At 62.9% G+C, this 54,731-nt stretch carries 59 protein-coding genes and 1 tRNA gene (2 of these 60 only partly in view); 43 read left to right on the forward strand and 17 right to left on the reverse strand.

Annotated features, from left to right (window positions below):
- The 3 genes in view from ppdK to P8R33_RS09375 are tightly spaced (at most 60 nt apart) and all read right to left on the reverse strand, a layout consistent with a single transcriptional unit that may run on beyond the window.
- Nucleotides 1-1,127, reverse strand: partial view of a pyruvate, phosphate dikinase gene (gene ppdK / locus P8R33_RS09365; RefSeq protein ID WP_278328707.1) — the beginning only. Its footprint begins 1,549 nt before the window's first position; the window shows 1,127 of its 2,676 coding nt (coding positions 1-1,127); the start codon lies at nucleotides 1,125-1,127; the stop codon falls past the left edge of the window.
- A 60-nt stretch (nucleotides 1,128-1,187) separates the two neighbouring features.
- The gene (gene glyS, locus P8R33_RS09370) at nucleotides 1,188-3,350 is read right to left on the reverse strand and encodes a glycine--tRNA ligase subunit beta (RefSeq protein ID WP_278328708.1); all 2,163 of its coding nucleotides are present in this window, start codon (nucleotides 3,348-3,350) and stop codon (nucleotides 1,188-1,190) included.
- On the reverse strand, nucleotides 3,347-4,246 hold the full coding sequence (locus tag P8R33_RS09375) for a glycine--tRNA ligase subunit alpha (RefSeq protein WP_278328709.1): 900 nt from the start codon (nucleotides 4,244-4,246) through the stop codon (nucleotides 3,347-3,349). Before P8R33_RS09375 ends, glyS begins: the two co-directional genes overlap by 4 nt.
- Before the next feature lie 192 nt (nucleotides 4,247-4,438).
- On the opposite strand from P8R33_RS09375, the gene P8R33_RS09380 reads away from it, so the two are divergent.
- The 9 genes from P8R33_RS09380 to P8R33_RS09420 all read left to right on the forward strand — a co-directional run bounded on the left by P8R33_RS09380 (nucleotide 4,439) and on the right by P8R33_RS09420 (nucleotide 10,067).
- Nucleotides 4,439-4,756, forward strand: a complete 318-nt coding sequence (locus P8R33_RS09380) for a UrcA family protein (RefSeq protein ID WP_278328710.1) — start codon at nucleotides 4,439-4,441, stop codon at nucleotides 4,754-4,756.
- Nucleotides 4,757-4,823: 67 nt separating this feature from the next.
- Complete coding sequence (locus P8R33_RS09385) at nucleotides 4,824-4,958, forward strand: hypothetical protein (protein WP_278328711.1); 135 nt, start codon at nucleotides 4,824-4,826, stop codon at nucleotides 4,956-4,958.
- Between the two features lie 14 nt (nucleotides 4,959-4,972).
- The gene (locus tag P8R33_RS09390; protein ID WP_278328712.1) at nucleotides 4,973-5,170 is read left to right on the forward strand and encodes a helix-turn-helix transcriptional regulator; all 198 of its coding nucleotides are present in this window, start codon (nucleotides 4,973-4,975) and stop codon (nucleotides 5,168-5,170) included.
- Nucleotides 5,154-5,807, forward strand: a complete 654-nt coding sequence (locus P8R33_RS09395) for a hypothetical protein (RefSeq protein WP_278328713.1) — start codon at nucleotides 5,154-5,156, stop codon at nucleotides 5,805-5,807. The genes P8R33_RS09390 and P8R33_RS09395 overlap by 17 nt, the downstream gene beginning before the upstream one ends.
- Nucleotides 5,808-5,836: 29 nt before the next feature.
- Nucleotides 5,837-6,757: a TraB/GumN family protein gene (locus P8R33_RS09400; protein WP_278328714.1), complete on the forward strand. Its 921-nt coding sequence runs from the start codon at nucleotides 5,837-5,839 to the stop codon at nucleotides 6,755-6,757.
- Nucleotides 6,758-6,826: 69 nt separating this feature from the next.
- Entirely contained in the window at nucleotides 6,827-7,708 is an 882-nt protein-coding gene (locus P8R33_RS09405; protein ID WP_278328715.1) for a TraB/GumN family protein, read from the forward strand.
- 125 nt (nucleotides 7,709-7,833) lie between these two features.
- Entirely contained in the window at nucleotides 7,834-8,529 is a 696-nt protein-coding gene (locus P8R33_RS09410; protein WP_278328716.1) for a 50S ribosomal protein L25/general stress protein Ctc, read from the forward strand.
- A gap of 92 nt (nucleotides 8,530-8,621) precedes the next feature.
- A complete protein-coding gene (gene pth, locus P8R33_RS09415; protein ID WP_278328717.1) occupies nucleotides 8,622-9,191 on the forward strand; it encodes an aminoacyl-tRNA hydrolase in 570 nt (189 codons plus the stop codon).
- 186 nt (nucleotides 9,192-9,377) lie between these two features.
- Nucleotides 9,378-10,067 carry a cistern family PEP-CTERM protein gene (locus P8R33_RS09420; RefSeq protein WP_278328718.1) on the forward strand — a complete coding sequence of 230 codons (690 nt, stop codon included), beginning with the start codon at nucleotides 9,378-9,380 and terminating at the stop codon, nucleotides 10,065-10,067.
- A 104-nt stretch (nucleotides 10,068-10,171) separates the two neighbouring features.
- Here the strand turns inward: P8R33_RS09420 and P8R33_RS09425 are convergent, their stop codons facing one another.
- Nucleotides 10,172-11,695, reverse strand: a complete 1,524-nt coding sequence (locus P8R33_RS09425; protein WP_278328719.1) for a tetratricopeptide repeat protein — start codon at nucleotides 11,693-11,695, stop codon at nucleotides 10,172-10,174.
- Nucleotides 11,696-11,807: 112 nt separating this feature from the next.
- On the opposite strand from P8R33_RS09425, the gene P8R33_RS09430 reads away from it, so the two are divergent.
- The 6 genes from P8R33_RS09430 (at nucleotide 11,808) to P8R33_RS09455 (ending at nucleotide 17,373) form a co-directional block, all read left to right on the forward strand.
- Entirely contained in the window at nucleotides 11,808-12,803 is a 996-nt protein-coding gene (locus P8R33_RS09430) for an SDR family oxidoreductase (protein ID WP_278328720.1), read from the forward strand.
- 65 nt (nucleotides 12,804-12,868) lie between these two features.
- A complete protein-coding gene (ychF, locus tag P8R33_RS09435) occupies nucleotides 12,869-13,969 on the forward strand; it encodes a redox-regulated ATPase YchF (RefSeq protein ID WP_278328721.1) in 1,101 nt (366 codons plus the stop codon).
- 10 nt (nucleotides 13,970-13,979) lie between these two features.
- Entirely contained in the window at nucleotides 13,980-15,245 is a 1,266-nt protein-coding gene (locus P8R33_RS09440; protein WP_278328722.1) for an alkaline phosphatase family protein, read from the forward strand.
- A 58-nt stretch (nucleotides 15,246-15,303) separates the two neighbouring features.
- On the forward strand, nucleotides 15,304-16,116 hold the full coding sequence (locus P8R33_RS09445) for a DUF1206 domain-containing protein (protein WP_278328723.1): 813 nt from the start codon (nucleotides 15,304-15,306) through the stop codon (nucleotides 16,114-16,116).
- A 36-nt stretch (nucleotides 16,117-16,152) separates the two neighbouring features.
- Nucleotides 16,153-16,893, forward strand: a complete 741-nt coding sequence (locus P8R33_RS09450) for a glutaredoxin family protein (RefSeq protein ID WP_278328724.1) — start codon at nucleotides 16,153-16,155, stop codon at nucleotides 16,891-16,893.
- A gap of 15 nt (nucleotides 16,894-16,908) precedes the next feature.
- Nucleotides 16,909-17,373, forward strand: a complete 465-nt coding sequence (locus tag P8R33_RS09455) for a MaoC family dehydratase (RefSeq protein ID WP_278328725.1) — start codon at nucleotides 16,909-16,911, stop codon at nucleotides 17,371-17,373.
- A gap of 1 nt (nucleotide 17,374) precedes the next feature.
- Here P8R33_RS09455 and P8R33_RS09460 read toward each other — a convergent pair whose 3' ends face one another.
- The gene (locus P8R33_RS09460) at nucleotides 17,375-17,860 is read right to left on the reverse strand and encodes a hypothetical protein (RefSeq protein WP_278328726.1); all 486 of its coding nucleotides are present in this window, start codon (nucleotides 17,858-17,860) and stop codon (nucleotides 17,375-17,377) included.
- The gene (mutL, locus tag P8R33_RS09465; protein WP_278328834.1) at nucleotides 17,860-19,665 is read right to left on the reverse strand and encodes a DNA mismatch repair endonuclease MutL; all 1,806 of its coding nucleotides are present in this window, start codon (nucleotides 19,663-19,665) and stop codon (nucleotides 17,860-17,862) included. The genes P8R33_RS09460 and mutL overlap by 1 nt, the downstream gene beginning before the upstream one ends.
- 192 nt (nucleotides 19,666-19,857) lie before the next feature.
- On the opposite strand from mutL, the gene P8R33_RS09470 reads away from it, so the two are divergent.
- The 9 genes from P8R33_RS09470 to P8R33_RS09510 all read left to right on the forward strand — a co-directional run bounded on the left by P8R33_RS09470 (nucleotide 19,858) and on the right by P8R33_RS09510 (nucleotide 28,389).
- Complete coding sequence (locus P8R33_RS09470) at nucleotides 19,858-20,901, forward strand: rod shape-determining protein (RefSeq protein WP_278328727.1); 1,044 nt, start codon at nucleotides 19,858-19,860, stop codon at nucleotides 20,899-20,901.
- Nucleotides 20,902-20,913: 12 nt separating this feature from the next.
- Nucleotides 20,914-21,804, forward strand: a complete 891-nt coding sequence (gene mreC, locus P8R33_RS09475) for a rod shape-determining protein MreC (protein ID WP_278328728.1) — start codon at nucleotides 20,914-20,916, stop codon at nucleotides 21,802-21,804.
- Entirely contained in the window at nucleotides 21,804-22,355 is a 552-nt protein-coding gene (gene mreD, locus P8R33_RS09480) for a rod shape-determining protein MreD (protein ID WP_278328729.1), read from the forward strand. Before mreC ends, mreD begins: the two co-directional genes overlap by 1 nt.
- Nucleotides 22,355-24,472 (forward strand): penicillin-binding protein 2, encoded by a 2,118-nt coding sequence (gene mrdA, locus P8R33_RS09485; RefSeq protein WP_278328730.1) that lies wholly within the window; start codon nucleotides 22,355-22,357, stop codon nucleotides 24,470-24,472. Before mreD ends, mrdA begins: the two co-directional genes overlap by 1 nt.
- A gap of 41 nt (nucleotides 24,473-24,513) precedes the next feature.
- A complete protein-coding gene (rodA, locus tag P8R33_RS09490) occupies nucleotides 24,514-25,587 on the forward strand; it encodes a rod shape-determining protein RodA (RefSeq protein WP_278328835.1) in 1,074 nt (357 codons plus the stop codon).
- A gap of 110 nt (nucleotides 25,588-25,697) precedes the next feature.
- A tRNA-Lys gene (locus P8R33_RS09495) sits at nucleotides 25,698-25,773 on the forward strand.
- A gap of 115 nt (nucleotides 25,774-25,888) precedes the next feature.
- Nucleotides 25,889-27,127, forward strand: coding sequence for a 3,4-dihydroxy-2-butanone-4-phosphate synthase (gene ribB, locus P8R33_RS09500; protein ID WP_278328731.1), 1,239 nt, complete (start codon nucleotides 25,889-25,891; stop codon nucleotides 27,125-27,127).
- 4 nt (nucleotides 27,128-27,131) lie between these two features.
- Nucleotides 27,132-27,554 (forward strand): 6,7-dimethyl-8-ribityllumazine synthase, encoded by a 423-nt coding sequence (gene ribH / locus P8R33_RS09505; RefSeq protein WP_278328732.1) that lies wholly within the window; start codon nucleotides 27,132-27,134, stop codon nucleotides 27,552-27,554.
- Between the two features lie 4 nt (nucleotides 27,555-27,558).
- The gene (locus P8R33_RS09510; RefSeq protein WP_278328733.1) at nucleotides 27,559-28,389 is read left to right on the forward strand and encodes a DMT family transporter; all 831 of its coding nucleotides are present in this window, start codon (nucleotides 27,559-27,561) and stop codon (nucleotides 28,387-28,389) included.
- Here the strand turns inward: P8R33_RS09510 and P8R33_RS09515 are convergent.
- From P8R33_RS09515 to eno, 3 genes are all read right to left on the reverse strand, one after another.
- Entirely contained in the window at nucleotides 28,386-29,477 is a 1,092-nt protein-coding gene (locus P8R33_RS09515) for an Rv3169 family protein (protein WP_278328734.1), read from the reverse strand. The genes P8R33_RS09510 and P8R33_RS09515 overlap by 4 nt on opposite strands.
- Entirely contained in the window at nucleotides 29,477-30,526 is a 1,050-nt protein-coding gene (locus P8R33_RS09520; protein ID WP_278328735.1) for a phosphotransferase, read from the reverse strand. The genes P8R33_RS09515 and P8R33_RS09520 overlap by 1 nt, the downstream gene beginning before the upstream one ends.
- Before the next feature lie 77 nt (nucleotides 30,527-30,603).
- Nucleotides 30,604-31,890 carry a phosphopyruvate hydratase gene (gene eno / locus P8R33_RS09525; RefSeq protein ID WP_278328736.1) on the reverse strand — a complete coding sequence of 429 codons (1,287 nt, stop codon included), beginning with the start codon at nucleotides 31,888-31,890 and terminating at the stop codon, nucleotides 30,604-30,606.
- A gap of 175 nt (nucleotides 31,891-32,065) precedes the next feature.
- On the opposite strand from eno, the gene P8R33_RS09530 reads away from it, so the two are divergent.
- The 6 genes from P8R33_RS09530 to P8R33_RS09555 all read left to right on the forward strand — a co-directional run bounded on the left by P8R33_RS09530 (nucleotide 32,066) and on the right by P8R33_RS09555 (nucleotide 34,879).
- Entirely contained in the window at nucleotides 32,066-32,707 is a 642-nt protein-coding gene (locus P8R33_RS09530) for a hypothetical protein (RefSeq protein WP_278328738.1), read from the forward strand.
- A gap of 22 nt (nucleotides 32,708-32,729) precedes the next feature.
- Nucleotides 32,730-33,164 (forward strand): phage holin family protein, encoded by a 435-nt coding sequence (locus tag P8R33_RS09535; protein ID WP_278328739.1) that lies wholly within the window; start codon nucleotides 32,730-32,732, stop codon nucleotides 33,162-33,164.
- On the forward strand, nucleotides 33,161-33,478 hold the full coding sequence (locus P8R33_RS09540) for a hypothetical protein (RefSeq protein ID WP_278328740.1): 318 nt from the start codon (nucleotides 33,161-33,163) through the stop codon (nucleotides 33,476-33,478). The genes P8R33_RS09535 and P8R33_RS09540 overlap by 4 nt, the downstream gene beginning before the upstream one ends.
- 47 nt (nucleotides 33,479-33,525) lie before the next feature.
- The gene (locus tag P8R33_RS09545) at nucleotides 33,526-34,059 is read left to right on the forward strand and encodes a hypothetical protein (protein ID WP_278328741.1); all 534 of its coding nucleotides are present in this window, start codon (nucleotides 33,526-33,528) and stop codon (nucleotides 34,057-34,059) included.
- A gap of 102 nt (nucleotides 34,060-34,161) precedes the next feature.
- Nucleotides 34,162-34,392 carry a DUF4170 domain-containing protein gene (locus P8R33_RS09550; RefSeq protein ID WP_278328742.1) on the forward strand — a complete coding sequence of 77 codons (231 nt, stop codon included), beginning with the start codon at nucleotides 34,162-34,164 and terminating at the stop codon, nucleotides 34,390-34,392.
- A 10-nt stretch (nucleotides 34,393-34,402) separates the two neighbouring features.
- Complete coding sequence (locus tag P8R33_RS09555; protein WP_278328743.1) at nucleotides 34,403-34,879, forward strand: GNAT family N-acetyltransferase; 477 nt, start codon at nucleotides 34,403-34,405, stop codon at nucleotides 34,877-34,879.
- Between the two features lie 19 nt (nucleotides 34,880-34,898).
- On the opposite strand, the gene greA is transcribed toward P8R33_RS09555, so the two are convergent.
- The 4 genes from greA to carA form a co-directional block, all read right to left on the reverse strand.
- A complete protein-coding gene (gene greA / locus P8R33_RS09560) occupies nucleotides 34,899-35,366 on the reverse strand; it encodes a transcription elongation factor GreA (protein ID WP_278328744.1) in 468 nt (155 codons plus the stop codon).
- A 110-nt stretch (nucleotides 35,367-35,476) separates the two neighbouring features.
- Nucleotides 35,477-38,824 carry a carbamoyl-phosphate synthase large subunit gene (gene carB, locus P8R33_RS09565; RefSeq protein WP_278328745.1) on the reverse strand — a complete coding sequence of 1,116 codons (3,348 nt, stop codon included), beginning with the start codon at nucleotides 38,822-38,824 and terminating at the stop codon, nucleotides 35,477-35,479.
- Complete coding sequence (locus P8R33_RS09570; protein ID WP_278328746.1) at nucleotides 38,824-39,411, reverse strand: hypothetical protein; 588 nt, start codon at nucleotides 39,409-39,411, stop codon at nucleotides 38,824-38,826. Before P8R33_RS09570 ends, carB begins: the two co-directional genes overlap by 1 nt.
- Complete coding sequence (gene carA / locus P8R33_RS09575; RefSeq protein WP_278328747.1) at nucleotides 39,408-40,586, reverse strand: glutamine-hydrolyzing carbamoyl-phosphate synthase small subunit; 1,179 nt, start codon at nucleotides 40,584-40,586, stop codon at nucleotides 39,408-39,410. Before carA ends, P8R33_RS09570 begins: the two co-directional genes overlap by 4 nt.
- 150 nt (nucleotides 40,587-40,736) lie before the next feature.
- Here carA and P8R33_RS09580 point away from each other — a divergent pair, with 150 nt between their 5' ends.
- The 11 genes from P8R33_RS09580 (at nucleotide 40,737) to P8R33_RS09630 (ending at nucleotide 51,021) form a co-directional block, all read left to right on the forward strand.
- Nucleotides 40,737-41,189 (forward strand): GatB/YqeY domain-containing protein, encoded by a 453-nt coding sequence (locus P8R33_RS09580; protein ID WP_278328748.1) that lies wholly within the window; start codon nucleotides 40,737-40,739, stop codon nucleotides 41,187-41,189.
- Nucleotides 41,186-41,881, forward strand: a complete 696-nt coding sequence (locus P8R33_RS09585) for a hypothetical protein (RefSeq protein WP_278328749.1) — start codon at nucleotides 41,186-41,188, stop codon at nucleotides 41,879-41,881. The genes P8R33_RS09580 and P8R33_RS09585 overlap by 4 nt, the downstream gene beginning before the upstream one ends.
- Before the next feature lie 36 nt (nucleotides 41,882-41,917).
- A complete protein-coding gene (dnaG, locus tag P8R33_RS09590; protein ID WP_278328750.1) occupies nucleotides 41,918-43,771 on the forward strand; it encodes a DNA primase in 1,854 nt (617 codons plus the stop codon).
- 55 nt (nucleotides 43,772-43,826) lie between these two features.
- The gene (rpoD, locus tag P8R33_RS09595) at nucleotides 43,827-45,857 is read left to right on the forward strand and encodes an RNA polymerase sigma factor RpoD (protein WP_278328751.1); all 2,031 of its coding nucleotides are present in this window, start codon (nucleotides 43,827-43,829) and stop codon (nucleotides 45,855-45,857) included.
- 150 nt (nucleotides 45,858-46,007) lie between these two features.
- A complete protein-coding gene (locus P8R33_RS09600) occupies nucleotides 46,008-47,420 on the forward strand; it encodes a sensor histidine kinase (protein ID WP_278328752.1) in 1,413 nt (470 codons plus the stop codon).
- A complete protein-coding gene (locus P8R33_RS09605) occupies nucleotides 47,417-47,770 on the forward strand; it encodes a response regulator (RefSeq protein ID WP_278328753.1) in 354 nt (117 codons plus the stop codon). Before P8R33_RS09600 ends, P8R33_RS09605 begins: the two co-directional genes overlap by 4 nt.
- A 68-nt stretch (nucleotides 47,771-47,838) precedes the next feature.
- Nucleotides 47,839-48,276, forward strand: coding sequence for a ribose 5-phosphate isomerase B (rpiB, locus tag P8R33_RS09610; protein ID WP_278328754.1), 438 nt, complete (start codon nucleotides 47,839-47,841; stop codon nucleotides 48,274-48,276).
- 2 nt (nucleotides 48,277-48,278) lie between these two features.
- Entirely contained in the window at nucleotides 48,279-49,604 is a 1,326-nt protein-coding gene (glyA, locus tag P8R33_RS09615) for a serine hydroxymethyltransferase (RefSeq protein WP_278328755.1), read from the forward strand.
- 4 nt (nucleotides 49,605-49,608) lie between these two features.
- On the forward strand, nucleotides 49,609-49,830 hold the full coding sequence (locus P8R33_RS09620) for a hypothetical protein (RefSeq protein ID WP_278328756.1): 222 nt from the start codon (nucleotides 49,609-49,611) through the stop codon (nucleotides 49,828-49,830).
- 8 nt (nucleotides 49,831-49,838) lie between these two features.
- Nucleotides 49,839-50,306 (forward strand): transcriptional regulator NrdR, encoded by a 468-nt coding sequence (gene nrdR, locus P8R33_RS09625; RefSeq protein ID WP_278328757.1) that lies wholly within the window; start codon nucleotides 49,839-49,841, stop codon nucleotides 50,304-50,306.
- Nucleotides 50,293-51,021 carry an RNA methyltransferase gene (locus P8R33_RS09630; protein WP_278328758.1) on the forward strand — a complete coding sequence of 243 codons (729 nt, stop codon included), beginning with the start codon at nucleotides 50,293-50,295 and terminating at the stop codon, nucleotides 51,019-51,021. The genes nrdR and P8R33_RS09630 overlap by 14 nt, the downstream gene beginning before the upstream one ends.
- Here the strand turns inward: P8R33_RS09630 and P8R33_RS09635 are convergent.
- Entirely contained in the window at nucleotides 51,011-51,322 is a 312-nt protein-coding gene (locus P8R33_RS09635; RefSeq protein ID WP_278328759.1) for a chorismate mutase, read from the reverse strand. The two genes, P8R33_RS09630 and P8R33_RS09635, sit on opposite strands and share 11 nt — an antisense overlap.
- Before the next feature lie 208 nt (nucleotides 51,323-51,530).
- Here P8R33_RS09635 and rpsD point away from each other — a divergent pair, with 208 nt between their 5' ends.
- Together rpsD and P8R33_RS09645 are read left to right on the forward strand one after the other, a co-directional pair.
- Nucleotides 51,531-52,145 carry a 30S ribosomal protein S4 gene (gene rpsD, locus P8R33_RS09640; protein ID WP_278328760.1) on the forward strand — a complete coding sequence of 205 codons (615 nt, stop codon included), beginning with the start codon at nucleotides 51,531-51,533 and terminating at the stop codon, nucleotides 52,143-52,145.
- Between the two features lie 121 nt (nucleotides 52,146-52,266).
- Nucleotides 52,267-52,437 (forward strand): hypothetical protein, encoded by a 171-nt coding sequence (locus P8R33_RS09645; protein ID WP_278328761.1) that lies wholly within the window; start codon nucleotides 52,267-52,269, stop codon nucleotides 52,435-52,437.
- 4 nt (nucleotides 52,438-52,441) lie between these two features.
- On the opposite strand, the gene P8R33_RS09650 is transcribed toward P8R33_RS09645, so the two are convergent.
- From P8R33_RS09650 to P8R33_RS09660, 3 genes are all read right to left on the reverse strand, one after another.
- Nucleotides 52,442-53,104: a M50 family metallopeptidase gene (locus tag P8R33_RS09650; protein ID WP_278328762.1), complete on the reverse strand. Its 663-nt coding sequence runs from the start codon at nucleotides 53,102-53,104 to the stop codon at nucleotides 52,442-52,444.
- A gap of 111 nt (nucleotides 53,105-53,215) precedes the next feature.
- Entirely contained in the window at nucleotides 53,216-54,349 is a 1,134-nt protein-coding gene (gene tgt, locus P8R33_RS09655; protein WP_278328763.1) for a tRNA guanosine(34) transglycosylase Tgt, read from the reverse strand.
- A 2-nt stretch (nucleotides 54,350-54,351) separates the two neighbouring features.
- Nucleotides 54,352-54,731, reverse strand: the end of a protein-coding gene (locus P8R33_RS09660) for a DUF481 domain-containing protein (protein WP_278328764.1). It continues 574 nt past the right edge of the window; 380 of the gene's 954 nt are visible here — the last part of the coding sequence; its start codon lies beyond the right edge, outside the window; it ends in the stop codon at nucleotides 54,352-54,354.

The raw sequence follows: 54,731 nt of genomic DNA on the forward strand, positions 1-54,731 counted from the left end.
ATCAGCCCCTCGCCAACCATGTCTACCGCCATCTTGAGCGCGGCCTTGGCGGTGCGCTTGCCGGTGCGGGTCTGGAGCAGCCACAGCTTGCCCTGCTGCACGGTGAACTCGATGTCCTGCATGTCCTTGTAATGCTTCTCGAGCAGTTCGAAGACATGGGCGAGTTCGCCGAAGGCGTCTGGCATGGCTTCTTCCATGCTCGGCTTGTCGGCTCCGGCGGCTTCGCGGCGCGCCTTGGTGAGGTACTGCGGCGTGCGGATGCCGGCGACCACATCCTCGCCCTGCGCGTTGACCAGCCACTCGCCATAATAGGCGCGCTCGCCGGTCGAGGGGTCGCGGGTGAAGGCCACGCCGGTTGCGCTGGTATCGCCCATATTGCCGAACACCATGGCCTGCACGTTGACGGCTGTGCCCATGTCGTGCGGGATGTCGTTGAGGCGGCGGTAGATTTTGGCCCGCTCGGTATCCCAGCTGTCGAACACCGCGCTGATCGCGCCCCACAGCTGCTCGATGGGGTCCTGCGGGAACGGCTTGCCAAGCTCCTGCTCGACGATGCTCTTGTACTCGGCGACGAGCGTCTTCCACTCGTCCGCGCTCAGCTCGGTATCGGCGTAATAGCCCGCGTCTTCCTTGGCGATTTCGAGCGCTTCCTCGAACAGGCCGTGATCGACGCCGAGCACGACGTCGCCATACATCTGGATGAAGCGGCGGTAGCTATCCCAGGCGAAGCGTTCGTCGCCACTGGTGTTCGCAAGGCCTTCGACCGTCTCGTCGTTGAGGCCTAGGTTGAGGACGGTGTCCATCATACCGGGCATCGAGACGGCCGCGCCGGAGCGGACCGAGACGAGCAGCGGGTCTGCGGCATCGCCGAAGCCCTTGCCGACGGTGCGCTCGACATGCTTCAGCGCCTCGGCGACGTCCTCGCGCAGCTTCGTCGAGAAATCGCTGCCACCCGCCAGATACTTCAGGCATTCCTCGGTTGCGATGGTGAAGCCGGGAGGCACCGGCAAACCGATACTGGCCATTTCGGCGAGGTTGGCACCCTTGCCGCCGGTGATCGTCTTGTCCTTCTGCCGTGCATTCGTATGCGGCGCATCGCCGCCGAAGGTGAAGACTGTTTCGTTCATATTACCGCCCGTCAAACTGAGACATGGACCGCATGTTACACAGTCCATTGGGGAAAATTTTCATCCCTCGATGCGAGAGAAATCCGCGACTTTGTGCACTGCAGCACGGAAGCGTGCAAGCAGGTCGAGACGATGTGCCCGCTTGTTTTCTTCGTCCGCATTTACCGTCACTTCTTCGAAGAAACGATCAATCGGACCGCGCAGGCTGGCCAGCGCAGCCATGGCCGCACCAAAGTCCTCCGCTGCAATGGCTTGCGAAGCGGCCGGTTCCGAAGTGTCGAGCGCATCCATTAGCGCCTTCTCGGCCGGTTCGGGCATGTAGGAAAGCTCCTTCGCGTGGCGCTCGGACATTTTCGCGTCGATCACTGCCTTCATGTCGGGATCGTCGACCAACGCCAGCGGGTCCTCCTCACCGGTTTTCGCGATTTCGCCCTCCGCGCCGTGCCAGTCTTCCTTCTTGAGGATATTGGCCGCGCGCTTGTAGCCGGCGAGCAGGTTGGCGCCGTCTTCGGTTTCCATGAAGGACTGGAGCGCCTGCGTGCGTTTCACCATGCGAACATTGTCGCCGCCTTCTTCCACGGCAACGACCGCATCGATCATGTCGTGCCGGATATTCGCCTCACGCTGCTGCACCTTAAGGCGTTCGATCAGGAACGAGGCGATCTCTCGGCCAGCGTTCGAAGATTTACCAGCATGAGCCGCATTTGTGATGAGGTCGAACATTGATGCGCGAAGGTCGTTTTCAATGAGCAGCCACAGGATACCGAGCGCCGCGCGACGCAGAGCGAAGGGGTCCTTCGAGCCCGTAGGCTTTTCGTCTATCTGGAAGAATCCCACCAACGTATCCAGCTTGTCCGCCAGGCTCACCGCCACCGTCACCGGTGCGGTGGGAACATCGTCGCCCTGCCCGACCGGCTTGTAGTGGTCGCGGATCGCGTCGGCGACTTCATCGGGCAGGCCCTCAGCGCGGGCGTAGTAGCCACCCATCAGACCCTGCAGTTCGGGAAACTCGCCGACCATTTCGGTGACGAGATCGGCCTTGGCGAGCCGCGCGGCCTGTTCGGCCATGTCCGGGTCAGCATCCTTGACGATACCTTCCTCGACCAGCCAGCGGGCCAGCTTGGCCACACGCTCGACCTTGTCGGCGACGGTGCCCAGCTTCTCGTGGAAGGTAATCCGCTCCAGCCCCTTAGCGTGCTCGGCGAGGGTGTTCTTGCGGTCGACGTTCCAGAAGAAGCGCGCGTCGGACAGGCGCGCGGCCAGGACCTTGCGGTTGCCGTCGACCACGCGCGCGCCGCCGTCTTCCGCCTCGATATTGGCGGTACAGATGAAGGCGTTGGCGAGATTGCCCGTCTCGTCCTCGCAGACAAAATACTTCTGGTTCACGCGCGCAGTGAGCTGGATCGTCTCGGGCGGGACTTCGAGGAAATCCTCCTCGAACCGGCCCAGCAGCGGGACGGGCCATTCGGTGAGGCCGGCGTTCTCGATCACCAGCCCCTCGTCCTCGACCAGCTTGAGGCCGGCTTCGCTCGCAACCTTGGCAGCGCCCGAGCGGATCAGGTCCTGGCGCTCTTCATGATCGACGATAACGTGACCGGCGCGCAGCTTCATCGCATAGTCGTCGGCATTGCCGATCGTGATGTCGCCCGAGTGGTGGAAGCGGTGGCCCAGCGTGACTGCGCCCGAGGTGACGCCGTGCACCTCGCATTCGACGACCTCGTCACCCAGCAGAGCGACGATGCCCGCCAGCGGGCGGACCCAGCGCAGGCTCTCGGTGCTGATCGAGGCAGCGCCCCAGCGCATCGACTTGGGCCAACTGAAATCGCGGACGATCGCAGGGATCGCGTCGGACAGGAGATTAGATGTCTTGCGCCCTGGAATGATCTTCACGGCGAAGTAGGTCTCGCGCCCCTTCACCTCGCGGACTTCGAGATCGCCTTTTTCGACACCCGCCTTACGGCAGAACCCTTCCAGCGCCTGATCGGGCGCGCCGACCGGAGGGCCTTTCAGCTCTTCGCTAACCGCCTCGGTAGCTTCCGGCAGCCCGCGCGCGATCAGAGCGAGCCGTCGCGGGGTCGACCAGACGGTGATCTCGCCAACCGTGACGCCAGCGGCATCCATCTCGCGGCGGAACAGCTTTTCGAGTTCGGTGCGCGCGGCGGCCTGCATGCGGGCAGGGATTTCTTCGCTACGCAGTTCGAGGAGGAAGTCGGAACCGCTCATTTCGACCACTCCGGATACTTCTCAGCCCAGGCTGGCGCTTCTTTGGCCATGTGCGCCTCGCAGCTGCCACGAGCCAAGTCGCGCACCCGGCCCATGTAGCTGGCGCGTTCCTGCACGCTGATCACGCCGCGCGCCTGCAACAGGTTGAAGATGTGACTGGCCTCGACCGCCTGCTCATACGCGGCGATCGGCACCTCATTGGCGAGCGCGTTCCTGCACTCGGCCTCGGCCTTGTTGAACAGGTCGAACAGCGCATCGGTCTCGGCGACCTCGAAGTTCCATTTCGACATCTGCTTCTCGTTCTCGAGGAAGACGTCCCCATAGGTGACGCCTTGCCCGTTGAAATCGAGATCGTAGACGTTGTCGACGCCCTGGATGTACATCGCGAGGCGTTCGAGCCCGTAGGTCAGCTCGCCCGCGACCGGTTTGCAGTCGAAGCCGCCCATCTGCTGGAAATAGGTGAACTGGGTGACCTCCATCCCGTCGCACCAGACTTCCCAGCCAAGGCCCCATGCGCCCAGCGTCGGGCTTTCCCAGTCGTCCTCCACGAAGCGGATATCGTGCTTCAGCGGATCGATGCCGATGACGCGCAGGCTTTCGAGATAGAGGTCCTGGATGTCGGGCGGACTCGGCTTCAGGATCACCTGGTACTGGTAATAATGCTGCAGCCGGTTCGGGTTCTCGCCATAGCGCCCGTCGGTGGGCCGACGGCATGGCTGCACGAAGGCCGCATTCCAGGGCTCGGGCCCGAGCGCGCGCAGGGTGGTCGCAGTGTGGAAGGTCCCAGCTCCCATGCGCATGTCGTAGGGCTGGAGGATCAGGCAGCCATGCGCGCTCCAGAAATCGTGCAGCGCGAGGATCATGTCCTGGAAGGATTTACGCGGGTTTCGGTCCATGGAGCGGCGCAATGGCGCAAGGGCGAAAACGCGTCAATGGCGCAAGGCCCGCACCCGGCAAAAGACAAGTCAACAGAACTTTTTGTCAGGCCTTGTTGACATGGTCAGCGAATCACGACATATAGTCAGCACAACCTGACATAACGGAAGGTTGACCTACCACTGGACCGAATATCCAATTGGAGAAGAGACATGAAAAAGACCGTCCTGATTGCTGCTGCCCTCGCGATCCTGCCTGCACAGGCCATCGCGAGCAGCATTCCTTCGATTGCCGTTGAAACGACCGATCTCGACCTCGCCTCGGCGAAAGGTCAGGATCGCCTGGAAGGCCGCGTCGAGAGCGCCATTCGCAAGGCCTGCACCATCGCCGGCAAAGGTCTGACGGTGATGGCTGCGGAAACGCAGTGCCGCGCCGAATTGCGCGAGGCTGCGAATGTCGAAGTCCGCCTCGCCATTTCCGCCGCCCGCGAAGACCGCTTCGCAGCCCTCGACGTCGATCCCGACGCCTGAGCGTGATTCTACCGCCGGGGCGGTGTGCCCTACGCGCTGCCTCGGCGACCTTGCGACGAGAGTTTCCATGACCAACCCACCCATGACCAAGCGCCGGAAACGAGTGCGCAGCCGCAATTTCGCGACGCTGGTCGGCCTGCCTTCTTACGTCGCAGCTTTCTTCGTAGGCAACGCCTGGGCCCGTATCCGGGGGACCGCATGAATGGAGCAGACTGTATGAAGAACCGCCTCAAGGTCCTTCGCGCCGAACGCGACTGGAGCCAGGCCGAGCTCGGCATGCATCTCGACGTATCGCGGCAGGCCGTTAACGCGATCGAGACCGGCAAGCACGATCCCTCGCTCCCGCTCGCCTTCCGCATCGCCCGCCTTTTCAACATGCCTATCGAGGAGATCTTCGATGACGAACTCGACTGATTTCGATGCTCCTGTAAGCGAGCAAACTTCCCCGTTCCGCCGTTGGCTGGGCGTGGGTACGCTGGGGTTCATCCTCATTGCCCTGCTAGGTTTCGTCACCGGCGTGCTGATGTCCGCCGCCGAAAAGGGTGGGTTCTCGATGCGCGGCGGCATCCTTCTGGCGGTCGCGATCGGTTTGATCGCTTTGTGCGCCTGGGGGATAGTCAGGCTTAAGCCGGGGTTTCTGACCGGCGAACCGCAATCGGCGAAAACCAGACGCGCGAACTGGGTGCTGGTCGCCTGCGGCGCACTCGGCGGCATAATCGGACTGACACTTTCCATTGCAGGGCTGGCCAACGGTGACAACGGCGTCTTCAGCAATGGATCGCTTTCGCCGACCGTCGCGTTCATCGTCGTCGCCGCCATCGCATTACTCGTGCCGCTCCTGAGCTTCTATTGGTACGCCAATGCCGATGAGTTCGAGAAACGCGCTTCCGGCGATGGCGCCATCATCGCGATGTATGTCTATTCGATAATCGCACCATGCTGGTGGCTGCTAGAACGCGCCGCCCTGATCCCGCCGCAGGAACCGATGATCGTGTACCTGCTTGTCATTTCTGTCTGGGGCATCGTCTGGCTGTATCGCAAGGCTAACTGATCGCTTCCTTCACTTGAGAGATAACCGATATGAAAGACCTCCTTCTGGCTACCGCCCCCCTCGCGCTTATGCTTCAGGGCTGTGCCACCTATGCCGAAGACAGCGCCGTTGCCTCTACCCCTGTTGCGCCTGTCGAACAGGGCACTGGCGAAGGCCCCGCGCTGTGGAAGGTCGCCGACGAGGATACGACCATCTACCTCTTCGGCACAGTCCACGCCCTGCCCGATGGCGTGGAATGGTATAAGGGTCCGATCGAAACCGCGCTCGGCTCCGCCGATACCCTCGTGACCGAGATCCCGGCCGATGCGACCAGTGATCCTGCATCGCAGCAAGCGATCGCGATGCAGGCCATGTTGCCGGAGGGCGAGACCCTCCGCGGTATCCTGGGTGAAGAACAGGCGGCGAAATACGAAGCGGCGCTCACAGGCTTCGGCCTCCCCGTGAACGCCTTCGACCGGTTCGAGCCGTGGTTCGCCGGCATGACCATGGCGGTGCTCCCCCTGCTCAAGAATGGCTGGACGGCCGAGAGCGGCGTCGAAAACGTGGTCGAGACTAGTGCGGGCGAGGCGGTGGCGCGCGATGCGCTGGAGACGGTCGAATACCAGATCGGCGTGTTCGACAACTTGCCGCAGGACACACAGATCGAGTTTCTGATGAGCACGATCGATAATATCGACCAACTCGTCCCCCTTATGGATGAGATGCTGGCAGAATGGGTCGCCGGCGATGCCGATGGCTTGGCCGAACTCATGAACCGGAGCCTTACCGACCCCGCGCTTGCCAAGGCTTTGCTCTACGATCGCAATGCCAATTGGGCGGAGTGGATCGATGAGCGGATGGATACGCCCGGAACGGTGTTCATCGCCGTCGGCGCCGGTCACCTGGCGGGTGAGAAGAGCGTCCAGGATTACCTTGCCGGGCGCGATATAGCGGTCACCCGGATCCAGTAAGATGCTCCGCGCGGGGGCGCCTGCGGCGTGCCACTTGCACAGCCCGGCAGTTTCGGCTGGAAGACCGGCATGTTGAAACGTCTCGTCTTCGGTTTTTCAGCTCTGGCGCTCTTGACGGCTTGCGAGCAGCAACCCGCGCAGCCGCCTGAGCAGACGACCTACCCCGCGCTGTGGGAAATCGCGCGGGAGGACGGTGCGGTCGAAGGCTGGCTGTTCGGTACGGTCCATGCCTTGCCCGACGATATAGCGTGGCGTTCCCCTCGTCTTGAACAGGTGATCGAGGATGCCGACATGCTCGTTGTCGAGGTGGGCAATTTGGGCGACGGAGCCAAGCTGTCCGCCCTGTTCGAGGATATGGCTTTCGACCGGCCCGAAGGCCCGATCCGCGCCCGCATTCGCGAGGATTTGCGCGACGAATTCGACGAGCTGCTCGTAAAAGCCAAGGTACGCCGCAGCTACTTCGATCCGATGGAAAGCTGGGCCGCTGCCCTCGCCCTCGCCCAGGTGGCTCAGGAGGGGCAGCCGGAGAATGGGGCCGATCGCGCGCTCATCGAAGCTTTCGAAGGCCGCGACCTGATCGAACTTGAGGGGGCCCGCTCGCAACTTGCGATGTTCGACAGTCTGCCCCGCGCGGAGCAACGTGATTTGCTGAATGCAGTGCTAGAAGAGGCGGCCACGCACGGACGCGATCCCGGACGCCTCGCCCGATTGTGGCGCGAAGGCGATACGGAAGAATTGCAACGGCTCACACAGAGCGGGATGCTGGCCGACCCGGAACTGCGTCAGGCGTTGCTTATCGACCGGAATACCGCCTGGGCCACACGCATCGAAAACCTGCTGTCCGCGAGAGACCGGCCGCTGATCGCCGTAGGTGCAGGGCATCTGCTCGGTGACGACGGGCTGCCTGCACTGCTCCGGGCGAACGGATATGTTGTGACCCGCGTCGAATAGCGCGACCCGGCCAAAGCGCTTGCCTTTCGCGCCGGACCTGCTAGGCGCGCGCCCTTCGGCACCATGGTCATCCCTGGAGGCGTGGTGGGACCGAACATTCAATATGCATTCGAAAGGTATGTGCAATGAGCGACGCTCTGACCCTGCCGGCCGAGGCGCGCGAACGGGCTGGCAAGGGAGCCTCCCGTCAACTTCGCCGCGAAGGCCGTGTTCCCGCCGTTATCTATGGCGGCAAGGAAGAACCCACCCTGATCCATGTGGAAGCGAAGGAGCTGGTTCGCCAGCTTGGCACCGGCCACTTTATGAACTCGATCGTGGAAATCGAGCTCGACGGCAAGAAGGTCCGCACAATTCCCAAGGACGTCGCCTTGCACCCGGTCAACGACCGTCCGGAGCACGCTGACTTTTTCCGTCTCGCCAAGGGCGGCAAGATCGAAGTGAACGTGCCCGTTGTGTTCCTGAACGAGGAAGCATCGCCCGGCCTCAAGAAGGGCGGCGTGCTCAACGTCGTTCGCCACGAGCTCGAGCTGGTGTGCGACAATGACAAGATCCCCGGCGAGATCGAGATCGACGTCACCGGCAAGGAAGTCGGCGATTCGATCCACATCAGCGAAGTACAGCTACCCGAGGGTAGCGAAAGCGCGATCACCGATCGCGACTTCACCATCGCAACGCTGGTCGCCCCGTCCGCTCTCAAGAAGAGCGAAGGCGCCGAAGGCGAAGACCAGACCGGCGAAGGCATGGAGCCGGGCGAGACCGCTGCTACCGAGCAGGGTCCGGACGACGACGCCGCGGACGAGCAGGAAGCAAAGAGCGAATAATCCGCTCCGCATCCAGCTAAGAAAACACGAAACGCCGGTCCAGCAATGGGCCGGCGTTTTGCTTTTGGGGATCACGAAGCTAGAGGGCGCTGATGCAGATCTGGACAGGCCTTGGAAATCCCGGACCCAAATACGCCCTACACCGGCACAATGTCGGTTTTATGGTGTGCGATGTGCTGGCCGAAATCCACGGGTTCGGGCCGGTACAGAAGAAGTTCTCCGGGTGGACGCAAGAAGGACGGATCGGCGATGAGAAGATCCTGTTGCTCAAACCGGCCACATATATGAACGAAAGCGGCCGCGCGGTGGGCGAGGCGCTGCGTTTCTACAAGCTGGAACCCGATGCCCTCACAGTGTTCCATGACGAGCTGGACCTGGCGCCATTCAAGGTGAAGGTGCGGGACGGTGGCGGTCTGGCGGGCCATAACGGGCTGCGTTCGATCAACCAGCATCTCGGCCCCGATTTCCGCCGGGTTCGCATCGGCATCGGGCATCCCGGCAGCAAGGAGCGGGTCACCGGCCATGTGCTGGGCAATTACGCCAAGGATGAGTTGGACCCGCTGGCCGATATGCTCGCCGCGATTGCCGCAGAAGCAGGCTGGCTGGCCGCGGGGGACAACGCCCGCTTCATGAGCGATTTCGCGATGCGAATGCAGGGCTGATCGGGCCGCGCGAGGTTGCAATTAGCCAACCGGCTGCAGGGTGTTCCCTAATGAGACAGGCACTTCGTCCCGCTGGCTTTGACGCGTCACTCCTGACATTCCGACGCCATCAATAGTTTGGGCACCGAGACGGGGGCTACCGTGAACTTGAAACGACTTTTCCTAAGGGCACTTGCCATTGTCGGGGTGGCGACCGCCGCGCCGGCAGCTGCAGACCCGATCCTGCTCGATGCCGGATCGGTCGGCGAAAGCTTCACCATCACCTTCGACGGCTTCGTCGACGGCGGCCCCTCGATCGATGGCCTCGGCTCCGAGCTTACGCTCACGCTGACCGGTATCGAGAATGGCGTCTACACCTTCGACTATACGATGACGAACACCGGCGCGGATGGCGACGGCATCGGCTCGCGCGTTTCTGGATTCGCCTTCAACACCGATCCGGATATCGATTCGGCCACCAGCACCGGAACTTACGGCTATACAAACACCGGCTCGAACTATCCCAATGGCATCGGTACAGTCGACGTCTGCTTCCAGGCAGGGCGCACCGGCAGCTGTTCCGGCGGCGGTTCGGGCGGCGTGTTCGACGGCGATAGCGGCAGCGGCACGCTGAGCCTCGAATTCGGCGGAACTGCTCCGGCTTCGCTGACGCTCGACGACTTCTTCGTGCGCTACCAGTCGGTCACTGGTGTCGATGGCGTCGGTTCGGCCAGCGGTCGCCAGACCTCGACGAGCAGCGGCGGCACGACGAGCGGCACCGACGTTCCGGAACCGGGCATGATGCTGCTGTTCGGCCTCGCTTTCCTCGGGCTTGCGGTCGGCACCCGCCGTCGCCGCCCGCTGGCAGCAGCTCCGGCACGGCTTGCCTACGCCTGATAGATTAGCCTCCTGGCTCACGGACAACGGCGCGAGACCAGTGGATCCCGCGCCGTTTTCGTGTCTGGTGCTCAAATAGCCGACATGGACCGGGCGTAAGAGATTTATCCCTTTGTGGCTTCTGTCAGATGCCGCTGGATCGTCGGATTGTCGGGAGCGAGTTTCGCTGCCCGGCGCAGCATTTCGAGACCGCGCGCCCGCGATCCGGTCTGGACCAGAAGCCAGCCGGCGGTATCGAGAATGGAGGCGTTATCCGGCTCCAGCCTGGCCGCACGTAGGGCGATTTCGAGGGCCTGTTCTTCCTTGCCGAGCTTCTCTTTCGCAAAAGCGAGGTTGTTGAGCACCATCGCATTATCGGACCGGGTGCGTGATAGAATGCTCTCGTACCGGGTTTCCGCGTCGCGCCACTGCCGGTTGCGCAGCGCCTGGTCCGCCTTGGCCAATTCACCGCCGACCCACTCGGCAGACGGCATCTCGGCGCGCCGCTCGAATTCTTCGGCAGAGCTGCTTCCCGTCCGTTCTGCGGCGCGGGCGGCGAGGCGCAATTCGGCAGGCGTCGCATCGGCCCGGCTCGCCAGCGGGCGGATCGTGCCGAGGGCGGCGCGTGCATCTCCACCGGCCAGCTGCGCCCGCGCGACAAGCCGGCGCAGCGGGCGCGAGTTAGGCTGCCGGTTCAATTCCGGCTCCAGCACGCCGAGCGCCAGCGCGGGCTGGTCGATCTCGATCAGCGATTCGCCGTAGATCGCAGGCAGTCCCGCAGCGGACCGCAGCTCGTTTTCGTAAGGCTGCAAAATCTTGCGCACGGCCTGCCATTCACCCTCGCCCGCAGCGATCCGCGCTTGGAGGAACGCAATCGAGCGGTCCTCGGGCGCTTCGGCCGCCAGATTGTCGGCGATAACGGCCGCTTCCTCGAACCGGTCGAGCCGGGCGAGCATTTGCGCTTTACCCAGGCGGCCGTCGAAATTGTCGGGATGCAGTTCCAGCGCCCGATCATAGGCCATAAGCGCGCCGCTCAGATCGTTGCGGTTTTCTCTTACCAAGCCTTGGACCAGATGCGCCTCGACCAGTTGCGGATCGCTCTCGATCGCCTGTTCGACCAGTTCAGCTGCCTTGGCGCGATCGCCATTCGCCAGGGCGAACCGTCCGTATGCAGCCAGCAGCCGTGGATCGACCTCGTCGCGAGCCGCGCCAGTAGCGAAGGCTTCCGCCGCCTCGTCGAACTTCTCCTGCCCTATATAGGCCAGCGCACGAATGCGGTCGGCCGCGCCTGTTTCGATGTCGGCCACCCCCGCGAGCGCTTCGTCGAAACGATCCCGCAAGATGTCGGACTCGGCGCGCACGATGGCGACGCGAGGTTGCGAGGCGAACTCCGCAGGAAGGGCGTCGAGCGACGAAGCCGCCCCCTCCCCGTCTCCCAGCGCCAGTTGCGCCCGCGCCAGCAGCAGCCGCATCTCGTGGTCGCCCGGCTGTTCCTTGAGCCCGGCAATCAGCGAAATTCGCGCTGCGCGAAAGTCGTTGGCCGCGAAGGCTTCCTCGGCGGTCGCGAAGCGCGTGGCGGGATCGGGCGAACACGCGGCAAGCGCCGCGGCCAGCACGAGGGTCGATGCAAAATGGCGTTTGCTGAACATGGTTTGCCGCTTAGCAAGATTGCCTGAAATCTTCGTGAAATTTTCGCATCGGAGAGACCCTGTCAATCCGCAGCGCGGGTGCTAGGTAGAGTCACGACATTAGGAGAGAGCCATGCCGAGCATCAATCGCCGTACCCTTCTCGCCGGAGCAGCTGCCACGGGAGTGGCCGTCGTAGGCGCGCGCGCCGCATTGGCCCAGAGCACGCCGGTCCCCGCCAGCCTGGCGGGGAAGAATATTCTTATCACCGGCTGCTCTTCAGGCTTCGGCCGGCTGATGGCGGAAGATTACGCGCGCAAGGGTGCCAAGGTGTTCGCCACCATGCGCAATCTGCCGCGCCCCGAGGCCGCGGAATTGCGCGCCTTGGCCGAAGCCGACGATCTCGACCTGCAAATCATCGAGATCGACGTCACCGACGATGCCCAGGTGGCTGCCGGTGTTGGAGAGGCCGAGCGGATTGCAGGCGGCGCGATTGATGTGCTGGTCAACAATGCGGGCATCGGCATCTCCTCACCCGTCGAGGTGCAGGACATGGAAGCCACTCAGCTGATCTTCGACACCAATGTCTTCGGCTGCCACCGCATGGCCCGCGCCGTCCTCCCCGGCATGCGCGAGCGCGGCTCGGGATTGATCGTGCCGATTTCCAGCCAGCTCGGCCGTGTAATCGTACCCAATGCCGGCCACTACTCCGCGACGAAGTTTGCGCTGGAGGCGATGAGCGAACAGCTTGCCTACGAACTGGTGCCACATGGCATCGACGTCGCGATTATCGAGCCGGGCGGCTATCCGACCGAAGTCTGGGTCAACCGCAACATCTATTCGGCCCAGCTCAAGGAGCGCGCCGAGGACATCCACACCAGCGGCTATCCGCAGGTGGTCGCGCGCATGGGCGAGGAAGACGGCTCCACCCGCAGTGCCGATCCGATGGACGTGCCCAATGCCATTGCCGCGATCATCGCCATGCCGCCGGGCACACGTCCGCTGCGCACGCCGGTGCATCCCGGACCGAAACCGCAGATTCCGATCAACGAGGTCACCGCCAACGTCCAGGTCGGCTGGCTGGGCGAGAGCGGTTATGGCCCCTGGATCAAGGCCGTCCATAACGTCTGACGCTCTGGCATTCCTGCGGCGGCGGCGCTAAGGGCGCGTCCACACCTCATTTTCCGGAGTTATCGATGGGTTTCCGCTGTGGGATCGTCGGCCTGCCGAATGTCGGCAAGTCCACCCTTTTCAACGCCCTTACCGAAACGCAGGCCGCGCAGGCCGCAAACTATCCCTTCTGCACGATCGAGCCCAATGTCGGCCAGGTCGCGGTCCCGGACGAACGGCTGGACAAGATCGCCGGGATTGCGAAATCGGCCAAGGTCGTGCCCACCCAGCTGGCCTTCGTCGACATCGCCGGCCTGGTTAAGGGCGCGAGCCAGGGCGAAGGCCTAGGCAACCAGTTCCTCGGCAATATCCGCGAGGTGGATGCGATCGTCCACGTGCTGCGCTGTTTCGAGGATGACGACATCCAGCACGTCTCCAACAAGGTCGACCCAATCGCCGATGCGGAAGTGGTCGAGACCGAGCTGATGCTGTCCGACCTCGAAAGCCTGGAGAAGCGGGTGCCTGCTGCGGCGAAGCGCGCGACGGGCGGTGACAAGGAAGCGAAGATCATGGCCAGCGTGCTCGGCCAGGCGCTGGATTTGCTGCGCGACGGCAAGCCTGCGCGCCTCACAGAGCCCAAGGACGATGAAGAAGCGCGCATGTTCCGCCAGGCGCAGCTGCTGACTGCCAAGCCGGTGCTCTATGTCTGCAATGTCGCCGAAGAAGATGCGGCCAAGGGCAACGCCCTGTCCGACCTCGTGTTCGAGAAGGCCAAGGCAGAAGGCGCCGAAGCTGTCGTCGTGTCTGCGGCCATCGAGAGCGAGCTGGTGGCCATGCCGCAGGAAGACCGCGCGGAATATCTCGCCGAACTGGGCTTGGACGAATCCGGCCTAAGCCGTGTCATTCGCGCGGGCTACAAGCTACTTGGCCTCAAGACCTTCTTCACTGCGGGTCCCAAGGAATCACGCGCCTGGACCTTTCCCGATGGCGCGAAGGCGCCGCAGGCAGCGGGCGAAATCCATACCGATTTCGAGCGCGGCTTTATTCGCGCTGAAACAATTGCCTACGATGACTACGTTGCGCTGGGCGGCGAAGGCGGTGCCAAGGAGGCCGGCAAGCTGCGGCAGGAAGGCAAGGAATACGTCGTTCAGGATGGCGACGTGATGCTCTTTAAATTCAACGTCTGAGGTGAAACCCATGAACCGGATTGCCGCCGCACTTGCGCTTGGTTTCGCCACCACGCTGGGTAGCTGTGCGACCTATGCCGATGCTCCGCCAGTTGCCGCAGCGCAGGTGGAACAGCGCGAGCCGGTCACCATCCTCGTCTCGATCGACGGCTTCCATCCGGACTATCTCGACCGCGGGCTCACGCCGACCCTGTCTCGTCTCGCCAAAAATGGCGCGACAGCATGGATGGAGGCGTCCTTCCCCACCAAGACCTTCCCCAATCACTGGACGCTGGTCACGGGGCTGGTTCCCGATCATCACGGCATAACCGCCAACCGGATGGAAGACCCCGAGCGGCCGGACGAGACCTTCGGCATGTCCAACGTCGATCCCTGGTGGTGGGCCGATGCGCGCCCGATCTGGGTCGACGCGGAAGAGGCCGGTATCCGGAGCGCAGCGATGTTCTGGCCGGGCTCGGCCGTGCCATGGGGCGGCACCGCCAAGCGTTTCGGCCCGGTAGACGATGGCGTGTTGCCGAGCGACTGGCAAGCATTCAGCATGCAGGTCAGCAATAGGCAGCGCGTCAACAGCGTGCTCGACTGGCTGCGTCGTCCGGCGGATATCCGCCCGGAGTTCGTGACACTCTATTTCGACACTATCGATACGGCAGGCCATGATGTCGGCCCTCAAGACGAAGAACTCGGTGTCGCCCTGCGCGATATAGACCGGCACATCGCCGATCTGGTCGCGGGCCTCGAGCAATTGGGACAGCCGGCAAACCTCGTCATCGTTTCCGACCATGGCATGGCCGCTACCAGCTCGCAGCGGATGATCGGGCTCGACACGATCGTCGATCCGTCGCTCTATCGCCTTGTCGAGGGCGGAGCCTACGCTACCTTCGAGCCGACCGAAGGCAACCGCGCTGCGTTCGAGGCGGCTATCCTAACCGATCACGAGCACATGGAGTGCTGGCGCAAGGACGAAATGCCGGAGCGGTTCGAGTACGGCACGCACCGCCGGATCCCGCCGTATTTCTGCCTCGCGGAAACGGGCTGGACAATCGCGCCGACCGCTTCAGACAGCAGTTGGACGGGCGGTTCGCATGGTTACGATCCCGTCGCGCCGGAGATGGCGTCGCTTTTCATTGCGCATGGTCCGGCATTTCGCACCGGGATCGCCCTGCCCTCGTTCCGGAACACATCGGTGGAGCCGTTGCTGAGAGAGCTGATCGGTCTGCCGCCCCGTGGCCGGACCGACGGATCGCTCGATCCCCTGCGGCCTGCCCTCAACCAATAGTTCTGGAACGGATTGCGACCGCGCCACGTTAGCACCCTGAACAACAGGGAGCCTCGACGTGGTCGACAAATCAGAAAAATTCAATTGGTTGGTGCGCGTGGGCTATTTCAGCCGTGCGATCCTCTATTTCGTCCTCGGCCTGATCGCGCTCACCAGCGCCCAGAAAATTGCCGAGGGCACCAATGGTATCTTCCGCGCGATCCAAGAGTTTCCGCTCGGTACGGTGATCCTGTGGATCATGGTCGTCGGCCTGATTGCCTATGCGCTGTTCCGCTTCTGCTCCTTGTTCTTCGACATCGAGAACAACGGATCGGACGCCAAGGGCTGGGGCAAGCGTATCGGCCATGCGGGTAGCGGCGTCGCCCACCTTGCACTCGCATACTCGGCTTACAAGTTCGCCACCAGCGATACGAGCGGTTCGTCCGGCACTAGCGGCGGCGGCGCGCAGGAGGCGGCCTCCGGCGTCCTCGGGTTCGAATTTGGCGGCATCGTGCTCGGCCTGCTCGGCATCGCGCTGTTCGTGGCAGCGTTTCACCAGGCGAAGAAGGGCATCACCGGCAGCTTCATGCACCGCATCAGCGGTCGGGCGCCCGATTTCACGCGCTGGCTCGGCGGAGCGGGCTTTCTTGCCCGCGCGGTCGTCTACACCGTCATCGGCTGGTCGCTGTTCCAGGCAGGCTTCATGTCGGGCGGTGCGGACCAGATCAAGACGCTGGGCGATGCAGTTGCCAGCCTGGCAGGCGATGGGTTCATTTTCACCCTGACCGCGATCGGCCTGCTGCTCTTCGGTCTCTTCAGCCTCGTGCTGGCTCGCTATCGGATCATTCCCGATCTCGACCCCGATGCCGGCGTGCCGAAATTCCGCGCCTGAGTTGAAACATACCCCCCGGGGGTATATGTGGAAAGGATGACCAAGACCGCAAAACTCTATCGCATGGTGATGGACAAGCATGTCTGCCCCTATGGCACCAAGTCGAAATGGCTGCTGGAGCGAAAGGGTTTTGCGGTCGAGGATCACCACCTCACCACTCGCGAAGAAACCGATGCCTTCAAAGCTGAGCATGGCGTCAAAACGACGCCTCAGACCTTCATCGATGGCGAGCGGCTTGGTGGTTACACCGAACTCAGAAAGCATTTCGGATACGACAAGAAGGACGACAGCGGGAAAAGTTACACCCCCGTCCTTGCCGTCTTCGCGGTCGGCGTGGCCCTCGCGGTTGCGCTAAGCCTCTTCGTCTATCAGTCGCCCCTCACCATCCGCACGGCTGAATGGTTCGTCGCCTTCTCGATGGCGATGCTGGCGATGCTCAAGCTGCAGGACGTCGAGCAATTTTCGACCATGTTCGTCGGCTACGATCTGCTCGGCCAGCGGTGGGTGCCTTATGCCTACGCCTACCCGTTCCTGGAAGCGACCGCGGCGGTTCTGATGGCCGGGCGAATTCTCCCTTGGATATCAATACCGGTGGCTTTGACGATCGGCACGATCGGAGCGGTCAGCGTATTCTACGCCGTTTATATCCAGAAGCGCGACATCAAATGCGCATGCGTGGGCGGGTCGGGCAATGTGCCGCTGGGCTTCATCTCGCTCAGCGAGAACCTCGCCATGATCGGTATGGGGATTTGGATGTTGCTTCGCCCCGCGCTCTGATCCATCCCCGTCGGCATGATCTATTTCGAAGACATCGAAGTCGGCAGCCGCCAGTCCTTCGGCCGGTACGAAGTCACCCGCGAAGAGGTGCTGGATTTCGCCAGCAAATACGATCCGCAGCCTTTTCACCTTGATGACGAGGCCGCAGCGCAGACCCATTTCGGGCGAATCTCGGCCAGCGGCTGGCATACCTGCGCGATGACCATGGCCATGATGGTCGAGAACCTGACCGCCAACAAGCAGGCCGGGCTCGGCTCACCCGGTGTCGATCAGCTCCGCTGGAAAAAGCCCGTGTACCCCGGCGACACGTTGCGCTGCGAAAGCGAGATCCTCGAAAAGCGCCGGAGCAAGTCGCGCCGCGAAATGGGCATTTTCAAGAGCCGGACGACGACCTTCAACCAGCATGACGAACCCGTGCTAGAAATGATCAGCAACGGCCTGATCCGCGTACGCGATGAGGACGCGCCGATAGAGGACTAGTTCAGGCGCCGCACTGCACGATGCCGGTGGCCTGGTAGACCACGCCGCCATATTGGTCTTCGACCGTCAGTTCCCCGGAGTAGTCGCTGGTTTCCATCCCGGTCGGTGCTTCGCTGGCCTCGTCGATGGCGAGCGAGAAGGAATAGGCCTTCCCGTCGTATTTGGAGCGGGCGAGATAGGGTAATTCCCTGCTTCCCGAGTCTGCCGCGAACGTCAGTATCTCGCCCTTGCGCTTGAGATAGCCTTCTTCCGCCATTGCGATCGCCACGGCACCCATCCCGCCGCCATCGGGAGCGAAGTTGCACCCGGCGCCATATAGGTCGTTCTGCTCGATATCGGGATAATCGATAGGCTCCAGCGCCAGCTCTTCCGGAACGGGTGTTTGGTTCGCCTCGACCTCGGCAACTGCAGCCTGGCGTTCTTCCTCGCTCGGCTCGGCCGAACAGGCGGCCAGAGCCAGCAGGGCCACCGGAATTGCTATCCGCATCAATGCCTCCCGAAAAGTTTCTCGACGTCTTCCATCGACAGTTTGACCCAAGTCGGACGCCCGTGGTTGCATTGCCCTGAACGAGGCGTGCGCTCCATTTCGCGCAGCAGCGCGTTCATCTCGTCCACCCGCAATGTACGCCCTGCCCTTACCGAGCCATGGCAGGCCATCGTCGCGAGCACGAGATCGAGCTTCTCGCCGAGCAGCAGCGCCTCGCCGTTGAGCGCAAGATCGTCGTCGATATCACGCAGCAGCTTCTCGGGATCGGTCCGGGCGATGGCGTGCGGCATGGATCGCACCAGCATGGCGGATGGCCCGAAGCGCTCGATGCGGAAGCCGAGTTCGGCCAGCTTCGGCGCGGCGTCCTCAAGCCGGTCGCAGGCGGTTTCCTCCAGCTCGACCACTTCGGGAATGAGCAGCACCTGCTCGCGCTTCACCGCATCCTCGGCCCCCGCCGCACGAAGGCGTTCGAGGACGAGACGCTCGTGCGCCGCATGTTGATCGACCAGCACAAGACCGTCCTGCGCCTCGGCAACGATATAAGTGTTCGCGACCTGACCGCGGGCGATGCCGAGCGGATAGTCCCTGTCCTCCTCCGCGACCGGCTGCGCCTCTTCCGCCCGCCCGCGCGGGGCAGCCACCACATCGGCTTCCATGCCGCGCCAGGCTTCATTCGGCTCGGACACGCGCGAGGGAGATGGTCCGGTCCAGTCGCGGCCCGAGAAGATCGAGCGAAGCGCAGGAGACGGTTCTTCGCGTTCGGGTTCCGCCTGCCAGCGCCCCATCGCGCCCGCATCGGGACTTTGCGCGCTGCGCTTGTCGCCGGTCGCGAGCGCCTGTCGCAGTCCGGACACGATAAAGCCCCGCACACCCTGCGCATCGCGGAAGCGAACCTCGGTCTTGGCCGGGTGAACATTCACGTCGACATCCTCCGCCGGCACGTCGAGAAACAGCGCCAGTACCGCATGGCGGTCTCGGGCAAGCATGTCGGCATAGGCCCCGCGCACCGCGCCGGTCAGCAGCCGGTCCTTAACCGGCCGTCCGTTGACGAACAGATACTGGTGGTCAGCCACGCCGCGATTATACGTCGGCAGGCCCGCGACCCCGGTCAGCCGCATCGCACCCCGCTCCATATCGAGCAGCACGCCATTGTCCTTCAATTCGCGCGCGACGATCTGGGCGACACGGTCTTGCGGGGTCTCTCCGCCCTGCAGCGCGAAGATACGACGGTCGCCATGATCGAGCGTGAAGGCAATGTCCGGGCGCGCCATCGCCAGACGTTGCACTACATCCTTGCAGGCTGCGTATTCGCTGCGAGGGGTCCGCAGGAACTTGCGCCGCGCAGGCACCTTGCCGAACAGGTTCTCGACCCGCACGCGGGTGCCGGGTGGAAGGGCAGCAGGTCCCTCGGTAGTCGTCTCGCCGTGGTCGACGACCCTCTTCCAGCCCGTGTCTGCGCCTTGCGGCCGGCTTTCCAGCGTGAAGCGCGCTACGCTGGCGATGCTGGGCAAGGCTTCGCCGCGAAAGCCTAGCGTCATGACTTGCTCGATCGCCTCGTCGGGCAGCTTCGAGGTCGCGTGCCGTTCGAGCGCGAGGCTCATCTCGTCCGCCGTCATGCCGCAGCCGTCGTCGGTGACCTCGAGGCTCGCTAGCCCGCCTTCGACCAGCTTCACCGCAATCCGGCTCGCGCCGGAATCGATCGCATTCTCGACCAGTTCCTTGAGCGCGGAGGACGGCCGCTCCACGACCTCGCCCGCAGCAATGCGATTGACCAGAGCGTCGGGAAGGCGGCGGATTTGCGGCATTTGCGGATTGTAGCGATGAACGGGCGCGAATCCGAGATCGGGCGAGCGAGTTTCCACCGCTGCCCATAAGGAAATTTTTGGCAATTTCCGCATTGTATCGTTAAAGAGCGCGCCATCCCTGTCCTCCGGGTCGATGCAGCACTCGCTTGCCGCTCTGCACCAACCCAAGATCAAACGGAAAAACGAATTAAAATGGGCTTCTGGAACAACCTCTTCAAATTCGGCGTGCAGAACATGGCGATCGACCTCGGGACCGCCAACACGCTGGTCTATGTCCAGGACCAGGGCATTGTGCTGAACGAGCCGAGCGTGGTCGCGCTGGAAACGATCAACGGCCAGAAGCGCGTGAAGGCCGTCGGTGACGACGCGAAGATGATGATGGGCAAGACGCCCGACAGCATCGAAGCGATCCGGCCGCTGCGCGATGGGGTGATTGCCGACCTCGACGTCGCCGAAGAGATGATCAAGCACTTCATCCGCAAGGTGAACGGTCGCAAGAGCCTGATGCGTTATCCCGAGATCACCATCTGCGTGCCCTCGGGTTCGACCAGCGTCGAGCGCCGGGCGATCCGCGACGCAGCATCGAATGCGGGCGCCAGCCAGGTCTATCTGATCCTCGAACCGATGGCTGCCGCGATCGGTGCCGACATGCCCGTGACCGAGCCGGTCGGCAGCATGGTCGTCGATATCGGCGGCGGCACGACAGAAGTTGCCGTGCTCTCGTTGCGCGGACTGGCCTACACCACCTCGGTGCGCACCGGAGGCGACAAGATGGACGAGGCGATCGTCTCTTATGTCCGCCGACATCACAACCTGCTGATCGGTGACGCCACGGCCGAGCGGATCAAGAAGGATTACGGCGTCGCCCGCGCACCCGAGGACGGCATTGGCGAGAGCATTACGATCAAGGGCCGCGATCTTGTGAACGGGGTTCCGAAAGAGATCACGATCAACCAGGGCCACGTCGCAGAGGCGTTGAACGAACCCATCGGCGCGATCGTCGAAGGCGTCCGCATCGCTTTGGAAAACACTGCGCCCGAACTGGCTGCCGATATCGTCGATCAGGGCATCGTCCTCACCGGCGGCGGCGCGCTGATCGGTGGGCTGGACGAGTATTTGCGCGAGGAAACCGGCCTGCCGGTGACCATCGCCGAGGATCCGCTGTCCTGTGTCGCGGTCGGCACCGGTCGGGCGATGGAGGATCCGATCTATCGCGGCGTCCTGATGACGGCGTAAGGGGGACTGCATATGGCGCCGACAGGCCAACGGCGCTCGGGCTATTCGCGAAGGGCGCAGTACAATCTCTTCACCGGCTATATCGTCGCCGGGATCGGCGCCCTGATCGGTGCCGTGCTGCTGGTGCTGTCGTTCTTCCAGCCCCAGCTGTTCGGCGGGCTGCGAGGCGCGGCGGCCGATGGCGTGTCTCCGGCGACCGAGACTTCCGCCACGGTGCGCACGGGCAGCAAGAGCATCTGGGATTCGATCAGCGGTTATTACCGCGCCGGGTCCAAAAATGCCGAACTCAAGCGCGAAATGGAAATTGCCCGTATCCGCCTGGCCGAAGCACAAGCGGTCGAGCAGGAAAACCTTCGCCTGAAGGCGCTTCTGGGCTTGCGGGAAGAAGACATCGAACCTGTTGCCGTCACACGGCTGGTCGGCTCCACGGCGTCGAGCACGCGTCGCTTTGCCTATGTCGGGGCAGGCAGCGATCAGGGTGTCGAGGTCGGCATGCCGATCCGCTCGCCGCGCGGCGTCGTCGGCCGGGTGCTCGAAACCGGCAGCGATAGCGCCCGCATCCTGCTGCTAACCGACACCGAAAGCGTACTGCCGGTCCGCCGCGCGAGCGACGAAGTCGTCGCTTTTGCCGAGGGTCGCGGCGACGGCCTTTTACGCATCCGGCTGATCAACCTCGGCATCAATCCGCTCGAAAAAGGCGATCTGTTCGTGACGAGCGGTGCAGGCGGATATTATCGCCCGGGTGCTGCCGTCGCGATCCTGGTCGAAAAGACCGACGACGGCGGTCTTGCCCGCATGGTCAGCGATCCGGCAGCGACCGACTTCGTTTCCATCGACCCGATTTTCGAGCCTGAAGCCGCTTTGGCAGTCGAGACGCCGACCGAAACCGAGCTGTCCGACTGATGGAGCGGATCGACCCGCGCGCACGCAGCGACGCTTACGGCAATCGTATCAATCGCTCGCATTCGACTTTCCTCGCGACGGTCGTGCCGTGGGGATCGATCCTCCTCGCGTCGATCCTGCCGCTGTTCCCGATAGCTTCCGCACTGCCGCTCCTGCCACCGCTCGGCTTTCTCATGTTACTCGGCTGGCGGCTCGTGCGCCCCGGTCTTTTGCCGGTGTGGGCCGGCATTCCGCTCGGCCTGTTCGACGACCTTTTTAGCGGTCAGCCCTTCGGCTTTGCGATACTGACCTGGTCGCTCGCGCTGATCGGGATCGAGATCCTCGAAGGTCGGTTGCCGTGGCGCGCCTTCTGGCAGGACTGGTTCACCGCTGGTATAGTCGTAAGCGTGTATCTGATTGTTGGCTGGCTGCTATCCGGCGCCACGCCCAACATCCATTCGCTTATCGCTCTCGTGCCCCAACTTGTGCTGTCCATCCTGCTTTTCCCCATCCTCTCGCGCATAGTCGCGCGGCTCGATCGCTTCCGGCTGCATCGCTGGAGGACGATCTGATGGGCTTGCGCAACAGGAACAAGCGGCGCGATATCGTCAGCCAGACGACGCTCGACAATGCCTTCGACCGACGTACCTTCACCATCGGCACGGCGATGGGCGGGCTCGGCGTACTGCTCGCTGCACGCATGGGCTATATTGCCATTGCCGAGAACGAAAAATACGAACTCGAAAGCGAGAGCAATCGCGTCAATCTGTCGCTGATCCCGCCGCGGCGTGGCTGGCTGCTCGATCGCAACGGTGCCCCCCTGGCATCCAACCGTGCCGACTTCCGCGTCGACATCATCCCGGATCGCACGCCCGATCCGGACCGGACGGTCGCGGTCCTTACCGACATACTCGAGCTCGACGAAAACCAGTCCGCCGACGTGCTCAAGCGGATCGAGGACTCGCCCGGCTTTCAGCCCGTCGAAGTCGCCTCCGGCCTTAAGTACGATCAGTTCGCCGCTGTCAGCGTTCGCCTGCCCGACCTTCCCGGCGTCGTACCGCAGCGCGGCTTCTCCCGCTTCTATCCGACCGGCCCGTCGGTCGGTCACCTGATCGGCTATGTCGGGCCCGCCAATGCCGAGGAGTACGAGGAGCAGGACCGCAACCCGCTGCTCATCACCCCGGGCTACAAGATCGGCAAGGACGCGCTGGAGCAGCAGTTCGAGCTTGATTTGCGGGGCATTCCCGGTGCGCGGCGTGTCGAAGTGACCGCATCGGGCCGTATCGTCCGCGACCTTGAAACGCGCGAAGACGTCCAAGGCGATCCCGTTCGCCTGACCATTGACGGTCCGCTGCAGGATTATGCCGCGCGGCGCATCGGCCTCGAAAGCGGATCCTGCGTGGTGATGGATTGCGAAACCGGCGATGTGCTCTGCATGTCCTCCATGCCGAGCTTCGATCCGAACAGCTTCTCGCAAGGGATCGGCCGCGTGGAATATGCCATGCTGCGCGATGACGAGCGCGTGCCGCTGCGCAACAAGGTGCTGAAAGGGCTCTACCCACCCGGTTCGACGGTCAAGCCGATGCATTGCATGGCCTTCCTCGATGCAGGCGTGAAGCCGGAAGAAACCATTGTCTGTGGCGGCGGCCGGCGGATCGGCAATCGCTTCTTCAACTGCTGGAGCAACCACGGCTCGGTCGACATGGCCAAGGCCATCTACCAGAGTTGCGACAGCTATTTCTATCACTTCGCACAGCAAGTCGGTTTCGACCATGTCGCGAAATGGGCGCATAAAATGGGTTTGGGCGAAGAATTCCCCCTTCCCGTCACCAGCCAATTCTACGGCACCGTGCCCGATCCGGCGTGGAAGAAAAAGAAGTTCGATCAGGACTGGCAGCCCTACGATACGGTGAACTCGTCCATCGGCCAGGGCTACTATCTCACCAGCCCGCTGCAATTGGCGGTGATGAGCGCACGCCTCGCGACCGGCAACCGGGTCATGCCGCGCCTGCGCCTGACCGATGAGAAACCAAAGTTCGAGCATTTCGACTTCAGCCCCGAGGAGATCGGCTACGTTCGCCAGGCGATGAGCGACACGGTCAACGGACCCGGCACGGCCGGGCGCGCCCGCCTGCCGTTCGATGATATTCTCATGGCCGGTAAAACGGGTACCGCGCAGGTGGTTTCGCTGAGCATTTCGAACGGCAAGACGGGTCCATGGAAATATCGCGACCACGGCCTGTTCGTGTTCTTCGCACCCTTCGACAAGCCGAAATACGCCGGCGCGGTGGTGATTGAGCACGGAGGCGGATCTGGCTCGGCCTATCCCATTGCGCGGGACGTCATGACCTTCATGTTCGATCCGGCAAAGGGCATGGAAGCCTTGCGCCCGCTCGAAGAGCAATGGGGCGGCACGGCGCAGGAGCGCCTCAATCAGAAATATCGCGCCTATGCGGCGGCGGCCGGAGAAGCGGTTCCACCGGTGCCCGAGCGCGACGAGGATATCTTCGACCAGGTCGAGGCCGAAGCGCGTGTTGCGGCGCGGCAGCCCGAAGCGATCGCCGAAGAAGCCAACCCGTCGCGCGTCGATACCCGCTCTGCCCAAGAGGTGTCCGAAGACACCAACTCGGCGAGGCCGACTTCGCCCGGATCGACCCCACAGGCCACCCCGGCGGACGATCCCGAGTGAGCGGGATCGTACCCGATCCGATAGCCCGCCAGCCCTGGCGGATGCTCTTCCCGCTGTTCGTCCTGATCGGCTTCGGCGCGCTCGTTCTGTTTTCCGCGGCAGGAGGGTCTTGGGAGCCCTATGCTTCCTCGCATGTGATCCGCTTCTTGGTCTTCCTGCCGATGGCCTTCGTCATCAGCATGTTCAGTCGAGAACTGGCACAGTTCTTCGCCTTCCCCGTCTACATCGTGATTATCGTCATGCTGATGGCGGTGGAGGCGATCGGTTTCGTCGGCGGGGGTAGCCAGCGCTGGCTCGATCTGGGCTTCATGCAATTGCAGCCGTCGGAGCTGATGAAACCGGGGCTCGTCCTCGTCCTTGCGCGCTTTTACGCCAACCTGCCTATCGGCCTGATCCCGACCTGGCGATCGGTCGTTCCCGCGGCCGCCCTGATCGGCGCTCCGGTGGCGCTGGTCCTGCTGCAGCCCGACCTCGGTACATCGCTCGCCTTGGCCTTCGGCGGCGCGGTCGTGATGTTCGTCGCAGGACTGCCGCTGCGCTGGTTTCTCGCTGCCGGAGCTGCTGCCGCCGTCCTCGCGCCGATCGCTTTCTTCTTCGGCCTCCAGCCCTATCAGCAGCGACGCGTCTTCACCTTCCTCGACCCGGAAAGCGATCCGCTGGGCGATGGCTATCACATCACCCAGTCCAAGATCGCCATCGGTTCGGGCGGGCTGAGCGGCAAGGGCTTCAACGAAGGCTCGCAGAGCCACCTCAACTACCTGCCCGAACCGCAGACGGACTTCATCTTCTCGACCATGGCCGAGGAGTGGGGTTTCATCGGCGGTCTTGTCGTGATCGCCGCCTTCGCCATGATCTTGGGCTGGGGCCTGAAAACCGCGCGCGAAAGTCAGGACCGCTTCGGAAAATTGCTGGCTACAGGGATGACGGCAACGATCTTCTTCTACGTCGCGATCAATCTCATGATGGTCATGGGGCTCGCGCCCGTTGTGGGCATCCCCCTACCCTTTATGAGCCATGGCGGCAGCTCGATGATGACGAACATGATCTGCATCGGATCGCTGATGATGGTCGCCCGCTGGAACCGCCGGGCCCCGCGCACCGGCCTCATTTCCTGAACGCACCTCGGGCGACCGGAAAAAGCCCTTTTAATCGCTAGCAGGCCAGCTATATGAGCGCCTCCCCGATTCGGGGCGCCCATCCACGGGCGAGCGGCAAGCCGCAGTGTGGACGCATAGCTCAGTTGGTAGAGCAGCTGACTCTTAATCAGCGGGTCCTAGGTTCGAGCCCTAGTGCGTCCACCATTTTTCTTTAATTTCATTGTGCGACTTTCGCTGTCACAGGCGGAATGCGCCACACCCGTATGCAATGTGATTGCGTTGTTTGACATCACATTTCGATGTGATAGTCAGCCGAGCCATGAACACTATCGACAAAGTTCGCTCGCTCGTCTCGCAGGGCCTGATGACCCGTGCTGGCCTCGCCCGCGCAGCCGGGTTGCATGCCAATACCCTGCGCGATTGCGCCGATGACGGCTGGAACCCGACCGCCGATACGCTCGCAAAGCTTGAGGCCTTCCTTGAGGCGAACGACGAAACGCCGGTCATCGTCGGGGCCGAGGAGATCATCAACGAAGCCCGCAATGGCCGGATGTACATTCTCGTCGATGACGAGGACCGCGAGAACGAGGGGGATCTCATCATCCCTGCGCAGATGGCGACGCCCGATGCGATCAATTTCATGGCCACCCACGGCCGCGGACTCATCTGCCTATCGCTCGACCGCAAGCGGGTCGAGGCGCTCGGTCTAGAACCGATGAGCCGCGACAATCGCGAAAGCATGCAGACCGCTTTTACCACCTCGATCGAGGCCAAGACCGGTGTCACCACCGGCATCAGCGCGGCAGACCGTGCGCGGACCGTGTCGGTCGCCATCGATGCGAGCAAGGGGCCGGACGATATCGTCACTCCGGGCCACGTCTTCCCCCTCGCCGCGCGCGACGGCGGGGTCCTCGTGCGCGCCGGCCATACCGAGGCGGCGGTAGATATCTCGCGCCTCGCGGGTCTCAATCCGGCGGGCGTCATCTGCGAAATCATGAACGAGGACGGCACAATGGCCCGCCTCGACGACCTCGTCACGTTCGCGCGCAAGCACGAAATGAAGATCGGCACGATCCGCGACCTGATCGAATATCGCATGCGCAACGACCACCTCGTCGAGCGCGTCGCCGAAGACACTTTCGAGTCCGACTATGGCGGCGCATGGCGGATGATGATCTATCGCAACACGGTCGACGGCAGCGAGAGCTATGTCCTGCAGAAGGGCGAAGTGAAGCCCGGCGAACCCACCCTCGCCCGCGTCCATCCGATCTCGATCTTCGACGACGTGCTCGGCAAGCCGGGGGCGCGCAAGCGCACCTTGCAGCGGGCGATGCAGGCAGTCGGCGATCATGGCTCGGGCGTGATCGTAATCATCACTGGCCGTCCGGCGAGCGGCTATGGCGAGAGCGAAGCCGAGCGCAATGTCGGCATCGGCTCCCAGATCCTGGCAGACCTGGGCATCGAGGACATGATCCTGCTCAGCAATTCGCAACCCAATGTCGTGGCGATCGAAGGCTATGGCCTCAACATCGTCGACCACCGTCCCATTCCGGAGTGATTCCATGGCCAAGTTTCTGATCGTCGAAGCGCGTTTCTACGACCATCTCAACCGAATGCTGATCGACGGCGCGCGCGAAGCGTTGGCAGCGCAGGGTCACGAGGCCGAAGTGCTCACCGTGCCCGGCGCGCTGGAAGTGCCCGGCGCAATCTCGATGGCTGCAGACAGCGGGCTGTACGACGGCTTCGTCGCCATCGGCGTCGTGATCCGCGGCGAGACCTATCATTTCGAGATCGTCTCGGGCGAAAGCGCGCGCGGGATCATGGCGCTGACCATGGACGGCATTGCGATCGGCAACGGCATTTTGACGGTCGAGAACGAGGAGCAAGCACTGGTGCGCGCCGATCCGAAGCAGAAGAACAAGGGCGGCGAAGCGGCGCAAGCTGCGCTGGCACTGCTGGACTTGCAGGGGCGCTTCGCCCGCTGAGCTAATGCTCGAGATCGCCGCCCTGATGATGATCGCGTCCGGCGCGATCCATGCGGTGGTGAATGCCGTCCTCAAATCGGGCGACGACAAACTCGCAAGCCGGGCGCTGATCGACCTGAGCGGCGGCTTGCTTGTGCTGCCGGCGATCTTTGTGTTCCCGCCGCCGCATGGCGCGTGGGGCTGGTTGCTCGGATCGCTGGTCGTCCATGCCGTCTATTTCCTCGCTCTGGTAAGGGCTTTCGAAGTGGCTGACATGAGCGCGACCTATCCCGTCATGCGGGGCACCGCGCCGGTCTTCGCGGCCTTCGGTGCGGTCGTGTTCCTGGGCGACGCGATCACACTCCCGGTCGCAATCGGTATGGGACTGGTCACGAGCGGAATCCTGCTCAGCGCGATCGGGCGCAACTTGACGCGGGAGGCGCTGGGCTATTCGCTGCTCACCGGCCTTGCCGTTGCGACCTACACCGTACTCGATGCGGGCGGCGTCCGGAATGCGCCGACGCCCTATTCCTACATTGCATGGGCTTTCTTCGTACTGGGAGCTGTGATCGGCGAGGCGTTTGGAGCTTGGCGTGGCCGCGCCTTCATCGACTACACACGCCGCAACTGGAAGAGTTGCGTCGCAGCCGGAGCGGCGGGCGTCGTCAGCTATGGCCTTGCAATGCTCGCCTATTCGGTCGGTGAATTGCCGCGTCTCGCTCCCTTGCGTGAAAGCTCGATCCTGTTTGCGCTGCTGATCGCGACGCTTTTTCTCGGCGAGCGGCCGGACCGGCTCAAGATCGCCGGCGGGATCGCCATCTTCGGCGGCGTGGCGGTGCTGTTGCTCTCTCGCTAACTAGCCCCGTCGAGAAATTCGCCAAGGCCGAGCGGTGAGAACGGCCCGATGATGAGCTGCTCGAACACGCCAATGCCTTCCTCGCCCGCGCTGCCGGTAACGCGCATCGGCATTTGCACATGGAGGTTCTGGGGCTCTAGCGGATCGAGCTGATCCAACTCGATGTCTTCGCGCTCGACCTTGAGCGGCCCGTGATGGAACCCGTGCCCCCAATCGGGATCGGTGTACCCCAGCCCCCGCATCTGGAAGCGTGACAGCGGTTCGAGCGCAACCTGCTCCGGCGCGCCGGGCACGGCGAGCGAGAGCGTACCGCCGCTCGGCCAGCGGGTGCCGGGCGCGAGCCGCGTCCGCATGCTGCCGTGGCCTTCGCGAATGTCGCTGGCCGTCGCTCCGTCGGGCGCCCAGGCCGCGCGCGTGTTCCAGGCACGGCCGTGCCCGTCATTATTGACGTGAAAGAACAGGCTGCCGTTTGCGAAATTGATCGGCGTCCACTGCCAGAAGAAACCGGGCATCGGGGCGCCGGGCATGGGCTGCGGGTCGCGGGCACCGATCGGCCGCACGCCCCAGCTGCGATCGCGGGTGCCGGCTGTGCCCCCGGCCAGCTCGCGCCGGTCGCCATCGGCAGAGATCCAGCCCTCGTAGTGGCCGTTCTGCGTCATGCGCGTGTAGTCCATGAAGGCGCGCGGGCCGATGCGATGGGTGAAGCGCGGCTCTTCGATGGGAAAGGCGCGGCTCGTAAACGTGATATCTGCCGAGATACCTTCGCATTCGTCTACAATCAGGCGCAGTTTGTGCAGCGGCTCGATCACCTCGATGCGGATCGGCCCGACAATCAAATCCATCCGCTCCATGTTCAACTCGCGGCTCGCATGGATGCAGTGCTGCACCCCGTCGCGCACGATGTTGAAATGCGCATCCATCACGTCGAGATGCGGATAGACGCCCAGCGCCAGGGCGAAGAAACCGCTGCCATCTGGTGCGTAGCCGTTGAAGAAATACCGGTCGTAGAAATTGCGGTCGGTGCCGGAATAGGCCACCGGCTCGGACGTCTGGTGGATCGGATATTCGTCGCCGCGGGACAGGACCATCAACTTACCTCTTTCAATGCAGCCAGACTGTCGCGGGCCAGCGCCAGCGAGCAGGCGCCGCGCGCCATGGACAGGAAATTCGCGTCGCCACGCTCGGTACGCTTGACGAAAGCGGCACTGAAGACGGCAGTCGAGATACCGTGGAGGATGCCCCGCCGGTAATCGTCCTCGATATCTTCGCGTCGCAGCGTCACGCCGAGCCTCGCCATCTCCGCCAGCCACAGGTCGAGTAATTCATCTTCATGCTCGCGCCAAAGCGCCTTGCCGATGCCGCAGCCCATGAAATAGCCGACGTCGGTCATGGCCTTGCCGACGGTGACGGTCTGCCAGTCAAGAATGGCAACGGGCTCCGCCCCGCCCTTGATGTCGAACAGCATGTTGTCGAGGCGGAAATCGCCGTGGACGATGCATTGCCGGTCGGGGTCGCTGCGGAAGTAGACCGATGCCTGCTCCGCCAATTCCTCACACAATGCCATGAATTCCGGCTCGAGCTGGTCGGCGTATCGCTCACGAAAAACGGCCTGGGCCTGCGGATACATCGCGGCGACGGTCGCACCGAGCTCCGGAGGAGGCTGGATCCATTCCGCTTCGAGAAGCTGGGTATTGTTCCAGCTCGGCGCGTGAATCGCTGCGGCCTGGACGATCGCGTCGCGTGCCCTCTCTATTCCGCAGCCGGCGATCTGGTCGCCCTGCTCCGCCGGGCCGAGGTCCTCGAATAGAAGGAGGAATTCGCTCCCTTCGTCATTGACCTCGGCATAGTGCACCTGGGGCACTCGCACGGCGAGATACGGTGCTGTGCTGCGATAAAACTCCACCTCTTTGCGATAGAGGCCGAAGGATGTTGCCGTCGCCTTGCTGGCCTCGTCTTCCGCGCTGAATTTCCCCGCGAGAGTGAAGGTGCCGCTGTGCCCCTCGCAATGGAACCGCACACTGTCGCCGACCTGGCCGGTGCCGATGGGCTCCCAGCGCACACTGTCCAACCGCGCGCCGAGCACGTCGCCGAGCCAGCTGGCTGTTACCTCGTCCGGGTGTGCCGGAAATCGTCCCAAGCTCCTCTCCCACAAAGAGCAAGGGTAGACGCTAACGCAGAGGACCTAGGCTGGCAATCGTTTAGCCGGATGGCGCGTCAGGTCCCGATCCTGCCGAAACAGCCAGCACCGGCATAGACTGCGCTATCGCCCAGCTCTTCCTCGATCCGGATGAGCTGGTTGTATTTCGCAAGCCGGTCCGAACGAGCCAGCGAGCCGGTCTTGATCTGCCCGCAATTGGTCGCGACCGCGAGGTCGGCGATCGTCGCATCCTCTGTTTCGCCCGAGCGGTGCGACATGACGGCAGTGTACCCGGCGCGATTGGCGATGCTGACGGCGTCGAGCGTTTCGGACAGCGTGCCGATCTGGTTGACCTTGACCAGCAACGAATTCGCCAGACCCCGCTCGATCCCGTCCGAAAGGCGCGCCGGGTTGGTCACGAAGAGGTCGTCCCCGACCAGCTGGACCGAACCGCCGATCAGATCGGTCAGCGCTTTCCAACCTTCGAAATCGTCTTCGCCCATGCCGTCCTCGATCGAGCGGATGGGATAATCGGCGCACAGCTTGGCGAGATATTCGGCCATCTCACCGCCCGAAAGCGACAGACTCTCGCCCGAAATCTCGTATTTCCCGTCGCGATAGAATTCGGTCGAAGCGCAATCGAGCGCCAGTGCCATCTCCTCGCCCGGCGTGAAGCCAGCCTGTTCGATCGAGGCCATGATGAAGTCGAGCGCATCGCGTGTGCTGGCAAGATCGGGCGCGAACCCGCCTTCGTCACCGACCGAGGTTGCCAGGCCTTTCTCGTGCAGCTTCTTCTTGAGCGTGTGAAACACTTCCGCGCCCCAGCGCACCGCCTCGGCCAGGCTGTCGGCGCCGACCGGCATGATCATGAATTCCTGGATATCGATCGGATTGTCGGCATGCTCGCCGCCATTGATAATGTTCATCATCGGTACCGGCAGGACATGCGCCGACACGCCGCCGATATAGCTATAGAGCGGCAGGCCGCGGGCATTGGCCGCAGCCTTGGCGACCGCCATGCTCGTGCCGAGGATCGCATTCGCTCCGATGCGACCCTTGTTATCCGTCCCGTCGAGCGCGATCATGGCACCGTCGATGTCGCGCTGGTCTTCCGCATCGAGGCCGAGGATCGCTTCGGCGATCTCGGTATTGGCAGCGTCGACAGCCTTCATCACGCCCTTGCCGAGATAGCGATCCTTATCGCCGTCCCGGAGTTCCACCGCTTCATGCGCGCCGGTCGAGGCACCGCTGGGCACGGCTGCCCGGCCGAAGCTGCCGTCTTCCAGGAGGATATCGACCTCGACCGTAGGATTGCCCCGCGAGTCGAGAATTTCGCGAGCGTGGAGGTCGATGATAGCGGTCATGGGAAGAGGCACTCCGAAGCTGAGGTGTTGCAATTCACTAATACACCCCCAGATGGGGGACAGGCACGCGCTCTATTCGCCGGAACATCGGCGCGCAAGTTGCGTTGCACAATTGAACCCCCTCGCATCAGGAGCGTTGGGGACATGAAAATAATTGAGGGCAAGGACGACAGCAATGGCCGATACCGACGGAACCGGCGCACCGAAAAAGCGCAAGACACCAGCCAAGAAGAAATCCACTGCCGCCAAGCCGCGCAAGACCGTGGCGAAGACGCCCGCAGCCAAGGAGACCGCACCCGTGACCAACACTGCCATCAATACCACCGATCCGACCACCACCGACAACCGCACCGAAGCGAAGTCGCGCTTCAATGCCGCCCTCGAAGAAGCTAAGGCCGGCGCAGCCGCACTGAAGGCCGAAGGCAAGGATCGCGCAGCCGCCTACCGCACCCAGGCCAAAGGCAAGGGCGACGACTGGGTGGCCGAAGCCAAAGCCTATGGCGACGATGCCAAGGTCAAGGGCCGCGAACTCGCCACCGAAGGCAAGGTCAAGGCCAGCGAAGGCATGCGCTCGCTCAGCCGGATGGTCAACGACAACGCCTATCAGGTCGACGAGAAGCTCGGCGCGAAATATGGCGATTATGCTCGCACAGCATCGAAGTCGCTCGACGATTACGCTGCCAAGCTTGATCAGAAGAGCGTCGACGACCTCGTCGACGATGGCCGCGAATTCGTTCGCCGCAGCCCCGGCAAAGCACTCGGCATCGCCGCAGTCGCTGGGTTCTTCCTCTCGCGCCTGTTCGGCGGTCGCCGTTGATCGACGTATCAGGGGGTCTGCGATGAGGGATAACGAAGTTGAGCGCGGGACCGAGAGCTACCTCGGTCCGCTCGACGCGCCGGATGATCACGAACCTGCCGATGAAGAGCGGGGATCCGGCGAAGCGTCTTTGATAGACGATGTCGTCGCGCTATTGTCGGACGGCAAGACCTACGCCGAAGCCGAGCTCGCTTTTCAGAAAAGCCGCGCAGGCTACACTGCAAACAGGGCCAAGGGCGCAATCGCCTTTGGCCTTGCTGCGTTCGGCGTGTTCCACCTCGCCCTGATCGCGGGGGCCGTGGGTCTCGTCATTGCACTCGTCCCGCTGATCGGCCCGTGGGGCGCGACAGCTGTAGTGACGCTCGCCCTAATCGTGGTGGGCATCGTACTCCTACGCATGCTGAAGGGTCGTATCGACGATATTCGGGATGCTTTCTCGGAGGGCGCAGAAGAATGACTCGCCGTGAACGAATGCTCGAAGATCGCTATCTCCGCGATTCCGCCAGAGCCTTGGTTGAGGCCGATGTCGAGCATGTGAAGGCCGACCTCGCGCGCAAGGGACTGGCGGCCCGCACCCTGGATACCGTCAAGCACGGTGCTATCGATCTTTACGAAGAAGCGGTGGACGCTGCCGAAGACAATAAGGGTGCGCTTGCCGCACTGGTCGCTGCGGTCGTCGTGTGGTTTGCTCGCAATCCGTTGCTCGACCTGTTCGGCCTCGGCGAAGGCGACGATTCGAGCGAGGATGACGTTGAACCGGCGGAACAATGAACCCTGCGCAGCCGTTGGATAAAGCGAACACCAATTCGGAGATTTTCATGGCTGAGACAGCAGAAACCAACAACGTCACCCCGATCAGTGCGGACAGCAAACTGACCGACGAACAGAAACGCGAGCAGCTCCGCGCGAAGATCGAAGCCGGTGAAAAGCGCAACGCCGAGCGCAGCTTTGCCGGCCAGGCGAAAGACGTGGCGGACAGCGCCGTCGAGTTTACCAAGAAGCATCCGTTTGCCGTGGTCGGAGGCGCGATCGCCGTCGGTCTCGCAATCGGCGCAATGACCCGTCCGGGCCGCAGGCTCGGCCGTCGCGGAGGTGCCCTCGCCACGCTCGCACTGGATAGCGTTCTGGCCTATGGCGCGCGCGCTATCGACGGTGCAGCAAACGCGGCGGAATATGCCGGCGACCGCTTCGAAGACTTCGGTGACAGCGCCGCCACGACTGCCCGCGGGCTGCGCCGCGATGCGGCTTACCGGATGGACGTCGCCAGCGATGCGCTGCGCGCAAATTCGCGCAAGGCGAAGCGTGCCGGATCGCGTGGTGCCCGCTCGCTGAAGACCCGTTTCGGTTACTGATACCACTCGTAGCTTACAGAAGCGGCGCGACGGGCTTGCCTGTCGCGCCGCTTTCGTTATTGGGCCGGGGCACTCTCCCTCCCCAATCGAGAAAGCCATCCCATGGAAGAAACCGAAGCCAAGCAAACGCTCTACCTCGTCATGGGTGGTCGCGTCACCGACCCGCGCTCTGCAACCTTTGCCGATCCGGAAAGCATCCACGTCGCCGGCGTGTTCAGCAATTACGACGCGGCAGTCGATGCCTGGCGCGCCAATGCGCAGCGCACGGTCGACGATGCCGAGATGAAATACGTCGTCGTCCACCTCCACAAGCTGCTCGACCCCGGCGCTTGAACATCGGCGGATGGCCTATGCGATCCGCCTCTATCGCGACGACGACGCCGAGACGGTCGCCACAATCTGCGCCGCAGCCATAGAGGCGATCGGCCCGCGCGCTTATTCGGCGGAGCAAGTGGCTGTCTGGCGCGCACGCCATCTCGGCCCGCAGCGGTATCGTGATGTCGTCGCGAACGGTGCGCAAATCGTGATTGCAGCCGACGATGACAATCGGCCCGTTGCCTATGCGCTACTGGAGCGCGACGGGCACCTCGACCACCTCTATTGCCATCCCGACCACACTAGGCGCGGTCTCGCGGACCTGCTTCTCGCCGAAGCAGAAGTCATGGCCCGTCACTGGGGGGTGAAGCGACTATTCACGGAAGCGAGCGACCTTGCCCGACCCGCCTTCGAACGGGTTGGCTACGAGGTCATGCACAAGCGAGAGTTCGCAATCGACGGCGTGCCGATCCACAACTGGGCGATGGCAAAACCGCTGTCCTGACAGCCCCACTGCGTGGCGATCAGATGAACTCGATCTTCTCGATCAGGTAGAACTTGTCGCCCGATGGCACGGTCACCTCGACCTCGTCGTCAACCTGCTTGCCGATCAGCGCGCGGGCGATCGGCGAATTGTAGCTGATCCGGCCCTTGGACGCATCGGCCTCGGTCTGGCCGACGATCTGGTACTTGATCGGCTTGTCGTCCTCGTCGAGCAGGGTCACGGTGGCACCGAAGATCACCTTGTCGCCCGACAGGGTCGAGGGATCGATGATCTGCGCGCGGCTCGCCTTGTCTTCCAGCTCGGCGATCTGCGCCTCGACCTGGCCCTGTCGTTCCTTGGCCGCGTGATATTCCGCGTTCTCCGAAAGGTCGCCATGCGCGCGCGCTTCCTCGATCGCATCGACGATCAGCGGGCGTTCCGCGCGCAGCGTCTTGAGATCGGCAGTGATCTTTTCGTAGCCTTCGGCCAGCATCGGCACCTTTTCCATGGCGCGCGTCCTTCCTGTTCTCCCCTCCCCTATTCGGACAATTCGACCCCGGCCCGCCGTTCTGCGGGGCCGATCGGGTTCGAATGTCGGGAGGAAATCGCGTTAATCTGTTAGCTATAATAGTCTTGCAGCGAACGCACTTCAAGCTGCTCCGGTGAAACCTCCGCAATCGCACGCGCTGCAGCGAGGCTTGCGGCGGCGGTGGTGTAATAGGGCAGCTTCTTTTCGAGCGCGGCTTCGCGGATCGACTGGCTGTCGAGCAGCGATTGCCAACCCTCGGTAGTGTTAAAGATCAGCGCCACCTCGCCGTCGATGATCGCATCGACGATATGCGGACGCCCTTCGGCCACCTTGTTCACCTTCTCGACGTCCAGCCCCCGATCCGCGAGAAAGCGATGCGTACCGCCCGTGGCGATAACGCGAAAGCCCTGCTCGAGCAGCGTCTTCACCGCAGGCAAGATCACTTCCTTGTCGCTATCCTTGACCGACACGAACAGCGTGCCCTCGCGCGGCGGGATCATGCCTGCGCCCAGCTGCGATTTAAGGAAGGCTGCGGGGAAGTCGGTGTCGATGCCCATCACTTCGCCGGTGGACTTCATCTCCGGGCTCAGCACCGGGTCGGCGCCGGGGAAGCGAGCAAACGGGAACACGGCCTCCTTTACCGCCATATGCTTCGGACGGATGTCGAAGGGCTCGAATTCGTGCAGCCCCTCGCCCGCCATGACGCGTGCGGCAATCTTGGCGATCGGGCGGCCGATGGCTTTCGCGACGAAGGGTACCGTGCGGCTCGCGCGCGGATTCACCTCGATCAGGTAAACCTCGCCGTTCTTCACCGCGAACTGCACGTTCATCAGCCCGCGCACCTGCAGCGCCTTGGCCAGCGCTTCGGCCTGCCGCTCCATTTCGGCGACGATCTCGTCGGGTAGGCTATAGGGCGGGATGGTGCAGGCGCTGTCGCCGGAATGCACACCGGCTTCCTCGATATGCTGCATCACGCCTGCGATACGGACTTCGAAGCCATCGGCAACCACGTCGACATCGCATTCGATCGCATCGCGCAAATACTGGTCGACCAGCACGGGGCTGTCGCCGGAGACGTTCACGGCCGTGGCGATGTAGTCGTCCAGCTGCGCTTCGCTATCCACGATTTCCATCGCGCGTCCGCCGAGCACATAGCTGGGGCGCAGCAGCACCGGGTAGCCGATGCGTGCGGCGACGGCTGCGGCCTCGTCGCGGCTGCGGGCGATGCCGTTGTCGGGCTGCATCAGCTTGAGCTTGTTGACCAGTTTGGCAAACCGCTCTCGGTCTTCGGCCAGGTCGATCGCGTCGGGGCTGGTGCCGAGGATCGGAATGCCTTCCCGCTCCAGCGCATTGGCGAGCTTGAGCGGGGTCTGCCCGCCGAACTGCACGATCACGCCGACGACTTCGCCCTTCGACATTTCGACGCGCAGGATCTCGAGCACGTCTTCCTCGGTCAGCGGCTCGAAATAGAGGCGGTCGGAGGTGTCGTAATCGGTGGAGACGGTTTCGGGGTTGCAGTTGACCATGATGGTCTCGAACCCGGCCTCGGCCAGCGCGAAACAGGCGTGGACGCAGCAATAGTCGAACTCGATACCCTGCCCGATCCGGTTGGGGCCACCGCCGAGGATGACGATCTTCTTGGCGTCGCTCGGGTCCGCCTCGTCCTCCGGGTCTCCGAATGTCGGGGCCTCGTAGGTCGAGTACATATAGGGCGTAACCGCTTCGAACTCGGCGGCGCAGCTGTCGATGCGCTTGAAGACGGGATGCACGCCGAGCTTCTGGCGCAGCTTGCGCACCTCTTCCTCGCTCGTCGCCCCGGCCATCGCGCGCAGGGCATCGTGGAGCAGGCCCGAACTCTTCGCCCGCGTCTCCCCAAGTCCGCCCGCGACGCCGACCGAGCGCACGGCCAGCGTGGCGAGGCGCTTGTCCGAAAAGCCCATCGCTTTCAGGCGGCGCAATTCGTCCGCATCGTTCGGCAGGCCGTTGTGGCCGATCATCTTCTCCTCGTAGATGATCGCTTCGATCTGTCGCAGGAACCACGGGTCGAAGCCGGTGATCTGCACAATTTCCTCGACCGTGAACTCCTCGCGGAAGGCCTGCGCGATCTTGAGGATGCGGTCGGGGCGGCGCTGGCTGAGCGCAGCGGTGATCTTCTCTTTCGAGACGCCCTCCAGCTCGGGCATGCGATTGAACCCGTCGAGCCCGGTTTCGAGGCCGCGCAGCGCCTTCTGCATCGATTCAGCAAAGCAGCGGCCAATGGCCATGACCTCGCCGACGGATTTCATCGCGGTCGAGAGGTCGGGCTTCGATCCCTTGAACTTCTCGAAAGCGAAGCGCGGGATCTTGGTCACGACATAGTCGATGGTCGGTTCGAACGACGCCGGGGTCGCACCGGTGATCTCGTTCTGGATCTCGTCCAGCGTATAGCCAACCGCCAGCTTCGCCGCGACACGCGCAATGGGGAAGCCGGTGGCCTTGGAGGCCAGTGCGGAGGAGCGCGAGACGCGCGGGTTCATCTCGATCACGATCAGGCGGCCGGTCTTCGGATCGACTGCGAACTGGACGTTCGAACCACCTGTTTCCACGCCGATTTCGCGCAGCACGTTGATGCTGGCGGTGCGCATGATCTGGTATTCCTTGTCGGTCAGCGTCAGCGCCGGGGCGACGGTGATCGAATCGCCCGTGTGCACGCCCATCGGATCGACATTCTCGATCGCGCAGATGATGATGCAATTGTCCTTGCGGTCGCGCACCACCTCCATCTCGAACTCCTTCCACCCGAGGAGCGATTCCTCGATCAGGACTTCGGTGGTGGGCGATGCGTCGAGGCCATCGCGCACGATCTTCTCGAACTCGGCCTTGTTATAGGCGATGCCGCCGCCGGTGCCGCCCAGCGTGAAGCTCGGGCGGATGATGGCGGGAAGGCCGGTGCGTTCGAGCACGGCATGGGCCTCGTCCACCGTATGCGCCACGCCGCTGCGCGCGCTTTCGAGGCCGATCTTGTCCATCGCCTCGCGGAAGCGCTGGCGGTTCTCGGCCTTGTCGATGGCATCGGCCTTGGCACCGATCATCTCGACGCCGTATTTCTCCAGCACGCCCATCTCGTCGAGCTTGAGCGCGCAGTTCAGCGCCGTCTGCCCGCCCATCGTGGGCAGCACCGCGTCGGGCCGCTCCTTCTCGATGATCTTGGCGACGATCTCGGGCGTGATCGGCTCGATATAGGTCGCGCCGTCCGGCCCGCCGTTCTCGCCCGCAACCATCTCCGGATCGGTCATGATCGTGGCGGGGTTGGAGTTGACCAGGATGACCCGGTAGCCCTCCTCCTTCAGCGCCTTGATCGCCTGCGTGCCGGAATAGTCGAACTCGCACGCCTGGCCGATGATGATCGGACCGGCGCCAATGACGAGGATCGAGGAGATGTCAGTGCGTTTTGGCATTATGGTTTTACCGCTGCGATAAGGGCCGCGAAGAACGTCGCGAACTGAACAATGTTGGCAAAGGCAGGATCACGAACGAGGCTCACGATACCTTGGCGTGGTGGATTAGGGAGGTCGACCAGCAGCTCTAAAGCTCTAATAAGACCCATAATCTGAGCTCGAGCTGCGTTGTCGGTCATTCTTTCGCAAACGTCCTCCATTTCGCCTAGGATTGTGAGGACTTGAACAACTTGGATTGGTTCGACGACTCCGGTCCAACTCGAAGTATCTACGCTGATCTGATCGTCAGCCTCAGTGAAGCCTTGATCGAGACGGCGCTTTCCAGTCGGTGTGATGCGGAAATAGCGTCCCGACTCTCTTCCAATGCTCTCCGCCAGATGTAGCTTACACAGGCTTTGCAAAACCGGGCGTGGATGCCCGCCGTCAACTAGGCCCTTATCCAATAGCTGCGTCGCTAAAAACCAGCCATTCATCGAGTCCGTATAGCTATCGCCTTGCCCGACAGGGAGATTTTTCGCTTCCTGCAAAGCGTTCAATATGGCAAACTGACGCTTGGTCAGTGGAATGTTGCCTTCTGGCTCGCTCACCCCAACATCCCCACGAATTTCTCGAACAGGTAGAAACTGTCCTGCGGGCCGGGGCTTGCCTCGGGGTGGTATTGCACGCCGAATGCTTTCTTCCCCTTGATCGAAATCCCGCAATTGGTGCCGTCGAACAGCGAGACGTGGGTCTGCTCCACCTCCGGCGGCAGCGTGTCGCCATCGACCGCGAAGCCGTGGTTCATGCTGGTGATCTCGACGAGGCCCTCGCTCTCACCCCACTGGCCGCCGACACGCTGGACGGGGTGGTTGGCGCCGCGGTGGCCCTGGAACATCTTGGCGGTCTTCGCCCCTGCCGCGAGGCCGAGCATCTGGTGGCCGAGGCAAATGCCGAACAGCGGCACGTCCGCATCCAGCAGCCCCTTGATCACCGGCATGGCATATTCGCCCGTCGCCGCCGGATCGCCGGGACCGTTGGAGAGGAAAACGCCATCGGGCTTCAGCCGCATGATCTCGTCGAGCGAGGTGCGCGCGGGCACCACCGTCACCTTCGCGCCCGCCTTCACGAGATTGCGGAAGATATTGTCCTTCGCGCCGTAATCGATCGCCACCACATGCGGCTTCGCATTGTCCGCAGCGCCATAGCCGGTGCCGAGCTGCCAGTAACCGCCGCGCCAGTCCTCCAGCACGCCGCGTGTCACTCCGGGGACGAGGTCGAGCCCTTCGAGCCCGCTCCACTCCGCGGCCTGGCGCTTCAGCGCCTTCACATCGAATTGCCCGCGTGGGCTGTGCGCGATCACCGCATTGGGTGCGCCCGACAGGCGGATGCGGCGGGTCAGCGCGCGGGTGTCCACGCCCGACAGGCCGATCTTGCCATGGCTCACGCACCATTCGACGAATTCGTTCTGCGCTCGGAAATTGGAGTGCGGGGTCACCGCCTGGCGCACCACCAGCCCGACCGCGCCGAGGCCGCGGCTCTCCACGTCCTCCTCGTTCGCGCCGACATTGCCGATATGCGGGAACGTGAAGGTGACGATCTGGCTGTCGTAGGAGGGATCGGTCATCACCTCTTGGTAACCGGTCATGGCGGTGTTGAAGCACACCTCGCCGACCGACGAGCCGGTCGCGCCGAAGCCTTTCCCCCAGATACAGGTGCCGTCGCCCAGCACGAGGACTCCGGTCGCGCCTTTGGGTTGCGCGTGCGAAAATACGGGCAGGGCCATGGGCTCTCCGAGTCAGGGGTTTTCCGGCGATGTCGCTAAGCCCCACCCGCTAAGGCCGCTTGCGAGCCCCGTCAAGCGGAACACTTGGCTTTGCGCCAGCTTCTTCTAAATGAAGCGCCAATCATCCACAGATACTGAACGGGACCATCAATGCTCCGCGACACGATCCAAACCGAAACCGTCACCGCCATGAAGGCCAAGGACAAGGAGCGCACCGCCGCGCTGCGCCTGATCGGCGCCAAGATCAAGGATCGCGACATCGAACTGCGGACGGCGGACAAGAAGCCCGAGGACGACGAACTGGTTACCGACGTGCTGATGAAAATGGCCAAGCAGCGCCGCGAATCGATCACGATGTACGAAGACGGCGGCCGGCAGGAACTGGCCGACAAGGAAAAGGCCGAGCTCGCGGTGATCGAGGAGTTTCTCCCGCAGCAGATGAGCGAGGACGAAACCCGCGCCGTCATCGCGCAGATCAAGGCGGACCTGGGTGCCGACGGCATGAAGGACATGGGCCGCGTGATGGGCGAGCTGAAGGCGCGCCACGGCGCATCGCTCGACATGAGCCGCGCGAGCGCCCTTGTGAAGGAGTCGCTCTCGTGAGGGCGTTTGCACTCATCGCGCTGCCGCTAGCATTGGTCGCCTGCGAGCCTGCTCCAGAGCCTGAGCCGACCCCGACGCCGACCGTCGCGGCACCGCGCACGCTGGTCGGGGCCGATCTCGACCTGTCGACGCTGGGCGCGAAGATCGTCGGTCCGCAGGGGCCGGAAGTCGAAACCACGCTCAGCGCCGGCGGTCGCCAGCTCGGCACTATGGTGAGCTACGTCGCCTGCCCCGAGGGTGTCGAGGAATGCGTGCCGGGCCAGATGCCGGAGGACACGGTCTACACCTATGTCCACCAGGTCACGCTGGCCGATGTGGATGAGGACGCGGCTGACGCTCAGCCCACCGAAGGGCCAGAGGTCCGCGAGACGCCGCCCACCCTGTTCCGTACAACCCAGCGCGCGCACGGGTTCAACCAATCGGTCGGCTATGCCCGCGCGCAGGTCGAGGAAGCCCTCGGCGATCCCGACGCGATCACGATCAGCATCGACAACGGCAGCCTGATCTGGCGCGTTGTTGCCGGGTCCGGCTGGCAGCCCGGCACCACGCTGACCTTCTGGTGGCAGTCCACCCTGCCCCCGGCCGGTCCGGCAGACGCCTACCTGCTCGAAGTCGATGGCGATCAGGCGAGCGCTACGGGGCCCTTCCCCGCCGAGCCGGAAAATCCGGCAGACGGGCCTGCTGGCAACTAGCGATTCGGTGGGCGCGGCTGTAGGGATTTTCGCCCTATGACCCTGTCACCCCAATGGCTCGACGAATTGCGCGCGCGGATTACACTGTCCGCAATAGTCGGTCGCACTACGCGGCTGACTAAAGCAGGTCGAGAGTACAAGGCGTGCTGCCCATTTCACAACGAGCGCACACCCAGCTTCTACGTAAATGACGAGAAGGGCTTCTACCACTGCTTCGGCTGCGAGGCGCATGGCGACGCGATCCGCTGGCTGACCGACCAGCGCGGCATGCCATTCATGGATGCAGTCAAGGAGCTGGCGGCCGAGGCCGGAATGGAGGTCCCCGCGCCCGATCCGCAGGCCGCCAAACGCGCCGAGAAGCGCGCCAGCCTGCACGATGTAACGGCGGCGGCGCAGGAGTGGTTCGAAAGCAATCTGCGCGGTAGCGAAGGTGCCTCAGCGCGCAACTATCTCAGCAGACGGGGATTCTCCGAAGCCACCATGCGCGAGTTCGGCTTCGGCTATGCGCCGGAGGACCGGCAAGCGCTCAAGCGCGCGCTCGGCAAGTTCGACGAGGACATGCTGATCGACGCGGGCATGCGCATCACTGTGGAGGACAAGGAACCTTACGACAGGTTCCGCGGCCGGTTGATGCTGCCGATCCACGACACCCGCGGCCGGGTCATCGCCTTCGGTGGCCGCATCCTCGATGCCGAGGCCAATCCCAAGGCCCCGAAATACCTCAACAGCCCCGATACCCCCCTCTTCGACAAGGGCCGCACGCTCTACAATCTCCACCGAGCCGCCCCCGCCGCGCGGCAGAGGGGGCGGATGATCGTGGTCGAAGGCTACATGGACGCCATCGCGCTCGCCAATGCTGGGATCCGTGAAGCCGTCGCGCCCCTCGGCACGGCGCTTACCGAAAACCAGATTGAACTGCTTTGGCGGCAGGTCGAGCGGCCGCTCCTGTGCTTCGATGGTGACAATGCCGGTCAACGCGCAGCCATGCGCGCCATCTCTCGCGCCTTACCAATGCTGCGCCCCGGCCACTCGCTGTCGATCGTGCGCTTGCCCGCCGGCATGGACCCCGACGATCTCATTCGCGAAAGAGGCGTCGGCGCAATCGAAACCTTGCTCGAAAAGCCCGCCAGCCTGCTCGACACGCTATGGGAGGTCGAAAAGGCCGCAACCACGCTCGCCTCACCCGAAGACAAAGCCGGGCTGAAGGCGCGGCTGCTCGACCATGTCGAGGCGATCCAGCACCCGGACATCCGCGCCCTCTACAAGCGGGAGCTGATGGAGCGCTTCTCCGCCTTCGCCTTTCCCCCGCGCCCGCAGCGCCAGTTCACACCGCGCAGCGACTGGAAAAAGGGCGATTGGAAAGCACCCGTCCCCACCCTCTCGCCGGAAACGGCAAACAAGCTGAAACGCGCCATTGCGGGCGGCTCCCGCGATCTCTTCTCGCGCGCTGTCATTGCCGGGCTGGTGCGCTTTCCCGACCAGATCGTCCGGCACGAGGAAACTCTCTCGGCTTTCGCCCGGCGTGACCAAAATGTCGGCCCCGCAATCGATTTGCTGCTCGAGGCCGCCGAAACGCTTGATTTAAGCAGCGGATCGCCCATATCGCTCGAACGAGGCCTTCCCGCCCTGCCGGCTAAACCCAATTTCGCCTTCCTCGATGAAGGCACCGATCCGGATGAAGCGCGCGAGGATCTGGCCGAGGCCGTGTCGCTGCTGGTCGAGAGACCGGCGCTGGAATCCGCCTTGGCGGAGGCTACAGCGCGTTTCGATCGCGACCCGGAAGGCTCCATTGCCGAACAGGCCCGATTGCGTGAGCGCTTGCTGGTCCTTAACGAGCGATTGAAGCAGTTCGGGCGCAGGAAGGCGGCGGGACCGGACGATTCGGATTAATGAGTGCCGCGGAAGTGCACGCCGCGCGAAACGATAGATTGGGTTGACGTACTCTATGGCCACCAAGTCGAAGTCCACCGACAAGGACGACGCACCTCTGATCGACCTCAACGAGGCATCGATCAAGAAGCTGATCACCAAGGCAAAGAAGAAGGGCTACGTCACCTATGACGAGCTCAACGACGCTTTGCCGCAAGGCGAGATGAGCTCCGACCAGATCGAGGACATCCAGTCGGCCCTCTCCGACATGGGCGTGCAGATCGTCGAAAGCGACGAGGACGCCGAGGCGGCCGAGGACGAGGCCAACGAGGTCGAGGAAATCTCGATTGAGGGCAAGGCCGACAAGAAGGACGCCAAGAAGGCTCCCGCCGCGGCCCCAAAGAAGCTGGCCGCCGGCGAACGCACGGACGATCCGGTGCGCATGTACCTGCGCGAAATGGGCGCCGTGGAGCTGCTCAGCCGCGAAGGCGAGATCGCCATCGCCAAGCGGATCGAAGCCGGCCGCGACATGATGATCATCGGCCTGTGCCAGAGCCCGATCACCTTCCATGCCATCATCCAATGGTCCGAGGCGCTCAATGCCGAGGAAATGCAGCTGCGCGAGATTCTCGATCTCGACGCCATGCTCTCCAAGGAACCGCCGGCCGACAAGATGGCCGAAGACGCCGAGGACGATGACGACGACGGCGAAATCTCCGAGGAAACCGCCGGCCCCACCATCCGCGACGACGACGAAGACGAGGATAGCGACGAGACCTCCGAAGACGAGGACGGCGAGGAAGGTTCGTCCAAGAAGGACGACGACGAGGACGAGGACAACACCATGTCCCTCGCCCAGATGGAAGCGGCGCTGAAGCCCGACGCGATCGAGCGCTTCGCCCGCATCACCGACCTGTTCGGCAAGTTCGAAAAGCTCCAGAAGGAACGGGTCGACCTGATGGCGAAGGGTGAGAACTTCACCGCCGCCAAGGAAAAGAAATACGAGGCGCTGAGCGAACAGCTCACTGCCGAAGTCGAAAGCGTCCAGTTCCACGCGACCAAGATCGAGTTCCTGGTCGACAACCTGTATGCCTTCAACCGCCGCCTGACCGCGCTGGGCGGCCAGATGCTGCGCCTGGCGGAGCGTCACAAGGTCAAGCGCGTCGACTTCCTCGATGCCTATATCGGCAACGAGCTCGACGACACCTGGATGGACGACCGGGTCAAGAAGGACAAGAAATGGGCTGCCTTCGCCGAGAAGGAAGCCGACGCGATCGATCGTATCCGCACGGAAATCGCCGACATCGCCAGCCAGACCGGCATGGCGCTGGAAGAATTCCGCCGCATCGTGAACATGGTCCAGAAAGGCGAGCGCGAGGCGCGTATCGCCAAGAAGGAAATGGTCGAGGCGAACCTGCGGCTGGTGATCTCCATCGCGAAGAAATACACCAACCGCGGGCTGCAATTCCTGGACCTGATTCAGGAGGGCAACATCGGCCTGATGAAGGCGGTCGACAAGTTCGAATACCGTCGCGGCTACAAGTTCAGCACCTATGCGACCTGGTGGATTCGACAGGCCATTACCCGCTCGATCGCGGACCAGGCGCGCACCATCCGTATCCCGGTCCACATGATCGAGACGATTAACAAGCTGGTGCGCTGCAGCCGCCAGTTCCTGCACGATCAGGGCCGCGAGCCGACCCCGGAAGAGATGGCGGAGAAGCTCTCCATGCCGCTCGAAAAGGTGCGCAAGGTGATGAAGATCGCCAAGGAGCCCATCAGCCTCGAAACGCCAATCGGCGACGAGGAGGATTCGCACCTCGGCGATTTCATCGAAGACAAGAATGCGATCATCCCGGTGGATGCGGCGATCCAGGCGAACCTCAAGGAAACGGTTACCCGCGTCCTCGCCAGCCTTACTCCGCGCGAAGAACGCGTGCTCCGCATGCGTTTCGGCATCGGCATGAACACCGATCACACGCTGGAGGAAGTCGGCCAGCAGTTCTCCGTGACCCGCGAACGTATCCGCCAGATCGAGGCCAAGGCCCTGCGCAAGCTCAAGCACCCGAGCCGCAGCCGCAAGATGCGCTCATTCCTTGATCAGTAGGTTTGCGGTGCTCGGAATTGTGGCCGATTAAACACACCTCTCTCCTGCTAGCTAAGATACAGGAACCGCTGGCCCGGCCGACCATTGAGCATCCACCGGGCAGGCGCAGCTGTCCGACATCTATTGTACGTCGCGTCTAGTGGGTCCGGAATGACAATCGATTTCCAGTTGGTTCTGGCGAAATCCCCCAATCCCTATGTTCTGCTCGACCGAAGTTTTTGCATTGAATGGGCGAACGACGCCTATCTTGCGGCGACCATGCGCGAGTTGGAGGACATCGTCGGACGCAATATGTTCGACGCTTTTCCGAGTGAAGGCGAACCGCGCCGTCAACTGACGAAATCGCTTGAGAGAGTCCTCGAAACTGGCGAAGCCGACGAGATCGCACATATTCGCTATGATATCCCAAACAGTAGCGGTGATTTCGATGTTCATACCTGGAGCGCGACGCACACACCCATCCTCGACGAGGAGGAGCGCGTTACGCATATCCTTCAGCACACCGTCCGAATTACCGATCTCGACGAGGTAGAGGGACCAAGAAATGTCGCAGGGGTAGCTCGTCGGGCCGAAGCAGTCGAACAACGCTACCAAGGAGCCGCTCGCCAACTGGACCGTTTTAGGGCGATGCTCGAACAGGCCCCGGGTTTCGTCGCCGTTCTCGCAGGTAGGAACCACAGGTTCGTCATGGCCAATGCGGCCTATCGCCAATTAATCGGCGAGAGAAAACTTGACGGGAGGCCGGTTGCCGAAGCTTTGCCGGAGGTGGAGGCCCAAGGCTTCATTGATATTCTCGACCGCGTACGGGAAACTGGCCAACCCTATTTCGGCCAGAAGGAACGCGTGCTCCTCCAGCAGAAAAACAGCGATCGGCTCGAACCTCGCTTTCTCGAATTCATCTTCCAGCCGATACATGGAGAAGACGGGTTTCGAGGTATTCTCGTACAAGGGCACGATGTTACAGAGGAGGTTGCAGCAGAGGAGCAGCAAACCATCCTCATCAATGAACTCAATCACCGTGTGAAAAACACACTTGCGGTGGTTCAAGGCATTGCACAGCAGACTTTTCGCGACATGTCGCAAGTCCAAGAGCGTAAAGCCTTCACGGATCGGCTCAATGCCCTCGCGACCGCCCACAATCACCTGACTGCTCGCAATTGGGAGACGGCGGATATGGAGTCCGTTGTCCGCCAAGGGCTGGAAGCCATAGCACCAGATGATCCCTCTCGAATTACCATCGAAGGTCCATCGGTACTTTTGCCGCCACAGATGGCCGTGTCCCTTGCGATGGTGATCCACGAACTTGGTACGAATGCGATAAAGTACGGTGCACTCTCAGCATCCGATGGCTCCGTCGAAATCTCCTGGAATACAGATTTTCAAGGGAATGATACCCGCCTGACATTCGAATGGACCGAGCGGGGAGGTCCTGTAGCAACCCCGCCAAACCGTTCTGGATTTGGCACACGATTGATTGGCCGGGGTTTGGGAACGCCCGGCGGAAATGCCAGTCTCGATTTCCGCCCAGAAGGTCTGCACTATCAGTTGGATACGATCTTGTGACACTTGCTGACCGCCACATCATGGTGCTGGAAGATGAAGCAATTATCGCCTTCGGTCTCGAGGACATGCTTCTGGAGATTGGCGCTAGCGTTGCGGTCGCGACTTCTATTACAGAAGCGTTTGCAATGCTTGCCGACAACGATTTCGATTTTGCGGTGCTGGACGTCAATCTTCACGGCGAAAAAAGCTATCCGGTGGCAGACCGGTTGCTCGAGGCGGGCGTCGAGTTTATTTTTGCCACCGGTTATGGCGATGCCGAGCATCCCGAGCGTTTTCGCCAGGTCCCGACCGTTACCAAACCGTATAGCGTAGAGCAGATTCAGGCTGCCGCTTCATCTCCTCGGATTTAAATTGGGCCGTTGAAGACAACGGCACATTACGGTGGCACAGCAGGGGCTAAAGCATTATGGCCCCCATCATGCGTATCGCCATCGCCTCCGACCATGCCGCCATCGAACTCAAAGCCGAGCTGCGGGACTGGTTGATCGAGCAGGGCCATGAGGTCGCAGACCTCGGGCCGGAGACCACCGACAGCGTCGATTATCCGGATTTCGGCTACAAACTCGCCAGTGTGATTGCCGATGGTACGGCCGAGCGCGGTGTGGCGCTGTGCGGATCGGGTATTGGCATCTCGATGAGTGCTAACCGTAATCCTGCCGTGCGATGCGCGCTCGTTTCGGAGCCACTTTCCGCCAGCCTCGCCCGCGAGCATAATGACGCGAATTGCATTGCCATGGGCGCGCGCCTCACCGGCAGCGACATGGCCAAGGCGTGTCTCACCGCGTTCCTCGAAACGGAATTCGGCGGCGGTCGCCATCAGCGCCGCGTTGACAAGCTCTCAAACCCGGAATTCTGATCATGGCTACCCAGGCAAAAGACACATCCCGCGAACAGTCTCGCTCCTCTGGGGATCGCTTCTGGCACGACAGCCTCGCCGCGGCAGACCCCGAGATATACGGCGCCATCCGTAAGGAGCTATCGCGCCAGCAGGACAAGATCGAGCTGATCGCGAGTGAGAACATCGCCTCGACCGCCGTGCTTGAAGCGACCGGCAGCGTGTTTACCAACAAATACGCCGAGGGTTATCCGGGCAAGCGTTACTACGGCGGCTGCGACTATGCCGACGTGGTCGAGACGCTGGCGATCGAGCGCGCGAAGGAGCTGTTCGGCTGCAACTTCGCCAATGTGCAGCCCAATTCGGGCAGCCAGATGAACCAGGCCGTGTTTCTCGCCCTGCTGCAGCCGGGCGATACCTTTATGGGCCTCGACCTAAATTCGGGCGGTCACCTGACGCACGGTTCGCCGGTCAACATGAGCGGCAAGTGGTTCAATCCGGTCAGCTATGGCGTGCGGCAGGACGACGAGCTGATCGACATGGACGCCGTGATGGCGACCGCGAAGGAGCACAAGCCCAAGCTCATTATCGCCGGCGGCACCGCCTATTCGCGCGTATGGGATTGGGAGGCCTTCCGCAAGGTTGCGGACGAGGTCGGCGCCTACCTGATGGTGGACATGAGCCACATCTCCGGCCTCGTGGCGGGCGGCGCGCACCCCTCGCCCTTCCCGCATGCCGATATCGTGACCACAACGACGCACAAGAGCCTGCGCGGTCCGCGTTCCGGCGTGATCCTGTGGAACGACGAGAAATACACCAAGCCGATCAACATGGCCGTCTTCCCCGGCATGCAGGGCGGCCCGCTGATGCATGTCGTTGCCGCGAAGGCGGTCGCCTTCGGCGAGGCGCTGCGGCCGGACTTCAAGGATTACGCACGGCGCGTGGTCGACAACGCCCGCGCGCTGGCCAAGAGCATCGAGGCGAACGGCCTGCGGGTCGTTTCCGGCGGCACGGACAACCACTCCATGCTGGTCGACCTCACCGCCAAGGACGTGACGGGCAAGGCTGCCGAAGCAGGTCTCGACCGGGCATGGCTGACCTGCAACAAGAATGGCATCCCGTTCGATACGCGCAGCCCCTTTGTCACCAGCGGCGTCCGTCTCGGCACGCCGGCGGGTACGACGCGCGGCTTTGGGCCGACGGAATTCGAGCAGATCGGCAAGCTTATAACGGAAGTCGTCGACGGCTTGTCGAAGAACGGTCCCGAAGGCGACGCGCAGGTGGAAGATAGCGTGCGCAATCGCGTGAGCGAGCTGTGCGCAAAATTCCCCGTCTATCCCGGAAGGTAAAGCGATGAGCCAGGACGATTACGACAAGGGTTATGATCTGGGCGAGCGCGCCCGGACCGAGGCGAAGGCCATGGCCAAGGAAGGCATGAGCCACCCCTCTACCAAGCCGGTGCTGACCGGCGCAGCCGTTGGCGTTGTCGCTGCGGCGCTGTTGCCGGTGATCACCTGGCCGATCGGCCTGGCAGCCGGAGCGGGATACGCATTCTACAACAGGATCAAGAAGTAACCACCTGAATGCGATGCCCTTTCTGTGCCCATGACGACAGCCAAGTAAAGGACAGTCGTCCGACCGAGGATTCCACGTCGATCCGCCGCCGCCGCCAGTGTTCGAGCTGCGGGGCGCGCTTCACCACGTTCGAGCGGGTGCAATTGCGCGAGGTGACCGTCGTCAAATCAGGCGATCGCCGCCAGCCCTTCGATCGCGCCAAGCTGGAGCAGTCGATCACCCTGGCCTGCCGCAAGCGCGACGTTCCGCAGGAGCGGATCGACCAGTTAGCGAGCGGGATTCAGCGCCAGGTCGAAACCGCGGGCGAGGCCGAGATTGCCTCGCAACGGATCGGCGAGATGGTGATGGACGGCCTGCGCCAGATCGACAGCGTCGCCTATATCCGCTTCGCCAGCGTCTATCGCGACTTCAGCGAGGCCCGCGATTTCGAAGAGTTCGCCAGCACGGTACAGGACGCGGCGAATGAGCGAAGCTGACACGCGCAAGCCAGTGGTCGTGCTCGTCCGGCCGCAGCTTGGCGAGAATATCGGTAAGGCGGCGAGGGCGATGCTCAATTTCGGGCTGACGGAGCTGCGCCTGGTCGAGCCGCGCGATGGCTGGCCCAATCCTTCTGCAGGTCCGGCCGCTGCGGGTGCCGATGTCGTGCTCGAACGAGCGCAAGTCTACGCTACCACCGCAGAAGCCGTGGCCGATTGCGCGCATGTCTACGCCACAACAGTTCGCAAGCGCGGCGTCACCAAACCGGTCGTGACGCCGGAGGAAGCTGCAAGGCAAATGGCCGGGAATATCGGGCGGAGCGCCTTCCTGTTCGGCCCGGAACGCTCAGGTCTCGAAACAGACGACGTCGCTCTTGCCCGCGCGATCCTGACTGTGCCGATTAATCCGGACTTCGGGTCGCTCAACCTGGCGCAGGCAGTGATCCTGTGCGCGTATGAATGGTCGAAGCACGAAACGCTGGTGCAGCCGACGCAGGAAGCTCTGCTCCCGCCCGCGCCGCAGGACGATCTCGAAGGTCTGATCGACCATCTCGACCGTATGCTCGAACCGAAGGGCTATTTCCTGCCCGAAAGCCGGGCGGAAGCCACGCGGCGGACCTTGCGCGGGGTGCTGACGAAGCCGGGCTGGAACCACCTCGAGGTACGCACGCTGCGGGGCGTGCTGTCATCGCTCCAGCGCGAGCCTAAGCCCTGATCCGGTCCCACTCCTCGAGTTCGTAAGCGATCGAGGTTTCGACCAGAAGTTCCCAGATTTCGGCTATTTTCTCGGACGGAAGCGCGCGCGCGTCGGCGTCCGTCACAGCATTGCCGATGACTTGAGCCTTTCGGATTTCATCGCGGACCACATTGCGGTCGGTCTTGATGCGGGCGGCCGCTCGCATGTAGGCGAAGCGGCGGTCGAGCAGTTCCATCAGCTGCCGGTCGGTGGTATCGACCCCGACCCGCACTTCGCTCATGTCGGTGCAGTCTTCGGGGAGCTTGATTGTGTCGTCCATGGCGGTGCGCACTGCCCTCCCCGCACCGCTTTGTCGAGCGCCTATCTCGGCGCTTGACGATTGGCGCAAAACTGCTATTCGCGCGCCTCGCTAATTGGCCCCGCACCCCGGTGAAGCGGTGGCCGCGCCGGACCCCTGTCGTCCGACGGTGCGATGCCGGGTTAAATGGCGGGCACTACGTCCGCTCAGCAAATCGAAGGAAAGACTTATGTCGAAGCGCAAGAGCGCCAAGTACAAACTCGACCGCCGGATGGGTGAGAACATCTGGGGTCGCCCGAATTCCCCGGTCAACAAGCGTTCCTACGGTCCCGGCCAGCACGGCCAGCGCCGCAAGGGCAAGATGTCCGACTTCGGCCTGCAGCTGCGCGCCAAGCAGAAGCTGAAGGGCTATTACGGCGACGTGACCGAGAAGCAGTTCAAGCGCACCTATACCGAAGCGTCCAAGATGAAGGGCGACACTGGCCAGAACCTGATCGGCTTGCTGGAACAGCGCCTCGACATGGTCGTGTATCGCGCCAAGTTCGCGCCGACCATCTTCGCCGCCCGCCAGATCGTGAGCCATGGCCACATCTACCTCAACGGCGTGAAGACCAATGTCGCATCGGCCCGCGTCAAGGTCGGCGACGTCGTCAGCCTCGGCAAGAAGGCGCAGGATATGGCGCTGGTGATCGAAGCGCAGAGCCTGCCCGAGCGCGAAATTCCCGACTACGTTGCGCCCGACGGCACCGACAAGGTTACTTTCACCCGCGTCCCGAAGCTCGATGAAGTGCCCTATCCGGTCACTATGGAACCGAACCTCGTGGTCGAGTTCTACTCGCGCTAAGAAACGACGATATGGTCACGAAAGGGGCGGTCCTGCGGGGCCGCCCTTTTTCGTTTCAATCCGTCGCGTTTTCAGGGGGTTGGCCGGAACCAGCTGCCTTTTTGAGACTTCCGATGATACTATGACACAATATCGCTTCGTGACGCCGAACAGGCGCGGAAAATGGTACGATAACCTGCGCGACGCGCAGTCCTTCGCCAATGCAATCGGTGCCGGCTTTCTGGACGCGGCGGGCCGTTTCGTGCCCTACCGCGGCACGATCCTCGAAATGCGGGAGAAGTCCGCGGCTTGAGTGGTCAGCGGCGAGACGCAACCCTGAGCGCACCGAAGATAATTATGACCGCGGTGGCGGTTATCAGAGCGCCCCACAGCCAATAGGGGAGAAGTAGCGCTTCCTCGATGGCGCCGGTGTCGGAAGTGATGAACTCGCCTCCGACATATCCACCGTCGCTAAATAGATAGCCCAGATCACGCCAGAGGCTGATCGCCGCCTGCACGCCCAGCAGCTCGATCGCAAAGCGCTGCGCCTTGTGACTGCCCCAGAGTGCGGCAGCAACACAGATCGCTGCGAACGCAGGCAGGACGATCCACCCGGCAAGTGATCGCACCCAGACGATGGTGGATATGGCGAGGACGATACCGAGCCCGGTGAGCAGGATACGGGTAGCCGCGCGACTGCGCGAACCGAGGATGAGCAGCGATCCTGCAACCGAAGGTCCAAGCAAGCCGACCGCCGCGGTCAGCGCTCGTGAAAGCCGCGACGGCTCGCCCGGCCACGACGAAAGGGCGTAACCCGACCCGTTCGGGAAGATCACCAGCTCGTCGAAGCGTGCGCCCAGCGCCATCGAGGTAAGGCCATGACCCATCTCGTGAAACCAGGTGGCCAGCAGCGAGAACGGGTAAAGTACCAATTGGCCGAAAGGCACCTGCCACAACATGACCGTGATGATGGCGATCACTAGCAAATAGCTCTCCTGCCTGGGAGCGACCTTAGCATGCGGTAGCGACCAAGCCGCAGCAGGATGAGCCGCCTGTCGTTTTCGCCGGGAGAATAGGGCCATCCTCCCTAGCTAGGAATTGCCTGCCAAATAGTCACGCCGGAAGTCGCTGGCGAAGGCAGCGAAGCGCCCTTCCCCGATCGCATCGCGCATTGCCTGCATCAGCTGCTGGTAGAAGGCGAGGTTGTGCTCGGTCATTAGCATTGCGCCGAGAATTTCCTGCGAGCGGACGAGGTGATGAATATAGGCCCGCGAGTAGGTACCGCATGTGTCGCAGCTGCAACGACCGTCGAGCGGCTCCTGGTCCTCGGCAAAGCGCGCATTGCGCAGGTTGATCGGACCGTCCCAGGTGAAAGCCTGCCCGTTGCGGCCCGACCGGCTCGGCAGCACACAATCGAACATGTCGACCCCGCGTTCGACCGAACCTACCAAGTCGTCGGGCTTGCCGACGCCCATCAGGTAGCGCGGGCGGTCTTGCGGCAATTGGCCGGGCGCGAAATCGAGCGTCGCAAACATCGCCTCCTGCCCCTCGCCCACGGCGAGCCCACCGATGGCGTATCCATCGAAGCCGATGTCGGTGAGCTTCTGGGCGCTGATCTTGCGCAATTCCTCGTCCAGCGCACCCTGCTGGATGCCGAACAGGGCCGAGCGCGCAGCGTGCTCCCCACCGCTGTCGAAGCCATCACGGCTGCGTTTGGCCCAGCGCATCGACATTTCCATGCTCGCCGCGATATCGTCGCGCGGGCGATCGGCGCGCGGGCATTCGTCGAAGGCCATCACGATATCGCTGCCGAGCAGTCGCTGGATTTCCATCGAGCGCTCGGGCGTGAGCATGTGCTTGGACCCGTCGAGATGGCTGCGAAACTCGACGCCCTCTTCGGTCAGCTTGCGCAGGTCGGAAAGGCTCATCACCTGATAACCGCCGCTGTCGGTCAGGATCGGGCGGTCCCAATTCATGAACTTGTGCAACCCGCCGAGCCGCGCAACCCGCTCCGCACCTGGCCGCAGCATCAGGTGATAAGTATTGCCGAGAATGATATCCGCTCCGGTCTTGCGAACCGTCTCGGGTTTCATTGCCTTGACCGTTCCGGCGGTACCCACGGGCATGAAAGCTGGCGTACGGATTTCGCCCCGCTGCATCGCGATAACACCCGTGCGTGCCGCTCCGTCGGTCGCGCGGGTGATGAAGGCAAACCGCTCGGACATGGTCAGAAACCGTAGATCAGCGTGGCGCGGGTCAGCGTGTCGGTCGACACTTTCCCGGCGGGCGGATTGCTGTCGTAATCGAGCTGGTATGACATCCGCGCGCGCAAGCTGTCGCTCACTTTGAAATCAAGCCCGGTGATCAGGTTGAGCGTGGTGTTCGACCCATCGACGATGACCAGCGCCTCGCCGCCGGTCTCGGCCACGGCATTCGCATCCTGCGTCAGCGTCAGCCGCTCGAATATCTGCCAGTCGAAATCGAAGCCGGCGAGGCCCGCCAAGCGGCTTTCGCTACGCCCGTCGGTATATTCCGTCACGCGATAGGCTGGGCCGGCCTTGATTGCCAGGCTGAGCCCCTCGCGGTCGACCACCTTGTAACCGAGGC

This window comes from Qipengyuania flavescens, assembly GCF_029688735.1.
Classification (GTDB): domain Bacteria; phylum Pseudomonadota; class Alphaproteobacteria; order Sphingomonadales; family Sphingomonadaceae; genus Qipengyuania.

What these genes read in the sequence shown, in the direction of transcription:
- carB (WP_278328745.1), bottom strand. Translation starts at nt 38,824, where the DNA reads ATGCCAAAACGCACTGACATCTCCTCGATCCTCGTCATTGGCGCCGGT.
- P8R33_RS09630 (WP_278328758.1), top strand. Translation starts at nt 50,293, where the DNA reads ATGAGCGAAGCTGACACGCGCAAGCCAGTGGTCGTGCTCGTCCGGCCG.
- rodA (WP_278328835.1), top strand. Translation starts at nt 24,514, where the DNA reads ATGCTCTTCCCGCTGTTCGTCCTGATCGGCTTCGGCGCGCTCGTTCTG.
- rpsD (WP_278328760.1), top strand. Translation starts at nt 51,531, where the DNA reads ATGTCGAAGCGCAAGAGCGCCAAGTACAAACTCGACCGCCGGATGGGT.
- ychF (WP_278328721.1), top strand. Translation starts at nt 12,869, where the DNA reads ATGGGTTTCCGCTGTGGGATCGTCGGCCTGCCGAATGTCGGCAAGTCC.
- P8R33_RS09540 (WP_278328740.1), top strand. Translation starts at nt 33,161, where the DNA reads ATGACTCGCCGTGAACGAATGCTCGAAGATCGCTATCTCCGCGATTCC.
- glyS (WP_278328708.1), bottom strand. Translation starts at nt 3,350, where the DNA reads ATGAGCGGTTCCGACTTCCTCCTCGAACTGCGTAGCGAAGAAATCCCT.
- ribB (WP_278328731.1), top strand. Translation starts at nt 25,889, where the DNA reads ATGAACACTATCGACAAAGTTCGCTCGCTCGTCTCGCAGGGCCTGATG.
- P8R33_RS09530 (WP_278328738.1), top strand. Translation starts at nt 32,066, where the DNA reads ATGGCCGATACCGACGGAACCGGCGCACCGAAAAAGCGCAAGACACCA.
- mreC (WP_278328728.1), top strand. Translation starts at nt 20,914, where the DNA reads ATGGCGCCGACAGGCCAACGGCGCTCGGGCTATTCGCGAAGGGCGCAG.
- P8R33_RS09470 (WP_278328727.1), top strand. Translation starts at nt 19,858, where the DNA reads ATGGGCTTCTGGAACAACCTCTTCAAATTCGGCGTGCAGAACATGGCG.
- mutL (WP_278328834.1), bottom strand. Translation starts at nt 19,665, where the DNA reads ATGCCGCAAATCCGCCGCCTTCCCGACGCTCTGGTCAATCGCATTGCT.
- P8R33_RS09515 (WP_278328734.1), bottom strand. Translation starts at nt 29,477, where the DNA reads ATGGTCCTGTCCCGCGGCGACGAATATCCGATCCACCAGACGTCCGAG.
- rpiB (WP_278328754.1), top strand. Translation starts at nt 47,839, where the DNA reads ATGCGTATCGCCATCGCCTCCGACCATGCCGCCATCGAACTCAAAGCC.
- P8R33_RS09635 (WP_278328759.1), bottom strand. Translation starts at nt 51,322, where the DNA reads ATGGACGACACAATCAAGCTCCCCGAAGACTGCACCGACATGAGCGAA.
- P8R33_RS09410 (WP_278328716.1), top strand. Translation starts at nt 7,834, where the DNA reads ATGAGCGACGCTCTGACCCTGCCGGCCGAGGCGCGCGAACGGGCTGGC.
- P8R33_RS09395 (WP_278328713.1), top strand. Translation starts at nt 5,154, where the DNA reads ATGACGAACTCGACTGATTTCGATGCTCCTGTAAGCGAGCAAACTTCC.
- P8R33_RS09600 (WP_278328752.1), top strand. Translation starts at nt 46,008, where the DNA reads ATGACAATCGATTTCCAGTTGGTTCTGGCGAAATCCCCCAATCCCTAT.
- greA (WP_278328744.1), bottom strand. Translation starts at nt 35,366, where the DNA reads ATGGAAAAGGTGCCGATGCTGGCCGAAGGCTACGAAAAGATCACTGCC.
- P8R33_RS09380 (WP_278328710.1), top strand. Translation starts at nt 4,439, where the DNA reads ATGAAAAAGACCGTCCTGATTGCTGCTGCCCTCGCGATCCTGCCTGCA.
- P8R33_RS09385 (WP_278328711.1), top strand. Translation starts at nt 4,824, where the DNA reads ATGACCAACCCACCCATGACCAAGCGCCGGAAACGAGTGCGCAGCCGC.
- P8R33_RS09510 (WP_278328733.1), top strand. Translation starts at nt 27,559, where the DNA reads ATGCTCGAGATCGCCGCCCTGATGATGATCGCGTCCGGCGCGATCCAT.
- P8R33_RS09390 (WP_278328712.1), top strand. Translation starts at nt 4,973, where the DNA reads ATGAAGAACCGCCTCAAGGTCCTTCGCGCCGAACGCGACTGGAGCCAG.
- mrdA (WP_278328730.1), top strand. Translation starts at nt 22,355, where the DNA reads ATGGGCTTGCGCAACAGGAACAAGCGGCGCGATATCGTCAGCCAGACG.
- P8R33_RS09450 (WP_278328724.1), top strand. Translation starts at nt 16,153, where the DNA reads ATGACCAAGACCGCAAAACTCTATCGCATGGTGATGGACAAGCATGTC.
- mreD (WP_278328729.1), top strand. Translation starts at nt 21,804, where the DNA reads ATGGAGCGGATCGACCCGCGCGCACGCAGCGACGCTTACGGCAATCGT.
- dnaG (WP_278328750.1), top strand. Translation starts at nt 41,918, where the DNA reads ATGACCCTGTCACCCCAATGGCTCGACGAATTGCGCGCGCGGATTACA.
- P8R33_RS09645 (WP_278328761.1), top strand. Translation starts at nt 52,267, where the DNA reads ATGACACAATATCGCTTCGTGACGCCGAACAGGCGCGGAAAATGGTAC.
- eno (WP_278328736.1), bottom strand. Translation starts at nt 31,890, where the DNA reads ATGACCGCTATCATCGACCTCCACGCTCGCGAAATTCTCGACTCGCGG.
- carA (WP_278328747.1), bottom strand. Translation starts at nt 40,586, where the DNA reads ATGGCCCTGCCCGTATTTTCGCACGCGCAACCCAAAGGCGCGACCGGA.
- rpoD (WP_278328751.1), top strand. Translation starts at nt 43,827, where the DNA reads ATGGCCACCAAGTCGAAGTCCACCGACAAGGACGACGCACCTCTGATC.
- nrdR (WP_278328757.1), top strand. Translation starts at nt 49,839, where the DNA reads ATGCGATGCCCTTTCTGTGCCCATGACGACAGCCAAGTAAAGGACAGT.
- P8R33_RS09405 (WP_278328715.1), top strand. Translation starts at nt 6,827, where the DNA reads ATGTTGAAACGTCTCGTCTTCGGTTTTTCAGCTCTGGCGCTCTTGACG.
- ribH (WP_278328732.1), top strand. Translation starts at nt 27,132, where the DNA reads ATGGCCAAGTTTCTGATCGTCGAAGCGCGTTTCTACGACCATCTCAAC.
- P8R33_RS09430 (WP_278328720.1), top strand. Translation starts at nt 11,808, where the DNA reads ATGCCGAGCATCAATCGCCGTACCCTTCTCGCCGGAGCAGCTGCCACG.
- P8R33_RS09440 (WP_278328722.1), top strand. Translation starts at nt 13,980, where the DNA reads ATGAACCGGATTGCCGCCGCACTTGCGCTTGGTTTCGCCACCACGCTG.
- tgt (WP_278328763.1), bottom strand. Translation starts at nt 54,349, where the DNA reads ATGTCCGAGCGGTTTGCCTTCATCACCCGCGCGACCGACGGAGCGGCA.
- P8R33_RS09550 (WP_278328742.1), top strand. Translation starts at nt 34,162, where the DNA reads ATGGAAGAAACCGAAGCCAAGCAAACGCTCTACCTCGTCATGGGTGGT.
- P8R33_RS09460 (WP_278328726.1), bottom strand. Translation starts at nt 17,860, where the DNA reads ATGCGGATAGCAATTCCGGTGGCCCTGCTGGCTCTGGCCGCCTGTTCG.
- P8R33_RS09400 (WP_278328714.1), top strand. Translation starts at nt 5,837, where the DNA reads ATGAAAGACCTCCTTCTGGCTACCGCCCCCCTCGCGCTTATGCTTCAG.
- P8R33_RS09580 (WP_278328748.1), top strand. Translation starts at nt 40,737, where the DNA reads ATGCTCCGCGACACGATCCAAACCGAAACCGTCACCGCCATGAAGGCC.
- P8R33_RS09555 (WP_278328743.1), top strand. Translation starts at nt 34,403, where the DNA reads ATGGCCTATGCGATCCGCCTCTATCGCGACGACGACGCCGAGACGGTC.
- glyA (WP_278328755.1), top strand. Translation starts at nt 48,279, where the DNA reads ATGGCTACCCAGGCAAAAGACACATCCCGCGAACAGTCTCGCTCCTCT.
- P8R33_RS09535 (WP_278328739.1), top strand. Translation starts at nt 32,730, where the DNA reads ATGAGGGATAACGAAGTTGAGCGCGGGACCGAGAGCTACCTCGGTCCG.
- P8R33_RS09545 (WP_278328741.1), top strand. Translation starts at nt 33,526, where the DNA reads ATGGCTGAGACAGCAGAAACCAACAACGTCACCCCGATCAGTGCGGAC.
- P8R33_RS09455 (WP_278328725.1), top strand. Translation starts at nt 16,909, where the DNA reads ATGATCTATTTCGAAGACATCGAAGTCGGCAGCCGCCAGTCCTTCGGC.
- P8R33_RS09375 (WP_278328709.1), bottom strand. Translation starts at nt 4,246, where the DNA reads ATGGACCGAAACCCGCGTAAATCCTTCCAGGACATGATCCTCGCGCTG.
- P8R33_RS09620 (WP_278328756.1), top strand. Translation starts at nt 49,609, where the DNA reads ATGAGCCAGGACGATTACGACAAGGGTTATGATCTGGGCGAGCGCGCC.
- P8R33_RS09425 (WP_278328719.1), bottom strand. Translation starts at nt 11,695, where the DNA reads ATGTTCAGCAAACGCCATTTTGCATCGACCCTCGTGCTGGCCGCGGCG.
- pth (WP_278328717.1), top strand. Translation starts at nt 8,622, where the DNA reads ATGCAGATCTGGACAGGCCTTGGAAATCCCGGACCCAAATACGCCCTA.